This is a genomic window from Emticicia fontis, from assembly GCF_054779675.1.
Map to the genome: position 1 here is coordinate 57,672 of NZ_BAAGXU010000051.1, position 57,671 is coordinate 115,342.

Genomic DNA, 57,671 nt, shown 5'->3' on the forward strand with positions numbered 1-57,671 from the left:
GTACGCACATTTTTCAAAAACTGCGTTGCATCTGTCGCGATGGCAACCTGAATTTCTCCTTGGGTAATGGTAGTATCTGTGCGCCAGTTTACTCCTATCGAAGTTTCAGGCGTTGAGGTCAGATTTAGTATGATGCGGTCGGGAGTAGCTGAGGGTAACAGAACTTTTACGTCCATGTTTAATGATACAGCGAGTTCATGCGGATGTGTATGAGATTGAGAAAAAGCTGTGTGGAAACTACTACTACAAATAAAAAAACAAAAAATCTTATATATCTCTTTTCTGATAAAATTCATATTTCAGAGGTTTATGTCTCTTAATAAAATCAGAGACGGCCACAATGAGCCGCCCCTGATGTTTTTTCTACTTCAAAAACAATCTACTTTTACCAAGGTTTTCCTGTACCTTGAATTAACCAAGGTTTAGACCACGCACTATTTTTTGCATCAGCCTGAGAGAAATTAGTTACTTCCAATTTATCTAAAGCTGCATTTGCATTAGTCTTATTAATGTTCAATTCGTCTTGCATATAATAGAATCTTACTGGTAATGCCTGACGTTTCGCAGCAGGGCCGGCTTTTAAAGCAGGTAAACCTGTTCTTCTGAAATCAAACCATGCTTCTGTGGCAGCTGTCCAGCTGGCAATCCATTTTTGCTCCATGATTTGTTTCAAAGTACCATCATAAGCTACACCAGCATTCGCCAGGTAAGCATCAGCCTTACCACCTACTGTCCAGGTATTCAAAGAGGCTCTCACACCAGCTTCGTAACGAGATTTTGCATCACCAGTAGCCCATTGTTTCAGAGCAGCTTCCGCCAGAATGAAGTTTACCTCCGCAGCTGAAATCAGACGTGCTTTTAATAATGGACCTGTAGCTGCTTTATAAATATCGTTCAGGAACGAAACGTGCGGGTTGAAGGATGTCTGGCCCGGAGTTGGGTTCAGGTTATACGCGGATGGCAATGCCGAGAAGCTAGTAGGAAGACCTACGTATTCAGGGTCAGTATCAATTAATGTATTACCAACTTTATCAGGAGACAAATATCTTTTACCACCTTCAATTTTATCAGTACCTGCAGGCAACGAAGCATCAACTACTAAAGGAATCTCTACTTTATTAGCCCAGATTGCTAAACGTGGATCTTTTAATCCTTGTAAAACTTCAACTAAAGTACCTCCCATTTTAATACGGCGGTAGTTGCTACCACTTACATCGTATACAGTATTAGCAGGCCAGGCTGTACCATCACTTGTACCAGGGAAACTCATGGTAGCATCATCACTATTCGCTGTAATAATTGGATATTGTGCAGCGTTACCAACGATTTTCTCGATACCTGCTTTAGCTACATCTGGTTTTTTTGCAGAAATACGCATATAATAACGCAATGCTAAAGAGTTAGCCATTTTTCTCCATTTGGTTGGGTCACCAGCATAGATTACGTCAGCGTTATCAATAATACCTGTATACTCAGCTTTTGATTTTGATAAAAGCGTGTTAGCTTTTTCCAGATCAGCCAGAATACCTGTGTAAATTGACTCCTGGCTATCGAAAGCAGGCAGAATATCTTCTGTTTTACCTAACTCACCTTTCAGGGCAGTTGTATAAGGTGCATCACCCCACAAGTCAGTAATTAAACCAAACATGAAAGACTTCATAACCAAGGCTACACCCTGATGGAACTCGTATTTCTCAGCTACTGCTCTGTCATATACCAATTGGTTGTTACGCAATACATTATAGTAATCACTCCAGCTCTGGTTGCCACCCCAATCATAATCATTATGACCCGACGACCACGCATCTTTCTGTGTATGTTGTACTACCCCTGCAATATCCTGATACCCAAGATTCACATATAACTTTGCGCCTTCTGTCAGTACAGTTGGCAATATCAGGTTCGGATTCACTACATCAGGCTGAATCCCGTTCGGGTTAATGTTCACTTCTGTCAGATCCTTACAAGAGAAGAAACCCATGAACAGAAAGGAAAACGCTATGATTTTTTTATAACTCCTTTTCATTAATTTCAGTGTTTAAGATTTTTAGAATGTTAAACCAAGTTTGAAACCTACTGGAATCACCCAAGGAGTAACGTTATATCTTTCGATACCTTGTTTGAATTGAGTACCAGCTTGTGCACCTGATTGTGGCTGGAATGCCATCTCTGGGTCGATACCAATTTTGGCAGCTGTCCAAAGCATGATATTACGGCTATATACCGAGAAGTTAGCACTTTGCAAACCTAATCTCTTCACGAATGAAGAAGGGATGTCGTAACCCAATGAAACCTCTCTCAATTTGATATAAGAAGCATCAAACAAAGCAGCTCTTGTAAAATCCCAAGGATAGTTGTCACCGTAAGGGATGATTTTAGTACCAGGGCCACCTAAGTTTTCAGTATAACCAGTGATCTGACCTGCTTCATTGTATTGAGCAATTACACCTGGGTTAAATACACCATACATATAAGTGTTGCCACCATATTCAAACGGATATCCACCGTATTCAGCAGTAGGACCACCTACGATATTGAATTTGTTACCAGTTACTCTTACTAAATCGTTATCAACCAGATAATTACGAAGTGCATCGCCAGTTAAACCATGTGGGTTGATCAGGTTATCCAAGAAACGTTGAGATTTCAAGTCAGACTCACCATAACGGTATGTTTGAGAAACGAAATCACCACCTTGTCTCCAGTCAAATACCATGTTCAAAGTGAAGTTTTTGTAAGTCAAAGCAGCTTGCAAGCCCATGATGAAATCAGGGTTGAAGTTACCGATTTTGTTACGAGAGTTACTTGCACTTACTGATTGCCAAGAACCGTTTTCATCTAAGATCGGGTAACCATAATATTTAGATGATGGATCTTTAACAGTTACTAATTCTGAGTCATAGATATCACCGATAGTTTCACCTACGTAAGTCCATGCACCACCTTTCGCATCTGTCCATAATGTATAGAAATCAAGACCAGGGCTCAACGATTTGATAACCGTTCTGTTTCTGTAGAAGTTAGCTGTCAAATCAAGTTTCCAACCATTTCTTTCGATTGGAGTACCACCGATTGTGATTTCAGCACCTTTACTCACTAACAAACCAGCGTTGATATTTTTAGAAGTAAACCCTGTCGACGGAGGAAGTTTTGTAGGGATAATCTGGTTTTTGTTTTCTACCATATAATAAGTACCAGATACTCTCAATTTGTTTTTGAACATCGTTAAATCTGCACCAACCTCATAAGAAGTAGAGATTTCAGGTTTCAAATCTGGTAATAAGATAGTACCTGATTTCGACAAACGAGTCAAACCACCCCAAGCCTCATTGTTAGCCAAAGTGTTAATCAAAGCATAAGGGTTTGTATCATTACCTACTTGTGCAACACCTGCTCTTAGTTTCAACATATTAAGGTTAGGCGATGAAGTAGCAAACATTTCATTCACCAATAAGCTCAATGAAGCCGCTGGGTAGAAATACGAACGGTTGGCAGAAGGAAGCGTACTTGACCAGTCATTTCTGGCTGTCAAATCCAGGAAGATCATATCCTTATAGCCTAAGTTAGCCATTCCGTAAGCACTATAAACCACTTTTCTTTGAAGCGTGCTGATATACTCAAGGTTTGCAGGCGCAATATTCTGCAAAGTAAATAAACCAGGAATAATCAGACCAGTACCGCTACGGCTTCTGTTTGTCACATCTCTGTATTCAGAATTACGTGAGTTAGCACCTGCTGACACCGAAAGAGAGAAATCTTTCAGGTTTTTATTATAAGTAGCCAATACATCGGCGTTGCCTTCAAAACGTTTCAGGTTAATCAAACCATACGCACCACGAGGCTCACCTGTATAGCTATTACCGATTTTGGTTTCGCGGTTTTCGCTATAAGTATCTACTGAGTATCTCGCCATTAAGCTTAACTCAGGCGTAATCTGATAATCAGCTTTGATGTTACCAAATGCACGATTTCTTTCGAAAGCATTTTTGATTTCGTGAGCCAAGAACCAAGGGTTGTTGTAGTTACCTTTTGATTGCGTTAATTGTTGTAAGCCTTCTTGTCCTGGTACCCAGTAATTTTTCAACTCATTGATGTCGATGTGAGGAGATACCGCATAAGCCCATTGTAATGGGTTAGAACCTCTTTCACTTGCCGGACGGTTGTTTGAATTGTTGCGGCTGATATCAATATTTGTACTTACTCTTAATTTATTGCTCAATTTTAATGAAGTAGCAATAGCTAACGAGTTTTTGAACAAGTCAGAACCAGGAATGATACCACGGTTAGTCATGTTTGAATATGACACTCTGTAGTTCATGAAATCATTGCTGTTAGCAATTGAGATACCATTTGTAGTAGTGATACCCGTTTGTACGAAATCTCTTACGTTGTTCGGGTGAGAAATCAATTCTGTCGGAATTGGTTTACCACTTGCATCTTTAGGGCTGTTCCATTGAATGGCTTTATAACCTTTATTCAATTCAGGACCTACACCACCAGCAGAACCTTCGTCAATCATCAAAACACCACCCGGATAAGGGTTGTTGTCTGGTGTGAAAGGAAGGATACCAGTTGCAAATTTAGAGTGCATATCAAGGAAACGATACGGATTATCGAAAACAGTGTTAGAAGTTAAACTAACAGTCATTTTCTTTGCTTTTGAACCGTTTTTAGTAGTGATGATTACCACACCATTACCCGCTCTTGAACCATAAAGCGCCGCAGCACTTGGTCCTTTCAGGATAGAGATACTTTCAACGTTTTCAGGGTTTAAGTCAGAAATCGCGTTACCATAGTCAACACGGTTATCGCTACCAATCTGACCAACGTTGTTCAGGGAGTTAATGATAGGTACACCATCGATTACGAATAATGGTTGGTTATCGTTGCTCAATGATTTGGCACCTCTGATAACCATACTTACTGATGAACCAGTTGCACCAGTAGAGTTAATAGCTACCCCGGCAACTTTACCCGACATGGCATTCAAAACGTTCTCGTTAGAGATACGGCTTAAATCTTTGCCATCTACTTTACCTACTGAATAACCTAATGATTTTTCTTCACGTTTGATACCCAAGGCAGTCACAACCACCTCTTTCAAACTTTCAGAACTTAAATCCATTGCAAGGTCTACGGTGCTTCTGTTTCCTACCGGCACTTCAGTGGCTTCGTAACCTACAAATGAAAAAACTAAAACGGCATTGCTACCACTAACCTCGATTGAATAGTTACCGGTTGCGTTAGTGCTTGTTCCTTTTTGAGTGCCTTTTAACAGGATGTTTACACCGGGCATGGCCATACCATCCTCTTTGGATGTTACCTTACCTGTGATAGTCCGGGACTGTGCCCAAACCTTAGGAGCGCAAGCCCCTAACAGGATACCGAAAAAAACCAGCCCCCTTAGCATGCTTCGGAGAGTAAAGTTTAACTTCATAATATGTGTTTTTAAAGTGAAGATAGAATTGTAACTCAAGTTTTTATTTGAATTTAACTGAATTACTGTTTAAGTGATAAAATGTACTACTGGGTTTGGGTAATGATAATATAAATTTTAAACAGGAGAAATTCTTTAGAGCGCCAGACCTAAATCTACACTGCCGCGTAGAAACTGTTTTGCCTTAACCAATTGATTTTTAACGGTATTTTTGGAGATTCGCATCATTTCGGCAATTTCCTGATACGACTTACCGTCTTCCACATTCAGCTTTAAAATCATCTTGCGTTTAGCAGGAAGACTATTCATGGCATTTCGTAACAAAACTATTTTTGCTTCTTCGGCTTCTGAGGTGCTATGATGGTCTTCTTCCATCATTTGCAAGTATTGATGTTGAAGTGTCTGGCTTCTTTCTATTTTTTTCAGATAATCGAAAGCCAGATTGCGCAGGCAGGTGAAGATGTAAGAATTGAAGTTCAGCTCAGGGTTAATCTGTTCTCTGCGATTCCAGATTTTAATGAAAACTTCGTGCAACATATTTTCTGCTTCCTCTTCATCTTTCACGATAGCCATTGAAAATCGGATACCCGGCTCTTTATAATGGTTATATAATTTAGTAAAGGCCGTACTGTCTCCCTCGGCGACTTTCATGATTATGTGATCTAGTGCTTCCATGAGTAAGCTAAATTTAAGGTAGGTGTTAAAAATTATATTGATAAAAAGAGAGTTCAGATTAACACAAATAAATACAAAATATTCTCACAATAATACTAAATCAAATCAGCCATAATTTTATCATTGCATGAGCTGCGATTTTTTTGAAATGCTATAAAACACAATGATTATTTACTAAGAGACCTGTTAAAAACCGGCAGTTGAAACTTCGTGTTTGGCTTTAATAAACTAAGACTGAACAATTATGAAATAAATATACAAGGATTTTCACAGACCTCATTCGCATATTACGTAAAATAATCCTCAAAAAGCGCACACCCCCTAATTATTAACTTTAAGCTAAAATTGGAGGGTATTTTAATAATGAATTGATAAAATTAGGGCTTTCAAAGCCGCAGTTTTTGCAATTTTTTTGCGCTAAAAACATTTCTGCTATCTTTAAAAAAGAATCTGAAAAACTGTATAAAACAACTCTATGAAAAAATCACATTTACTCTTTTTTCTACTATCCACTCTTCCCTATCAGCTATTTGCGCAAAAGCCAAGGGCACGAGATCTGGGCATTCCGTTCGACGGAGCGACAGGAACTAACAACGCCATTACCGATGTGCCCGGTGTTGAGGTAGGCTATAAAACATTAAGCAGTGGCTCAGGTGAATTGAAGGTGGGCAAAGGGCCTGTCAGAACTGGTGTGACTGTTATATTGCCTAAAGGTAAAACCGACGCAAGCTATCCTGCGGCCTGGTTTTCTCTGAACGGCGATGGTGAACTGACTGGTCTGCCTTACTTTGATGATTTCGGCACAGGCTATGGGGCAATAGGCATTACGAATACCAATAGCGTAGGAATTGTAAAAGATGCCATTGGCGAATGGAGTTTCAGGAAATTCTCGAAAGGAGATTTTGTAGATTTTTCTTTCGGCCTCCCAACAGTTGGTGAAACATGGGATGGCGTATTAAACGATATCAATGGTTTCCATGTAAAAAAAGAACACGTATTTGAAGCCCTCAACCAGGCCAAGAGTGGAAAAATAGCAGAAGGCAATGTTGGTGGCGGAACAGGCATGGCGCTTTATAGTTTCAAAGGTGGCAGCGGCACTGCGTCAAGAGTATTTACGATAGATTCTGTACAATATACTTTAGGGGTATTTGTACAAGCCAACTTTGGCAGGCGCGATGAGCTAACAATAGCAGGTGTGCCAGTGGGTAAAGAAATTCAGGATTTACAACCAATCGTTAATCGGGAGAAACGGAAAGATGGGTCTATCATTGCCATTGTAGGAACAGACGCACCACTATTACCCAATCAATTAAAACTCATTGCCAAAAGAGTGACACATGGCATTGCCCGCACGGGTACTTTTTCGCACCATGGTTCTGGTGAAATTTTTCTGGCTTTTTCTACAGCTACGCCTATATATAATAAGGATAATATAAAAGAGACCTGGCAGGTATTACCTAAGTGGCAGTTAGACCCTGCCTTCAAAGCAACAGTAGAAGCCACAGAAGAAGCCATCATCAATGCCCTGATAGCAGCCGAAGACATGGAAGGTATCAATGGCAATAAATATTTCGGTATCCCGCACGATAGATTGAAGATTGTTATGAAAAAATATAATCGATTGGAGGAGAAGAAATAAACGTTGATAGGGTCTTTTGCAGAGACGTACGGTTCGCCGCGCGATTGCGATACGTCTCTACAAAAAAACAGAATTAAATCTATTGCGCCGAATACACCTTCTGCAACCAAACCCCCAATTTCGTATAAATACTAAACAAGCTCTTCCGCATTTCATGCGTTTCACCGGGGTATAATTCCAATTGCGATTGAATGCCCAATAATTGCAATTTCTTATACAACTCCTTCGATTGATTCACATTCACCAATTCATCGCTTTCCCCATGAAAAATAATAGTGGGTACACCTGTTTCCTTTTTCAGATGATAAATCGGGCTAGCCTCAACTGCGATAGCCGCCTGTGGATTAGCATCACCCAAAAACTGATTGATAATAGCACTTGCCGAAGGATTATCTCTGAAAACCTTATCTGTCAAATCAGTTGGCCCAACAATATCTATTACCGTTTTTATCTGCTTCTGCGCATCGTGCTTATAAGTATATAATAAGGATAGATGCGCTCCGGCACTCACCCCCAATAAGGCAAATTCTTTTCCATTATATCCATAAGTATTGGCATTGGCCGTCAGGAAAGCGATGGCATTTTTCAAATCCTCAATTTGTGCAGGAAAACGATTTTTGTCTTCTTTCAGTAAACGATAATTGATAGCTGCCACAGCATACCCTTTTGCAGTAAGTGCATTAACCAATATTTTAGGAAAATCATTTTTACTACCCCATTTCCACGAGCCGCCATGCACATAGATTATCAGTTTTGCCATATGAGTATCAGGCAAATAGAGGTCGAGCATATTAGCATTACCCTCAGCAGGACCATATTTTAAATTCAGATGTTGGGTATAGGTAGTATCCAATCTAAAACTATTTTCAAAATTTTTACTCCACACCTGTGTAGAAGCAAAAAACACAAGAGCAAGACTTAAAAAGGTTGAATGCATACGTTTAATAATCATAGCTTAAGTTTAAATATATTTTATAGAGTTATTACAAGGATTAGACATTACTTCAACTCTATCGTTTAATCACTCATTCACACAATCGCCGCGCGGCGGCCGCTCAATCACTCAATTACCGTAGTAGAAACCGAAAAACCCTGAAAATATTGTTTTTTTTCTTTAATCAATAGTCTTGAATCGCCTTGTTGAAGTAATTAATTTATAATTCACTAACCTAAGCAATCTTGCTTTGTATGAACACCCGTCCTGAAAAATATTCAACCCTAAAAAAAACGTATTCCCTCTGGCTTGCCATCGTTTGTATGATGACTGCTTTAGGCATACAATCTTGCTCGTCCGACTGTAATAAAGAAACCGTAGAGTATGTAGACCCAATGATAGGTACCGATTTTTTCGGACATACCTTTCCAGGAGCGGTGATGCCTTTTGGTATGATACAACTAAGTCCCGACCACGATACGCAAGGCTGGACTTATAGCAGCGGGTATAGCTATGCCGATAGTTCAATCATGGGTTTCAGCCATACGCATTTCAGCGGTGTGGGTATGACCTCGGGAGGTGATATTCTGCTGATGCCTACGGTAAATGATAAAATTCAGACAAGTCCGGGATCGAAAGAAAATCCGGATTCGGGTTATCGTTCGAGATATAATAAGGCTGATGAAAGCGCTTCGCCCGGTTATTATAGCATACTGCTGAAAGACGACCACATCAAAGCTGAATTGACAACAACCAAACGAGTAGGTATGCACCGCTATACTTTTCCGAAAGCAAGACGCTCGAATATTCTGCTGGACTTAGGGCATGAGATTGGGAAAGATGATAAAAGTGGACACTCAGTGTTGAAAATCGTAGGAGACTCAACTATTGAAGGCTATAAGGATGCCAATGGCACCATGATTTATTTCGTAGCTAAATTCAGCAGACCATTTGATTATTATGGCACCTGGGATTCGGATTATAATACACCCGAATCGGCAGAGGGCTTCTGGCCTTATAAAAATGAAGAAAAAGGATTAAATGTCGGTGCATTCGTAAGTTATGCCACCAAAGAAAACGAGCAGATATTAGCCAAAGTCGCCATTTCGTTCGTAAGCCTTGATGGCGCAAGAAAAAACCTGCAAGCTGAACTACCCGGCTGGGATTTTGATAAAGTAAAAGAAAATGCCCGCAAAGCATGGAACGAAGAATTAGAAAGAGTGGCTGTCACAACTGATAACGAATCGCAGAAACAGGTTTTTTATACAGCTGTTTACCGAAGTATTTTAGCTCAATATATCGGGCAAGACGTAGACGGGGAATATATGGGTATGGACAACAAAGTGCATACCGCAAAAGGCTATGACTTTTATCCGAACTTCTCCTGTTGGGATACTTACCGAAGCCAACATCCTTTGCTGACTATCATTGCACCGAATCATGTCAATGATCTTGTAAAATCTATTGCTGCCAAGACCTCAGAGTATGGCTGGTTACCTGCCCAGCATTTCAGAAATGTATTCGGACAAGGCATGGTTGGAGACCACCTCGTGCCTGTAATTGTTGATGCCTATATAAAAGGATATAGAGACTGGGATATTGAGGGCTTATACGCAGCTATGAAACGGAAGGCTTTAGAGTTGCCGCCAGCTCCATTTCCGGCATCAGCAGGTCGCTCGGGTTTGACCGATTACATGAGTTTAGGCTATGCTCCTTGCGATGTAGTTACAGAATCAGTACCAAATACTCTGGAGCTCGCTTATAACGATTGGTGTATAGCCCGATTGGCTGAGGCTTTAGGTAAAAAAGAAGATGCAGCTCTTTTCTATAAGCGTGCACAGAATTATAAAAACGTGTTTGACCCGGCCACACAATTCATGCGTCCACGTTTGAAAAACGGCACATGGCTTCCAGAGAAAGGCAATAATGAACAGGATACCGTTTTTGTTGGTGAACATAGATACTATCAATACTTTGACCCTTTACTGGTAGGTCGTCGCCCGATGCGCCACTATACCGAATCAAATGCCTGGCAATATTTATGGTCGGTTCAGCATGATGCGAAAGGGCTGGTAAATCTTCTGGGTGGAGATGAAGCCTTCAACAAACGTCTGGATACCTTTTTTGAGATGGATGCCTCTATCAGTGAGCCAAAATATGTGGGTGTAGTGGGTACTATCGGGCAATATGTTCAAGGCAATCAACCTTCGCACCATGTGGCTTATCTCTATAATTATGCTTCTGCCCCATGGAAAACCCAGAAGTATACCCGTGAAATCATGCAGAAATTCTATCGTACTGGTACTGGTGGACTTTGTGGCAATGAAGATATGGGTTCATTATCGTCGTGGTTTGTATTAAGCAGCATGGGTATTTATCCGGTTACACCGGGTAGTAGCCAATATGCCATCGGCAGCCCATTATTCGAAGAAGTAAAAATCAAGGTAAGAGACAATAAGACTTTTAGCATTAGGGCTAAAAATAACGGTGCTAAAAATATTTATATCCAGTCGGCTACTTTAAATGGCCAACCATTTAATCGCACTTATATCGACCAATCAGAGATTATGGCTGGTGGCGAATTGGTTTTTGAGATGGGGGCAACACCCAATAAATCGTGGGGAGTTGGTGCGGGAGCACTGCCTTATTCATTTAGTAAGTAATTGAGTGAATGAGCGATTTAGTGATTGAGTGATTTTACTTAATTACAACTCCGTGACACTCAGTGCAGAACCGGGCGACGTTTGCTTAGTGTTACTCCGTGGTTAAATATTTAACTTTTGAATTATCATATGGAAATTTCTCTGAACATAACAAATAAAAAAACTATCCTTTACTTAATTCTAAGTACCGGATTAGCCCTTTTTATGTATGCCTGTAAATCATCAGAGAAACAAAATACTGAAACTACTTATAAAGACGAGCCGTTCTGGCAGGAATATCATGAAGCCTATCCCATAAGCACCAATGCGGAAGAAAATGAAGTAAGAAGTATCACTGTCGACAAAGCACAGAATGTATGGGCAGCAACTGCGTCGGGTGTATTCATGAAAAAGCCTAACGAACTGACCTGGACTGCTATCCAAAACGGAGAAGACAAAGGGCCGGCTTACTCGGTAGAAGTTGGTGAGGATTCTGTTGTATGGATAGGTACCTGGAACGGCATCTATCGATATAAAAGTACACAATTAGAAAAACTGACAGGTGTAGTTGCCCCCATTTCGGCTATCTGCGTTTCCAAAGAAGGTGTTTATGCTTTAGGGCCAAAGGGAATCTGGAGATTTGACGGCAAGCAATTCAACAAACCTCAGTCAAGCAAAGAGGCATTTCAATTACCTCGTTCTATCAGAGATGTTATTTCTGATAATCAGGGAGGGTTATGGATTGCCAGCGATGTAGGCTTATATCATACCTCAGCCAAAGAAACGAGATACTATCGCAATAAAGATAAAGTAATAAGCGGGTATATCAAGGGAGTGGCTCTTGACAGCAATCAGAACCTTTGGGCTGGTGGCCTGGGAGGGGTAAGCATCATTCAAAATGAAACCAAGTTAAGAGAGATTACCACCAGACAAGGTTTGCCAACTGTTTTTGTGACCTGTGTTGACAATGCCCCTGATGGTACCTTATGGGTAGGCACAGAGCAAGGGCTGGTACGCTATAAACCGCATGGTGATACAATAGATAGCACTTATTCAATGCTTTTCAGTCGCCGTTGGTTATTAGACGATCATGTGAATGACATAGCCTTTGATGCCCATGGCAATGCCTGGGTTGCTACGCCTAAAGGCGTTAGTGCCATCAAAAAAAGACAAATGACGCTGGCTCAAAAAAATGATTTCTTTATGGATGTAACCATGAAGCGGCATATCCGTGCGCCATGGATTGCCGGCCAAGCACATTTAAGGATACCGGGAGATACAACTTCCTGGCAACCGGAAGATGATGACAATGATGGTGAATATACCGGCAATTATCTGGCGATGGAATCTTTCAGATATGCGGCTACCAAAAGCCCCGAAGCCAAAGAAAATGCGCGAAAAGCGTTTGGTTTCCTGAAACTCTTACAGGAAATAACTGATACAGAAGGTTTCTTTGCCCGTACTATTGTACCATCCTCATGGGATTTTGTGCATGATGGCAACCGTACTTTTACACCCACACAATTGGCTGATGAATTGGTGAAAGAACCACGCTTTAAACCAGTGGAAGTACGTTGGCGAAAATCAAAAGATGGTAAATGGCTATGGAAAGGCGACACGAGTAGCGATGAAATGTGCGGGCATATGTTTGGTTATTTCTTTTATTACGAATTAGTAGCCGATGAAGCAGAAAAAGCGATTATCAGAAAACACGTATCGCGGATTGTTGATTATCTGATTAAGCATGATTTCAATTTTGTTGACGTGGATGGCCAAGCAACCCGATGGTCGGTCTGGTCGCCAGACCAATTGAATCGTGATCCTGAGTGGGCACCTGATCAGGCACAGAATTCGATGGAAATGCTGGCTTTTCTGAAATTTGCGCATTATATCACCAAAGATGAAAAGTATCAGAAACATTACGTGAGATTAATCAACGAAGAGCATTATCTGGACAATATGGCCGAAGTGCCCAACCAGAACAGAGCCTGGTTTATTTACTTCGATACCATGTTACAGGCCTACCTCTACCCTATTTTGCTGAAATCAGAAACAGATCCTGAAAGATTAGCTTTCTATGAAAAACATATGGATGAATGGTTTGAAAAACGCAAAGCCGACCATAATCCGCTCATAAATTTTATTTATTGTTATTCCCGCAAGAAACAGGCTGAAATTGATAATTCGGTTGACTTTTTGAAAGATACTCCGCTTGATCTGGTAGACTGGCATATAGACCATACCAAACGGGAAGATATTCAGCTGGTGCGCAGCATTGTATTAGATGAAATGCAGGTTTCCAAACTTCCACCTGCCAGTATCAGAAAAACCGTTCGTTGGGATAAAAATCCATGGGATGCCCGTGGTGGAGACCCACAGGTAGAAAGAGAGCCCGTTTTCTGGCTATTGCCTTACTGGATGGGGAAATACTTAAACATGATCCAATAAACCATTTATATTCATGACAAAGCTAAAAACGCATTTATTATTCTGTTTTCTTCTGGTGTCAACAATCTATGCAAATGCCCAAGAAACCTATGCCGAGAAACTAGGCTTCCCGAAAGGCAAAAAAGTAGTGATTTTCCATGTGGATGATTGTGGAATGTCCTATTCGTCCAATCAGGGCGCAATCAAATCGATCGAAAAAGGAGTAGCCACTTCTTGTAGTATTATGATGCCTTGTGGATGGGCGCCGAGTTTCATCAAAAACTATATCCAGAAATCTAATCCTAATCTGGATGCAGGGCTTCACCTGACATTGACGTCGGAATGGAAAGATTATCGCTGGGCTCCGGTAGCAGGATTCCAACATGCCCCTGGTCTGGTTGATGAAGAGGCCTGTATGTGGCATACAGTAGAACAGGTGGTAAAAAACGCTTCGGCTGATGAGGTAGAAAAAGAAATAAGAGCACAGGTAGAAAGAGCCATGAAGATTGGCCTGAAACCTACGCATCTGGATTCTCACATGGGTACGCTCTTTGCCAGTCAGGCTTTTTTGGAACGCTATATTAAGATAGGTATTGAATATGGAATTCCGGTGATGTTTCCGGGCGGTAATAATAAATTGTTGATTGAGTGCCAGAATGCACCGTTAATCAAAAGCCTGAAAGCCAAAGGCCAATGGAAAGACGGTATGGAACTACCCGTGCCAGCCATGCTTAAACAAACTAAACCAGTTGGTGAAATGATATGGAAAGCGGGTCTGCCAGTCTTAGATGACCTCCACACTATCAGCGGCGACTGGAAACCGGAAGGCAATACTACTCCCGAGGAATGGGGTAAATATAAAGCCCAGAAATTTATAGAAACCCTGAAAAGTATGCAGCCCGGCGTAGCCATGATGATTGTACATAGCAGCGATATTACAGATGAGTTTAAACAAATCAGCGCCTCGGGTGGCTCAAGATATGCAGATATGTTATCGATGATGAGCCCTGAATTAAAGAAGTATATCGAATCAGAAGGCATAATTCTGACTACTTTCCGTGAATTGATGGAGAGACGGAAGAAGGTGAAATAAAACACCCCACTCCCAACCTCTCCCCAACAATGGAGAGAGGAGTAATTATTCTCTTCCCCATTGTTGGGTCAGACCGCCGATGCGGAAGGGTTAGGGATGGGTTATATTTTTAATAGGTTTTTCCTAACCACATAAATCATTAATGAAAAGACCGTTTATATACACCCTATTTATATTTCTTTTTGCGCAAATATTATTGGCGCAAAACCCAGCCATCACCAATTCTATGTTGATTTTTCCGACACAGGAAAAACACGTGCATGGCAGTAGTATTGTGAGTTTGCCCAATGGAGATTTTCTGGCAGTCTGGTTTCAGGGCAGTGGTGAGCGAACAGCTGATGATGTACGGATTATGGGCGCAAGACTCAAAAAGGGAGATAAATCCTGGAGTGAGCCTTTCCTGATGGCCGATACACCCAATTTACCTGACTGTAATCCGGTTTTATTTCTCAATCAGGAAAACAAACTCTTTCTGGTATGGATTGCGGTGCAGGCTAATAAGTGGGAACAATCAATCTTAAGATTCAAAACCTCAACCGATTATAACCAAAGCGGTGCGCCTGTCTGGAACTGGCAGGATAATATCTTGCTAAAACCCAATGATGATTTTGCCAAAGAAGTAGCCGCCAGATTGAAAAGCCTACCTGACACGCATCATGGCTGGGCGGGTTATGCCCCTGAATATGATGGAATGATTAGTGAAGCCAGCCAAGATGCCACCAAACGCAGCATCGGCTGGATGACGAGAATCAAACCGCTATTAATGCCTAATGCCCGAATCATTCTCCCTTTATACTCTGATGGTTTTAATATGTCTCTAATGGCTATATCAGATGATAATGGCACTACCTGGCGACCTAGCCTGCCATTGGTAGGTCGTGGGCCAATACAACCGGCTGTGGTTCAAAAGAAAAATGGTAATCTGGTAGCCTATATGCGCGATAGCGGCGATAGTCCGACCCGCGTACATTATAGTGAATCGACCGATAAAGGTGAGAGTTGGTCGGCAACCGTTAAAATGGACATACCTAATACGGCCAGTGTTGAGCTATTGGTATTGAACGATGGCCGATGGGTATTTCTGGGCAATGATATTTATGATGGTCGCTATCGCCTGAGCCTGTTTTTATCAGACGATGAAGGCAAGACCTGGAAATGGAAAATCCGGATGGAAGATCATGAACCCAATAAAGGTGGGTTTTCGTACCCGTCTTTAATTCAGACGAAAGATGGTCTTTTGCACATGACTTATTCTTATCATCTGGAAAAAAATCAGAAATCAATCAAATATGCTGTGGTTGACCCACAGAAAATTAAATAAGAGTCCTGTTAATACACAAGAATTACGCACACATTAATCAATTACCTTACATATTTATGAAGTTATCTTCTTACATTTTCATCGGATTATCGCTGATAGGATTTGCCTCCCACGCACAGCAAATGGCGTCTAGATTACAACCAGTATATCATGATAAACCTTTCTGGCAGGAGTACAGCATCAAGTACTACCTGAAATCTGCTAATACCAAACTGATTGAAGCGGCCAGCGATAGAAACGGCTCTATCAAAATCTTTTCGTCTGAAGGGATTCTACAACCGCATGACGGACAATTCTTATACCCAGGCTCAATCGTTCCTGACAAAACTTACCGCACACTTGGCGATAAAAAAATACAAGGTTTAGGTAGCTACCAGAATCAGTTTGTATTGCTTGATAACAGATCAGTTTTAAGCAATGCCTGGGCAGGGAAACTATTCAGCAAGCATGATTTAAACAAAGCCAATCTTTTTGCAGGTGGTAAAGATTTTGCATTTCTGGTATCAGATGGCAAATCTCTGCAATTAATAAAAGATGCCAATACTCTTTGGAAAGGCTCTTTAGACGGTGATGAAGTAGTAAGCATCCGTTATAACGCCGCTACCGATTCTTTCTGGATTTTAGGTAAAAGATCACTATCCAATTTATCAGGCTCAAAACTGACTAAGGTTTATGAAGGAAGCGGTTTTACTTCTTTTGACACCAACGGTAAAAAAGTTATCATTGGTACTAACGATGGTATTATTACGCTTGATGCAACGAAAAAACAAATGAGTTCTAAAAACCAGAAATTACCAGCTACCGAAATTACAGCCGTTAAAGCGATTGGTGATAAATTCTGGTTTGGTACTACCAGTGGCGCTTTTGCCCTACGCGCCGATGGCAAATTTGATTTTTATAATGGCGAACGCTGGCTTCCGGGCAATGTAGTAACCGATATTGCCGAAGGCCCTGAAAACTCGGTATTGGTATTGACCACTGAAGGATTGGGACAAATCTGTTTCAAGAAAATGACCTTGCATGATAAAGCCATGTTCTACGACAAACAAGTGCGTAGCCGCCATATCCGCAATGGTTTCAATGCGTCTATCAGTCGCATGGAAAAAGGGAATCTATCTACAGGTTATTTGTCTGATTCTGATAATGATGGTTTATGGACATCGATGTATCTGGGTGGTGAGATATTCAGATATGCTGTAACCAAAGACCCTGAAGCACTACAAAACTGTGTTGAGTCATTAGATGCCATGGAGCGTTTATATACAGTCAACGGTATTCCGGGTTTCCCGTCGCGTTCATTCGAGAGAAGAGGTTATATCGAGCAATTATCTGATCCTGAGCGTTGGCAACATTCACCAGAACCTGAGTGGGACTGGAAGTCTACGACAAGTAGCGATGAGGTTATCGGTCATATCTTCGCTTTCGGTGCAATGGCTGAATTGATTCAGGAACCGACTATCAAAAAACGCGCAGTTGTTTTGATAGATACCTTAATGAGCCATATTGTGAAAAATAATATGTATATGATTGATTATAACGGCAAACCAACCCAATGGGGCCGTTGGAACCCAGAATATGTAAACTCTTTCCCTATCAATGTAGGAGATAGAAAACTTAATTCTTCAAATATCGTAGCTATGCTTCAGACAGCCTATCATTTCACCAAAAAGGAGAAATACAAGCAAAAGGCTTTTGAATTGATGAAGAAATATGGCTATTACGAAAACCTGATGCGCCCGATGAATATCATCGGAAGAGCTGCAGACGATGCTGACGCACACGCCAAAAATATGTCAGATGGCTGGAATCACTCGGATGATGAAATGTATTTTGTGGGTTATTGGGGCTTGTACCGCTATGCTTTTAATGATACTTTGAAAGCCGCTTATAAAAGAGCAATCATAGACCACTGGCAAGCAGAACGTCCTGAAAAAGAAGGAGCTTGGAATATTTTCACGGCCATAACAGGCACCAAAGACTTTGATTTAAACGAGGCAGCCTGGTATCTGAGAGAATATCCTTTAGATATGATTGACTGGGTGATTATAAACAGCAATCGTAAGGATATTGAGAAAATTGCCCCTAACTTCCGTAATCAGACCATTAAAGAAGTGTTACCGCCAGATGAAAGCCCGATTCAACGCCATAACGGCAATACCTTTAACCTTGACCGTAAGGGGGGCAATGGTACCTCAGAACACAGTGCCGGAGACATCTGGTTATTGCCTTATTGGCTGGGCCGATATCAGGGTGTGATTAGTGCACCAGAGAAGTAAATCGTATAAAAATACCGATGAAATATCTTTCGGACAGAGAGTATTTCATCGGTACAAAAATCTATTTTTGTGGTATTAACTGTAAAATTACCATATGAAAAGAATTTTATTATTTGTTTTGCTCCTGACTAATTATACTACATTGGCTCAAACAAGCAAATGTCCTAATCCCAATGTTTACATTTCTTCAATAACAAACGATGATGAAGATATAGGTGATGAATACGCAAATGATTTAAGTTTATGTCAAGGGTCAACTATGACTTTAATTGCAAATACGTATAATGAAGGAACGTGGGTAGCAAAAAGCTGGCGTTGGACAGGGCCAAATAATGTCAATAGCAGTAATTCATCTTTAAAATTAAGTAATTTAAGTGCAAAGCACGCAGGCGACTACACCTTATCTATCACTTTTCAGAATGCCCGGGAATACTGTGGCACTACAACAGTTACAGTAAAAAAGAAGGTTGTAGTAAAACTTCCAGCCTTAGATTTATTCGAAAGCAATGTTTGCGTAGGAAACGATGCACAATTAAATTATATAGAACCAAGAGATGATCCTTACGGTGGATTTTCATATAAAAGTAAAATAGCAGTCAGTTGGATTGGGCCAAACAACTTTTCAAGTAATGAAGAAAACCCTGTTATAAAAAATGTTCGAGAATCTGGTGTTTATACAGCTACTATTACTTACTCCAGATTTTGTGTAGGTTCATATAAAGCCACAAAAAAAATAACCGTAAAAAAAGAAGCTCAGGTTACTACAACCTATCCTTACTCTTCCTGTATAGGAGGTGATGCAATTCTCAGAGCGAATCCTTCTATTTCTGGAGTTCAGGCAAAATATGTGTGGAAAGGGCCTAATGGCTTTTCACAGGACGGGCAGCAAATAAAAATACAAAATATCAAAGAAGAAAATACTGGAGTGTACAAAGTTACAGCTTATTTTGAAGGAGGTTGTAGTAATATTGACTCTTCTTTTGCTCTCATCACTACACAACTGATAAATTTTAGTGTCTTGTTTGAAACAATTCCAGATTTCTGTGAAGGTATGAGTGTTGCCTTACCCAAGGTGTCACTTTTTAGTAATGAAAACAGTGATCTGTCGTTTAATTGGACCGGACCTAATAATTTTCATAGTAATGAAAGAACTCCGGTTATCTCTGGTTTTACTAAAGCTCAATCGGGTATTTACCATCTCGAAATATCTCTGACCAATGGGTGTACTGGCAAAATAAACAGAGATTTTTATTTAGCCCCCATAGAAAAACCAGTAGTTACATCAAAAACGAAAATGTACTGCCCCGGAAGTACTATACTAGAATCGTTAATTGTCAATAGCACAATAAATAGCACGCACTCCTATTCATGGAAAGGGCCCAATAATTTCTCAGACACTGGCCCTCGAATATTAATAGAAAATTTCGATAAGTCAAAAGAAGGAACATACACACTTACAGTTAAAGCAGAGGGATGTGCAGAAACAACAACAGCAAAATTAGAACTTAAAGTAGCCACCTCACGTGAGGTAGTATTTGACGTAAAAAATAAATTGTGCAAGGGGTCAACACTCCAATTAAGAGCCAATTCAGTCCCCTCAGGCGCTAATGATTTTTATCAATGGGAAGGGCCAAATGGTTTTAAAGCTAATGGTACAGATGTAATCATTAATAATTTTGAACCAAACCAAGCTGGTAACTATAAAGTAATAGTATCTTCCAATAGTTGTCCTACTGCAACAGGTAGCACCGATATTTCAATCATAAGTGCTCCAGAATTTGTTTTACCTAATTTTCAAACTATTTGTAAAGGTTCTACAGTCTCTTTTTACCCATACGATGAGCCTGATGATTTTAGCCAGGATGCACCGGGAAGTTATCCGGCTAATTCAGAAATTAAATATGAATGGACAGGTCCAAGTAATTTTAAATCAGAGAATAGTAGTATCACCATATACAACTTCGATAAAAGTAAGGTAGGAATATATGAGTTTAAGGTTAGCATCAAAGGATTATGCGCCAGTGAAACTATTAAAAGAATTAAACTCGTAGAAAGCGAACCGACAGTAGATTGGGTAATTGATAAATTATGCAATGGGAAAACCCTCATAGATGCCAATTTTAATAACATTGCAGGAAGAACATGGAAAGAAATAAAGGTTTTCGATAGCAATAAAACCGAGGTGGGTAATATACTAGATGCCCAATCAAAGGGTATTTATACAGCCAAAGCAACTGTAAAAGGTGCCTGCAATTTTGAAGTCGAAAAGCAAATTGATATTAGTCAGGCAAAACCATTTAAACTAACATTACCGGAAACCACTCAAATTTGCCAGAATAATTATAATTATACACCATTGACTCCTAAATTTTCAGATGCCACTTATTCTAATAATCAAGAATTTTACGAGTTCACTTATACACAGTCACGGCTATACTTAAATTGGAAAAAACCTGATAATTCTGAAGAAAACACCACTTATATATATTTCTATAATCCACAAAAAAAAGATGAGGGTATCTATAAAGTAACAGGTACGTTGACAGGAGAATGTACAGGTACATACGAAGCCCAAACTAAATTGATAGTAGAATCTCAAAAACCGCAAGCCAATTTTGATTTAAAGCAAGAGGAGCAGACACTCAATTTTGAAAATAAATCTGAAGGGACTATTTCAAGTTTTTTCTGGTACTTTGATAATTGTGAATATAGTAAAAACAGAAACCCAGAAGCTATTACTTATAATAAAGGAGGTAACTATACGGTTAGCCTAGACGCAACCAATGCGTGCGGAACTAGTTCTTTATCAAAATTAATAACTATTTTAAAAGAAGAAACACTTTTAAGTAACGAAAATCTACCAGAACTCCTCACCTTCAACATCTCTCCCAACCCATCAGCCGGAATGGTTGAAATAAGTAACCCAAACAAGCTGGCTGTGCAATTGATCATTTATACGATGGAGGGAAAAACGATTGATACGCTCGAAATGGATAAAAGCCGGAACAATATTCAATACGATTTCAGCAATTATACATCAGGCGTTTATCTGATTAAATGTATTCAGAAAAACGGACAGACCAGAACCCGAAAGATAGTCATCAGCAAATAAACTATCCCCTATGAAATATTTATTTTTAAGCTTTATTTTTTCATTATCAGCTTGTACAAAATCGGAGTATATGACAGAAAAACAGATTACCAACGACCCGGCTTATCATCATGATTTAGATAATAATGATAATTTCTCGCCTGATAATGCGTGGCTGGTCTATGATACAAGAACAGATGATGGAGGCATTGCGGAGTCTGCCCGCATTGAAAAAGTAAATATTTCAACAGGCGAAAAGAAGATTGTGTACGAAATCCCCGGCAATCAGGTATGGGGACCGGGCGCAGGGGCAGTGAGTTATTCTCCGGTTGAAAATGCCGTAGTTTTTATTCATGGGCTACCAAGTATCACCAAAGAGAATCCGTATCAGCAATGGAGACGTACTGGTGTGATAATAGATGAGAATCTGGCTGGCAAACGTATTTTTATGGATGCCCGCGATATTACAGCACCTTATACCAAAGGCGCTTTACGTGGAGGCACGCACCGCCACGAATGGAGCGGCGACGGGCAATGGATTGGCTATACTTATAACGATGCCGTGATGAAAGCCCTGGAAGATTCAACCCATGAAAAGCATAACCTGCGCACGATTGGCGTATCAAAAAAAATCAATCCGGTAGTTTTAGAAAAAGATGCTCACGGTGATAATATTTCAGGAGAATGGTATAGCGTGCTGGTAGTAAAAGTAACACCTAATCCAACTCCCGGGTCAGATGAAATCAGCCATGCGGCCGGTGATAGCTGGGTTGGTACAAAGGGGTATCAGAAGCCTGACGGTACCAGACAAATGGCAAGGGCTTTTATCGGAACTGTGAAAGATAAAAACGGTAAAAATGTAGATGAGGTTTTTATAGTTGATATTCCAGAGGCAATTGATGTGGCAGGAGAATCCGGGCCACTAGCCGGTACAGCTACTACTATGCCTATGCCTCCTAAAGGCACAGTTCAAAGACGCCTGACACATACGGCTGACACTAGCCAGCCAGGTTGCACAGGGATTGTCCGCAGCTCTCCTGATGGGCAATTATTGGCTTTTCTGGCAAAAGATGATAAAGGAATCCTGCAAATATTTACGATTAATCCTGATGGTAAGAATCTGACGCAGCTTACTGCTCATACCAGCAAAGTAGAAGGATTTTTCCGTTGGCATCCATCGGGTAAAAGCCTTTATTATGTCTGCAATGGAAGTATTGTGAATTGCGAAATAGGCAATGAACCATTCGAGAAACGCTATAAAGTATTAACCGAGTCTACAACGCCCTCACCTACAAATCTGGTGATTTCGCACGATGGCAAGACCATTGCTTTTAACCGTTTGATTGGAACAGCTAAACAGATATTTATCGGAAAGCTCTGAAAGGTAACTTTCGGGCTTTCTTTTTCATCACATATTTGATATTCATCTTGCCATTTTCTTCAACGGCTTTCAGGAAGATATTGGAGCCGATGCTATCGGGGTCATAATCCCTGAACTGATAAGTAGAATCTCTTTTACGCAGATTACTCAAAGGAATCTGGATATTCAAATCGGTTTTATCACCAAGGCTATAAATACCATCCAGAAAGAAAGTCATCACATTGCTTTCGATCTGCATTTTTTTCACCTCTACTTCTTTCCCTTTAATCGTAAATTCATGTACAATTGGCGCAAATAGTACATGTTCCAGAGGACGCTTTCTGAAAATAAGTTTTTTCATTTTCAGAAATGGGTCAAAATCAATAATCTCGGCATCTCGTAAATCTACTTTCAATAGTCCATCAACCGAGTTCTGAACCAGCGATACGTCATTTTTCAACTCGGCACTGAATTTAAAAGTACTGTTAAGCCTCCCCTGAATATTCCTGTCGGTCATCGTATATTGACCAAAATTATTGAAAGACGAGAAAACCGATTTCACATCCGTATTAGTCAGTTTTGCATCTACATTCAATTGAATTGGTCTACCCGTGCGCAATTGATTTACATCACCGGAAATCTGGAAAGTGCCACCAAAAGCATTCATCGAGAAATTATGCAGGTGAACTTTCTGACTGCTTAAGGTCATTCTCCCTCTCAGGTTCTGTGCTGTTAACCTGTTATATTTGAATCGTTTAGCTTCGAGCGTGGCATCCACCTCAATATTATCGATGGCTTTATCTAATAAGGTCGATAAAGCAAATTTTGAATTGCCATTCCGCTTAGGTCTTGAATGGTCAAGATTCAGTAATACTTTCAGCCAGTTCAACTGCCAGTCTGGTATCTTGATATTCACTAAAGCTTTTAACGGACTATTTTCTAAATATAGATAAGGAAAGAATCCGGTGATTCGTCCATTCACATATAAATTATTCTGCCCGTCAAATATCTGAATATTGGGAATATTTACCTCCTCGCCAGTAAAAGCAATATCTCCTCTTATCTGCTCAATCTTTACCTGTTGCGGTAAATAAACAATGGCTAAATCTTTTAAAGATACACTCCCATACAATAGTCCATTAAGTTTTTTTGTCTCCTTATTGAAAAATGATTTGATATTGCCTTTATAAGTGAGCTTCATTTGCGCATTCCCTTTTTTTACCTTGTAGCGCTCGGGATCCAGTAAATCATTCAGCGAAGACGGGTCAGCGTTTAGCGTACACTCAATTTCAGCCAGTGCCTGCTCTAAATCATTGACCATTATTTTCCCATTTATCGGAATCGTCTCAAACAAACCTTTAACATTATTACCAATAATTCTGGTATTCGCATCACCCACAGGTTTCGTACTATCGGCATGATTCGTAAAATTGCCTTGTGTACTTAATTCTTTCAGTAGTCCTACCGGAAGCCGGTATTCAAAATCACGGGCATCGAAGTTAATATCTATCCTCGGGATTCGCTCCCCCATTTTCCCATTGAGCTGTACCTCAGCCGATATTAATGGGTCAATTTTGATACGACCCAATATGTTTGATAAATGCTCAGTCAATAATTTTCTGGCACTGGCTAGTCGAATCTCCTGTGTTTTAAAATTGAGTTTGATATTGCGGTTATCTTCACTAAAATCAAACTCTCCTGAGATTTTGATTTTATCCTTAGTAGCTGACTCAATTTCAGACGGGCCGACAATCAGTTTTTTATCTTTTTCATGAAACTTTGTAGATAAGTTCAGCTTAACTTCCTGATTAGTCAGGAAACCTCCTCTGTCAGGATTGAAGACTAAGCCTTTGAAATATACATCGCCTTTGGTTTCCATCTTCCAGACCCCAGCGTCATAGTCAACCTTGCTCACAAACTGATGAAAATCTGCGTCATAGAATTTCTCTTTCAGTGAGTCAGCATATTGTACCTTAAAATCTTTGAATGTTACTTCCTCCAGATCTTTAAAAGTGCCTGTATCTGTTTTTTTTGTAGCAGTAGAATCTTTTTTGTGTGAAGAAGAAAAAATAGAAAGATTAGAAAAACCGTCTTTGCGTTTAAATACGTTGAGTTTACCATTGGCAAACTTCATGCTGTGTATCAACACTTTTCCTCTGAACAAAGACTGGGTTTCTAATGTAATGTTGATTGAAGCAGCATCAACCAGATAGGTATGATGCTGATCGAAATATTTATCTTTGAGTTTTACATTAATCAGCGAAAACGTAAAGCCTACGCCATTCTGAAAGGGTGTAAATTTGAAATCCTTTACTTCAAGCGTTCCGTCAATCTTCTCGTTTACTATCTCTTTCAGTTTTGTAAATAAGGTCGCCTGATTATAATATATCCAAAACCCCAGCCCACCTAAGAGCAAAATAATGCAACCCGAAATAATTAACGCTACTCTTAGGATTTTAGAAGTCATAATAGGAATTTTTATAGTGTGTGAATGGGGGTCATTCACAGGCAAAGCACGCTTCATATTTCGAATTTACTCAATAAAACCTTTTCTACGCTTCAAATCCTCATTTTTAATTAAAAACTAATATAAGATTAAGCAATTATTTAAACGAATATAATCAATGCTTTTACCTGCCTTTATCTGATGACAGTCTGACGGACAAAAACCCCTATTCATATTAACTAAAAAAATCATGCCAGCGCTTTTAACTCAAAAGCCTCTGCTAATAGTTCAAACGAACGTTTGCGGTTCAACGAATTATTTGCCATCGTTGATACTATGACTTCATCCACACCAAAATCGTTGGTAAGGGCGATTAATTTTTCTTTTACTTCGTCTTTTGTGCCTGATATTACCCTTCCTCTATTGCGATAAATACGCTCTTCTTCGGCCAATGTAAACTGGTATTTCTGAATAAATGCTTCATCACCAAAGTTATCGAACTTACCTTGCTCAAACTGCACCAGCACATAGTCTAGAAATTTGCGCATTTTTTGGGCTTCTTCTTCTGTTTCTCCACACAAAACCGAGATAGACATTAAAGCGTGAGGTTTTGAGAATTGCGAAGAAGGTTCAAAATTCTTGCGATAAGTTTCTACAATATCCGGCTGTGCAAAGCCATTGATGAATCGGGCAATAGCCAGACCCATACCAAATTGCGCGGCAATTTTACTACTGCCCCCACTCGAACTCAATATCCATTGGGTAGGCATGGTTGGTGATTGCGGAACTGCCAGAATTGGTCCGTATTTGGTAGCGGCTGTATCTCTGAAAAAGCGTTGGAGGTATTCCAATTGTTGAAGATAACTTTCTTCATTAAAATCATTAGAGGGATTCAGTAAAGCGGCCGTAATTCTGTCTCCACCAGGAGCTCTGCCCATTCCTAAATCAATCCGACCCGGAAAAAGTGTTTCCAGCATTCTGAAATTCTCGGCTACTTTCAAGGCACTATGGTTAGGCAACATAATCCCACCCGACCCGATGCGGATACGTTTGGTTTCGTCGGCCAGTTTTACCATCAATACCTCTGGCGTTGAGCCTGCAATAAAAGAAGAATTATGGTGCTCAGATACCCAGAAACGGCTGTATCCTAATTTTTCGGCTAATTTTACGGTAGCTATGGTTTCATCTATCGCCTGTACGGCTGTTTTACCTTGTGTTACGATTGATTGGTCTAGTACTCCTAATTTCAGTTTACTCATGTTGTATTCGGTCTTTTGACTACTAACACAAATTAATTCCAATTCGTTACCTAAAGTTACTATACAAAACTATACCAATAAAAAGGGTTAGTCCTGAAAGTTTAATAACCAAATAATCTTTGGAATTGACTGCGCTGTGTTAACCCCACTCTGGCCCTCTCCAACAATGGGGAGGGGACAAAAAAAAGCCCCTCTCCCCATTGTTGGAGAGAGGGGCTTAAGCCTGCCAAATATACTTGAGCTATTATTGGCTTTATACTCTAAGAACAAAACTATTATAAAGAGGAAGGTGATACAAAGTTTAAGAAATCAAGGCCATTGATTGCTGGTATACAGGCTTGATTCCCAGTTCGTCATGTAATTGATCTATCGTTACTAACAATTCATCCATTTTTACTTTCAGGTCGTCTGTTAATGGCTCCACATTTCTACGTGTATATGTTGAAATCGGGAAACCTCTTTTCATCAGACTATACTTGGCAATCGTCGGATAAGCAGAGTGTACTATTTCCATCGAATCATTGAAAAACTGCTGTACTTTTTCTGATTCGGCCGAATTATCGTTAAAATGCTCGCAAATCCAGACAATCAGCTCAGGATAAATATTGCCCTGAATACATGATAGTCCTGATGCTCCTGCCTTTAAAGATGATGTGGCATTTACCATGTAGGCATCATATAAACCGAAATTATATCCTTTTGCAACTGCCAGGCGACGCTCTACTTCTGCGGCATCCAGACAGGTATCTTTGTGATAAATCAAACGTTTAGAAGGCAATAATCTGGCTAATGTATCAGAATTTATCAGGCGTTTATAAGGAACCGGACATTCATAGAAACCTAATGGGATTTCAGGTGTCAGGTGCATGAGTTCTTCCATGCGCTCTACAAATATATCATCTGATTCATCTGCATTGGCAATCTGGCTCGAAATCACAATTACGGCTTGCACGCCTGTATCATAGATTCTTTTTACAAAATCTGCCTGCTCGGCTATGCTACCTCCCAGTGTTCCTGTTGATACTACCGGAATGTGTCCTGCGGCCTGGTCAACCACTTGTCTGGTAATAGCCAGACGCTCTTCATTTGTCAGTTCATACATTTCGCTCGACAGACAGTTAGCAAATAATCCGGCTGAACCTGCTTGCATATAGTAATCTGTCAGAACCGAAAGTCCTGCATGGTCAATTGCTCCTGACTCATCAAATGGTGTGAGCATAACAGGAATAAAGCCTTGTGGTAGTGAATTGGTGGAAGCCATAATCTTATATTTTCAAAAAATTGAGGTAGTTCTTATTTTGTCTTTAGTTTAGTTATCAGTACACCCGTCAGGAAGATAGTCAGGGTACCTATCACCATAATCATATTCTGGTGGAAAGGGCTACGCAAAGCTGCATAGGCATCAGGTATCTGTTTTGAAAAGGTCATCCAACAGATAACTAATACACCAATGATGGTTGCAATGATTGCTTCGGCATTCTTTGCTTTTCTGGCAATCATGCCTAAAAGAAATAAGCCTAACATGCCTCCTGCAAAAATACCTGAGAGCATCCACCAGATGTCTAATACACTCTTCACGCCAATCATGGCTACACCGGTAAGCATACCTAATACGCCAAACATCGTTGTAGCAATGTATAGCAATCTTAATGATTGTTTAGCCGTTAAATCTGGTTTTATGTAACGTTGGTAGATATCTACCGAGAAAACCGTAGCAGAAGCATTCATGCCCGAACTGATGGTACTCATAGCTGCCGACATAATAGCTGCGATGATTAATCCCAGCAAACCAGCAGGAATTTTATTGACCATAAAATGCGGCATTACTTTGTCGCCGATATCGGCGGCACTTAAAGTTGAGGCTAACTGGCTGATAGCATCGCTGCTACCACCAGGTAGGCGTTCGGTAGCTACCTGCATTCTTACCTGATTCAGCAAATCAGGATTGCTCTGGTAATAGGCATATAAGCATGAGCCAATCACGAAAAACATCAACGAAACTGGCAGATACAAATACACACAAAGCCAGATTGAACGGGTGGCTTCTTTGACAGAAGTAGTAGTATGGTACCTCTGCACGTAATTCTGGTCCATACCGAAATTATTAAGGTTCATGAAGAAACCATATAATAATACTACCCAGAATGTGGATTGAGTAAAGTCGGGAATAAGGCTGCCCAGGCTGAATTTATCGTCTGCCTGACCGATTTCAATGATACGACTGACGCCTCCGGGCATCCCTTGGATGACCAGCACCAGTATAATTAATGCGCCAAGGGTTTTCACGACCCCTTGTACTACTTCCGTCCAGATGACGGCCTCCATGCCTCCCATTACGGTATAAATAATAATACATATACCTACTACAATCATAACGCTTTCCATCGAATAGCCTGTAAGAGCCTGTAAGCTCAGGGCGATACCGAAGAAAATTGAACCCATACGGGCCAGCTGCGTGAGCAGAAAACACACTACGGCATAGGTTCTTGCCCAAGGCCCGAAGCGATGCTCCAGATGGGTATAGGCCGAAACCTCACCAGTACTCCGATAGAACGGCACAAAATAACGTGACGCTACCCACGCCGCTACTGGCATTGACAAGCTAAACACAAATGAATTCCAGTTGCTCCCAAAAGCTTTACCTGGCACTCCCAGAAAAGTATTACTGCTCAGAAAAGTGGCATAAATTGATATGCCTATTGCCCAACCGGGAATCTTACCCGAAGCGGTAGTAAACTGGTCGGCGTTTTCAGTCTTTCTTGAGAAATAAACCCCTATTATAATCATTCCGGCCAGATAAGCAAAAATGATGGCAAGGTCAATAACAGGGAGTGTTGTCAGGTTCATGTGTTAGGTGTCAAAAGATTCAATAGGACAAATAAGCTGTTCGGGAGTATTATGATAAAAATATACATCGTTTTTTAGCTCAATGTGTATTTTCTATAATCCGGCGAATATTTTATTTAACTTTACAAAGATAAGGGATAAAAATACAAGCTTTTTATAGACTATTTACCAATCATTGTACGATATTATCATAAATAATTTTCATAGATGAAGCCTCATTTTCATAAAGTACCAAGTAATACCGAGCAGTCGTTTAGCATCAGGCATGATACTAAACCAAATTTTGGTACTATCTGGCATTATCATCCCGAATTGGAATTGCACTATGTGATCAGAGGCGAGGGTGTCAGGTTTATTGGTGATAATGTCAGCAACTTTACTGCTGGCGAGGTGCTGCTTTTAGGTGAGAACTTACCCCATACCTGGCGTTGTAACCACGAATATTTTCAGGGCAATACAGATTTACAAATCGAAGCAATAGTAATGCAATTCAAACCTGATTGCCTGGGCAATGAATTCTTAAATTTAAGTGAAGCCTATGCTATTAAGAAACTCTATGAAAAGGCCAAGAAAGGGTTAATAATCAAAGGAGAGTCAGCCCAGCAACTCAAAGACCTGATGCACTCAGCACTGCTGGCTAGCCCTCTGCAACGCCTGATTATTCTCTTATCTATTCTGGAATTATTGACAGAATCGGATGAAATGGAGATGATTACAGCAGCTAATACCTTCTATCAGTCGAATGAAATGGAAACAGTCAGGCTGAATAATGTTTGTAGTTATACCCTGGCCAATTATGCCAAAGATATAAGACTGGAAGACATCGCAGCCATTGCCAATCTCAGCACCACTTCTTTCTGTCGGTATTTCAAACTGATGACTCACAAGACCTACAACGACTTCCTGACCGAAATCAGAGTAAGCCATGCGTGCAGGGCATTGGTTGAAAATAAGTTAAGTATAGAAATTATCTGTTTTGAGAGTGGGTTTAATAATCTTTCTAATTTTTACAGGCATTTTAAGAATGTGAAAGGGATTACGCCTTTGGAGTATAAGAAGCAGTATCGCCCCTAACTCCTAAAGGGGGACTAAAAAAAGTTTTCATTTAAAAACCTAACATCAAAATTTATTTATTGGATTAGCTATGCCTCACTTCCCATGACAAACAGTAATCCCATTGGCATCATGGTGAGCAAAATTATTAGCAGGTAGATTAACCCCTTTAAAAATAAGCCAGATGGCTAAAATGATATAAGAGCAGGTATAAACCACTTTTGGTTTAAAGTGAATCAGTTTACGAAGATTATTGCCTAAAAAAGCAAAGCCTAGCATCATAGGCAAAGTACCCAAGCCAAATAAGGCCATAAATAAAACACTTTCCCAGGCTTCGCTCATCAGGAAAGCACCGCTTAAGGCTGCATATACCAGCCCGCAGGGTAATAGACCATTGAGTACGCCAAAAACTAATTGAGCAAATAATGTATGCTTTTTGTAGAAAACTGATAGTGTAGATTTAATAAAGTTGCTTAGTCTGCTTACGTAGGGTAATACATCTAAAGATTTTAACCAGCGGGCAGGTAAGATAAAAGCAAGCAGTATCAGACTACCCACAATAATAAACAGGGCTTTTTGAGAAGTGAACAAGGCAATCTGCTCCCCTACTAAGCCTATCAAAAGTCCTAAAATACTATAAGTAAATATCCGACCGAGATTATAAATTAAACGCCCCAGAATGTATCGGCCTCGTTTTGATTTATCGCCGGGTAAAAGCATAGAGATAGGCCCGCACATACCCATGCAGTGCAAACTCCCCGCAAAACCCAATATCAACGCCGAATACAACATGGTTATAACACAATTTTTTGCTCTTTCAAATACGCCTTTCCGGCTTTTTCCCATTCTATTTTCACTACCCAAAGCCCCTTAGCCAGATGATTGACAGGAATTTCCTGCATACCTGTTTCTTTCAAAGCTAAATCAACACTAAAATCCTTTTTAGCATCTGACGGGCGATAGAATTTTACTTTTCCAGTTGCACCTACCTGCTCTTGCGGAAGACTAATAGTCAACTGTTGGGTTTCGCCGGTGTAAGCTATCTGTATCGGGCTTGTCAATTCCTCAGCATTGTGCTGCTTCTCAATTTCAGCCTGATAGTCTATTTCCTGTTTATAGTAATCATTACTCACCAGAGAAATATCTTTCTGTTTTACACAAAGTGCTACCAGTGTAATCATGAAAATTACAAAGAGCATATAAAAAATCCCGATTTTATGTCCGAAGTTCATGCGTATAAATATTTAGTGATTGAGCGAATTAGTGATTGAGTGATTAATCGTTTTGTACAATGATTTAGCTATGAGTCACATGAACTTTTGAATTTGCTGATTATAAAAAATAATCACTCAATCACTCAATCGCTCAATCACTCAATTGTTCCTAGAAATGTCGTTTTAATCGTTTCAAGTTTATCATCTCCCTGCCATACTTCAATGGCCAGATTGGTTTTGATTTTCTTGATGGCAGCCTTATCCATTTCTAAAAAGAATACTACATCTGCCTTACTCTCTTTACCTATTTTTATGGTCTTTTTGCCATCTATCAATCTGATTGTACCCTGATTATCTTCTACTTTCAGCGATACCTCCATCACTTCGTTGCTTTTATTGACAATCTGGGCGTTGTATAGGTTACTTATTTTATTGTTGGGTTGTTCCTGATACATCTGGCCCGGTACCCGCATTATGGTTGTTTCAATGGCTGAGCGGCTCAATAATAAAAATGCTTCAATACCTATCAGCAATAACAGAACTACTGAATACGCATAAGCTCTGAATGATAATTTAAATGGTACTCGCTTCTCAATACTTTCTACCGAACCGAATTTGATTAAGCCCGTAGGTTTATCGATTTTAATCATCACCTCATCACAGGCATCAATACAAGCCGTGCAATTGGTACATTCCAATTGAGCGCCATTCCGAATATCAATACCCATCGGACATACCTGCACGCAGAGTTTACAATCCACGCAATCGCCCTTTGGTGCAGAAGCAGCCACAGGCTCATGCTTATTAATTCTACCTCTCGGTTCGCCACGTACCCAGTCATAAATAATATTGATGGTATTCCTTCCCATCAACACTCCTTGCAAGCGGCCATACGGGCAAATAGAAGTGCAGACCTGCTCGCGAAGCACAGCAAACACATAATAGAAAATTCCGGTAAAAGCCACCAAGCCGATAAATCCTGTCAGGTGTTCAGTTGGCGATTGGGTAATAATCTCTCTGGTTGCCTCTATGCCTATCAGGTAGGCCATTGTAGTATGAGCAATCAGAATAGAGATCAGAAGAAAGACTAGCCTTTTGCCTCCTTTTTTTGCTATTTTTTCGGCAGTCCAGGGGGCTTTGCTGAGTGCAATCTGTTGTTTGCGGTCACCCTCAATCCAGTATTCAATTTTGCGGAAAACCATTTCCATAAATACTGTTTGCGGACAAGCCCAACCACACCAGAAACGCCCATAGACAACCGTAAAAACAATAATAAAAACAAAGAAAGTAAGCAGACCCACACTAAAAATGACCGAATCCTGCGGCAAGAATAATTGTCCGAACAAGACAAACTTGCGCTCGAAGATATTAATCATTAATAAGGCTTGTCCATTGATTTTAATGAATGGCCCCACGAAAAACAAGCTCAAAAAAACGATGGTAGCTATAATACGATAATTATGATAGTGCCCACTTGGTTTTTTCGGATATACCCAAACTCTCTTCCCCTGGCTGTCTACTGTGGCTATGCTGTCACGGTAGGCCTCATCTATAAAATCTAAATTGCTCACTTTGCTGTCATTTTAATTCTTCCTGTCTCTATCTGATATACTCGTGTTAGCAGTCTACGAGATGGTTTTATAACTTTGCTACTGGTTTGGCGCTGGTTGAGTCAGCACTTGCCGTAGCTTTTTCTCCTTGTGGAGCTTTGGCATTGGCAGGGTTTGACCCCTGAATTGACAAGATATAATTACTTACACTCTGTATTTCGTTTGGTTTCAGCGTAGCCTGCCATGAAATCATCCCCTTTTCAGGTACTCCATATTTTACAGTTTTAAATATATCGTTGATACTTCCGCCATGTAACCAATATTCATCAGTCAGGTTAGGGCCTACTCCACCCTCTCCGGCTTGTCCGTGACAAGCCACACATTTGGCTGTAAAAATATCTTTTCCGCTACTGACAGTCTTGGTGTCTGTCACCAATAGTTTTACTGTTTTTTCATCAATGGTATTAGCCATTTTTGATTGATACAGTTCTACTTCTTTTTTAGCCTCATCCATCGATATCTGGTATTCCTCTATCTGTAAAGGTGTGACATTCCATATATGATAAATGCCCAGATAAACAATTGAAAAGACAATAGTTGCATAAAACATCTTCACCCACCAAGGTGGCAAGTGGTTGTCGAGCTCCTGAATGCCGTCATAGTTATGGTGTAACAGGATGGCTTCTTCTTTTTCGAGCGGAATGCTGGTTCCTGACTCCCTCTGCCACCATTTTTTAAAACTGAAGGGTTCAAATGTTTTTCCTTCTTTTTCGGCTATAATCCGGTGAATGACACTGTACATATTCACTACAATAAAGAGCAGTACAATTGCCGTCAGAATCAATATAATTAGTATCAGAAGTTGAATGAGTTCATCGCCTGATTTGATAAATGTTCCCATAAACAGATATTGTTTAAAATTTCTTGAAAGCTTAATTCAGACCTTGCGATTCTGCTCCATCCAATGGCAGATTTTCTATGTGTTGCAATTTCTTTTTATCGAATTTGAATACATACCAACCTAAGCCCAGAAAGAAGAAAAAGAAAACCAGTAGTGAGAAAATCGGGTAGATACTTACCCCGTCTATTTGCTCGAAATAATGTTTAAACATGGTCGTAAATTTTATTTGATTAGGTTTTGAGACCTACTTTGTTGTTTTAATATCAGTACCTAGTCTTTGCAGATAGGCAATCAATGCTATGATTTCCTTATCGCTACTGGTTTTGATTTTCGCATCAGCCAGACTTTTAGCAATTTCATTGGCTTGTTTTTCTGCTTCTGCTACGGCTATATCTTCATAGCCATCTGGGTATGGTACACCCAGGGTACGCATGGCTTTTATCTTGGCAGGCAATAATTCTTTATCATAATTATTCTCCAGAAGCCAAGGGTAAGGTGGCATAATTGAGCCTGGCGACATGGTAGTTGGGTCCATCATGTGGTTATAGTGCCAGCTATCAGGATATTTCTTGCCAACTCTGTGCAAATCTGGCCCGGTGCGTTTTGAACCCCATAAGAACGGATGGTCATACACAAACTCTCCGGCTTTTGAGTATTCGCCATAACGCTCGGTTTCTGACCTGAACGGGCGAACCATCTGCGAGTGGCACCCTACACAACCCTCTTTTATATAAATATCACGTCCGGTAAGTTCAAGAGGGGTGTAAGGTTTTACAGCATCGATTGTCGGTATATTAGAATCAATCAGCGCTGTCGGCACAAACTCTATCACACCACCAATAATTACAGCAATGAGGGCTAAACCAGTAAAGATGACAGGTTTACGTTCCAGAACTGAGTGCCAGTTGCCACCTGTTACTTTTACGTGTTTTTCAAGTGCAGGAGCTTCAGCATATTCAGCAGGCACAAACGTACCTTGACCAGCAGTTTTAAGCAGGTTATATATCATTACCAGTGTTCCTATCAGATACATGGTGCCCCCAACCGCTCTTAGCATGTACAATGGCACAATCTGCGTTACGGTCTCCAGGAAGTTCGGATAGGCCAGGAAACCATCTTGTGTAAACTCTTTCCACATCAGACTTTGAGTAAAACCAGCCCAGTACATTGGCAAAGCATAGAAAATAATCCCTAAAGTACCTAGCCAGAAGTGGGTGTTAGTCAAAGTTTTAGAGTACAATTTTGTCTGATACATACGTGGTATCAGATAATATAAGATACCAAATATCATGAAACCATTCCAACCTAAAGCTCCTACGTGTACGTGGGCGATTGTCCAGTCGGTAAAGTGAGAAATAGCATTTACGTTTTTCAAAGAAAGCATCGGCCCTTCAAAGGTTGCCATACCATAAGCCGTTACGGCTACCACAAAGAATTTAAGAACCGGATCTTCGCGTACTTTATCCCAGGCACCACGCAGGGTTAAAAGACCATTCAACATACCTCCCCAGGATGGAGCAATCAACATAATAGAGAACACCGTTCCTAAGCTTTGTGCCCAGTCTGGCAATGAGGTATATAACAAGTGGTGAGGACCAGCCCAGATATAGATAAATATCAAAGACCAGAAGTGAATGATTGATAACTTATAGGAGTATACGGGGCGATTGGCTGCTTTTGGCAAGAAGTAGTACATCAGACCCAGATAAGGCGTTGTCAGGAAGAAAGCCACTGCATTGTGTCCATACCACCATTGCACCAGGGCATCCTGAACACCTGCATAGAGCGAATAACTTTTTGTCCATGATACTGGTAATTCTAATGAGTTGACAATGTGCAGGAGCGCTACCGTTACTACTGTACCAATGTAAAACCAAACGGCAACATACATATGGCGTTCGCGACGTTTGATGATAGTACCGAACATATTAATTGCAAAAACAACCCATACTAAGGTGATTGCAATATCAATAGGCCATTCCAGTTCGGCATATTCTTTACTGGTGGTCATACCCAAAGGCAGAGTAATGGCCGCTGCCAGAATAATTAACTGCCAACCCCAGAAGTGAACCCACGATAGGGTTTTGTTAAACATCGGAGTTTTGAGCAACCTTGGCAAAGAGTAATAGATACCTGCAAACATGGCATTACCCACGAAAGCGAAAATAATGGCATTGGTGTGTAAAGGTCTTAAACGCCCGAAAGTTACATGAGGGTTCTCAAAATTGGCTCCGGGCCAGAAAAGTTGAACAGCCAGTGTTAAGCCAGCTAACATACCAACTAAACCAAAAATGACTGTTACGACCAGAAAGGCTTTTACGATTTTATTATCATATTCAAATCGTTCTAATGTCCCAACTGGTTCGGGCTGCGTAATAGACTGCATAGAAATTTGAGTTTTAAAAACTTTGATGGCGTAAAATTACTGCTAGCCGTATGCGTAAAACATGACCAGCATTTGATGGAAATATGACATTCGTCATAATTCTGGAGAGGAGTCGATGACACTTTTAGTCAATGCCTATCGTTTCAGAATTGGCAATAAATGCCCTGAACTTAGTCTTTACAGACCGATAATCCTGTTCAAAATAGTCCATTTCTTCTTTTAGGTACTGAAAATCAAGTTTTTGCTCTTTGTCCAGAATATTGTCTTGCAATACTCCCTGCGCCAGTCCGTTCTCAACACTGTTCAGTTCTACTTTTATCTGTTTGATTAATCGCTGAAAATGATGAAACTGATTGATAAACCAGCCCTGTTCAGTTTCTCTGGCTTTGTTTTCAAGCGTAGGTATTTCTTCCACAATGGTCAGGAAGAAATCGGTTTCCTGCTGCATTAATGCTAGCTCATTCCGCCATAATCTGTATTGAAAATGCGTATGGCTTAGTTGTGAATACTTATCCATTTCTTATAGTTTTAGAGTAATAAAAGGTCAATTAAAAAGTAACCAATTCATGTTCAGGCACTTCCGCATGGGCATCATCATAAATGCTCAATAATGGAATTGCAGGATTGAAAGCAAATTTGCGGGTCACAGAACGATTAAAGATCACATCAAAAAATGAATGATGACGAGTAAGCATCACCAGCATATCTGCCTCATGATTGCTCAGGTATTCAATAATACCTTCTTCGGCATTATCGGCACGCAATTGATAGTCTATTATGCCTACCCCTTTGAAATAATCATGGTATTCATATTTCAGCAGGCCATCCAGTTCAGTAGGAAATTGACTGTCTTTCAGCACTGTCAGTAAAGTGAGTGTTGCTGTTTGTTGAAGTAATAATTCTTTTAGCCCATCTAATTCACTGAATGAATGAATAGGTTTATAATCCACAGCCAGAACTATATTTCTGATGGGTTCAAATGTTGCTTTAACAGGAACAACGATGGTATTGGCAGCTACGTTTCTGATTACATCGGTAGCGGTACTTCCGAAAAGGATATCGTTGCCTTTGCCCGTGGCTCCTACAACTACAAAATCATACTCGTGGCTTTGCTGGAGAATCTGAATGGCGCTTGCCGGAGAACCAGAAACTAATTCTGCCTTGAATGTATGTATTCTCTCGATATCTAATTGTTTGGCAGCTTCAATATATTCTGCGATTTCTTTTTTTGCCTTATTATACATCTCATCAATCATCACATAGGCAAGTTCAGGTGCGCCTCCTCCCGGAAAAGTATCATAGGCATGCATCAAAGTAAATTCGCAAGGTGTATGATTAAACAGATTGAAAGCATAGGCAATGGCTTTGTCTGAAGCTTCAGAGAAATCGGTTGGAAGAAGTATCTTTTTCATGTTGTAGTGTCGTTTAATTTGATACTACAAAACTAAAACAGCCATCACCCGCATTTTATGAGCATATATACTTCATAATATGATATATATCAGAAAAAAGGACAGGCAATGCCTATCCTTTTTCTTCATACGAATCTAAATATTTCTACCATGAGTAGATACTAGTTCTTTAGTATATGTTGCTCTGTAAAGAGCGGGTTAGTCTCCTCACAGGCTTTATTTTTCAGTCTGTTGGCAAAGCAGGGTACAAGCAGGTTTTCTACTTCATCCATCCTGAATCGTATAGCTACCCCTTTCATATTATTTAAAATATCGTTATTCAGGTACACAACCAGATTATTGTTGTCTAAACCCATCTGACGTGTATAGACTTTCCAGTCTTTTACCAGTGTTAGCTTGAGTTTATTTACTTTCTTTTCGATAGCTGCAAAAAAAGCTGCCTGTGCCTTTTCGTCCTGACGGAGAATATCGCCCTCCTGCAAAAATTGTTTTCTTCTGAGGTCATATATTTCCCAGTCCTGATTTTCAAGGCAATAAGATTTTTCGTCTTTGCAATTACCCTCTTGCAGATAAAACCCCAATAGATCGTTCTGTAAGTGAGTTACTCTGGTTACTTTATAATAAAAATGATACGACTGAAAATCATAACATTCTTTGTCGCCCTCACAATTACCAAAGTAAGTCATACCCGACAGCCAGTCGTTCAGAAAATCCTGTGTTTGGGTATCTAACATACCTCCAAGCTGTGCGTGCGAAGTTTTCCAGGTACAGTCTAATTCCTCATCACGTTGTACCAGCAATACATTCTTTACGGCAATTGCTGCCCGGTTATTGCTAAATTTTTCGTTGGCAGGTATTTTCGAAAAATCAATTTGTGCATGGCAATTTCTGGCAAGCAAGAAAAGTATGACTAATACTGCTATACCAACAAATGCACTTGATTCAAGCACAAAAGTGATAGATTTCCGGATGTAAGAATAGATATTCCTATGCGGCTTTGGCTCCATAAAATTTGATTGATTAGATGCACAAAACTAAGGTGTATCATTTATCCAAAATCTATTCTAACTCATGATTCCTTATGACTTTCAGCAGGTTTTTCATCATCAAACAGAATCCTGACCGCCGGAGTATAAGTATCATCAAACTGACCGTCGTTGGTAGCCCAGAAGAAAGATGCCAGGAAGCCCCCTGCTACTACCAGTGCTGCAATTACTAAAAATATAATGACTGCCATAAAATGAATCTGTTTAAATCAATTTTTTAAGTCTGGCAAAAAGATAGGTCATGCCGACCGCAAATAATACGACCGATAGAGAACTTAAAGGCATAAAAATAGCTGCCATCACAGGTGATAATTTGCCGGATACAGCCCAGCCAATGCCAATAAAATTATATACTAGAGATAAAACGAAACTTGCTTTTACAATTCTGAGTGCTGTTTTACTAAAACCCAGAAAATCAGTCAATCGGTTGAATTTTGAGGCATCCAGAATTGCGTCACAAGCGGGAGAGAATGCCTGTACGTCTTCGCTCAAGGCTATACCCACATTACTCTGGCGTAACGCTCCGGCATCATTCAGGCCATCGCCTATCATCAATACATGATTTCCGGCCTGCTGTTCTGCTTTAATGAAATCGAGTTTATCTTGTGGTTTCTGATTAAACAACAATCTTGTTTGATCGAAATATGGGTTTAGATTTGCCTGCTCTTCATCATTATCACCAGATATTAAAGCCATTTTGAAATGAGATTTCAGTTGTTTCAAAACCTCTTTCCAGTTTTTCCGATAGTCTGATTTTATCGTAAAATACCCCCTGTATTCCTGATTGATTTCTACATATACCTGACTTGCCTGCGCATTGTTGGTTCTTATTCCTACAAATTCAGCGTTACCTAATCTGATGAAATTTTCATCGATTACCCCTTCAATCCCCATCCCTTTTATTTCATTGAAATAGCTGATATTTCCTTTACCCACACCTAAATATTTGTAAATCATTTTGCTTAAAGGGTGTACTGATTGTGCGGCTAATTGCCCGATCCAGCTTTTTTCTTGCTTGTTTAAAGTACCGTCTTCAAAATGCAGCTGCCCGTTTTTATTTTCGGTAAGTGTTCCGGTTTTGTCAAATACCACCTCATTTATTTCAGTCAATAGCTGAATCACCATCTGGTTTTTGACAAAAAACTTATTTCTCCCAAAAATACCCATGGTGGTATTCATCGTAAAAGGCATTGAAAGCGTAAGCGCACAAGGGCAAGCCACCATCAATACGGCAGTCACACTTTTCCAGACTAAATCCGGCTCATTAAAATACCAGTATGTGCCCGTAATCAATGCAATGACAAGCGCAGTATAGGTAAAATACTTACTAAAGGCATTGGCCAGATCTATGGTAGCCGTTTTCTTTTCTTTTTTAAAAGCATCGTTATTCCACAATTCAGTCAGGTAGCTTTGAGACACCTGTTTTTGTACGGTCAGATTCACTTTTTCACCAATCAGTCTCCCTCCGGCATAAATCAGATCTCCTTTTTCTTTCTTGATGGGTTCAGACTCTCCGGTTACGAAACTATAATCAATATAGGCCCTATCCGACAATAAAAGCGAATCAGCCGGAATCAATTCCTGATGATGGATGGCGATGATATCGCCTTTTTGTAGTTCTGATACATTTTTATAGCCACTTTTTACCTTTACAGCCAATGGGAAATAGGATTTATAATTACGCTCAAATGATAAATAATTATATGTGACCTGTTGCACCCACTTGCCAGTCAACAAGAAGAAAACCAATCCGGCTAGACTATCCCAATACCCCGCAGAATGATTCACAAAGGTTTCAAAACTACTTCTGACAAACAGTGCAGTAATACCCAAAGCAATCGGAATATCTACACTTAATACATTGGTTTTGCCTTTAAAGTTTTCTTTGATAGAAATAAGGGCCCCTTTCAGGTAATCAGAGGCCCCGAAAAAGAAGACAGGCAGCGATAGCAAAAAATTGAGATATAAGAAAAACCGCTGGTAAGTCGCATCTACCAGATTGTTGAGGTCTAGTTTGAAGTATTCAGGAAAACTCAACAGCATCACATTCCCCATACAAAAACCTACTACTCCAATCTGTAATATGAGTCGTCTTTGTACCTTGTTCTGTTTAGGGTGGTGCTCGGCGCTTTGCAGATTTATCAAAGGTTCATAGCCCAAAGTAGCCAATAATTCTACAATGGTTTGCAGGTTGACTTTCGTAGGGTCATAACTGAGTGATAATTCCTTTCTCAGAAAATTGAGCCTGGCCGTAAATATTCCGGTCTGAATTTTATTGAAGTTTTCAAGCAACCACACGCAAGAACTACAATGGATAGCCGGAATGAATAAAGTAACTTTATTGATACTTTCACTCTTAAAATCGAGCAATTGGGTTTGTATCTTCTCGTCGGCCAGATAATCAAATCTGCCGTTAAAATTGGCTGATTTCAGACTTATACCCGCGTGCTGATTCAGGTCATAATACGAGCATAAGTTGTTATCTTGCAGAATCTCATAAACAGTCTTACAGCCATGACAGCAAAAATGTTTGTCTTCCAGCACAATCGGGCTGTCTGCGCATTCGTCACCGCAATGGTAACAGGCTATTTTGGTTTCATTGAGTGTCATAGCTGTACTGTTTAAGCGCTTACATATAGTTCAAATCGTTATTCAATTTCAGCTTAATTACATGTAATTTATTAAGCAATAAAATAATTGGGTACGTAGGGTCAAACTCGTGCCATTTGATGCCGAAATTTGCCCTACCGCCCAATTTATGGTGGTTGTTGTGATAAGATTCTCCCATCATCAGAAAATCAAATGGAAGCAGGTTTTTGGCAGTATCGTTCACTTCAAAGTTCCGGTAGCCATATTTATGAGCAAACCAGTTGATAATAACCCCATGCACCGGGCCCATCAGGTAATGAATCGGTAACAGAAGATATTCCCAGGCGTTGGTAGCAAAATACATATAAAATAAAGTATACAATACCCCCCAGGCAATCCGCACTGTCCATTTATCACCTAGCCGCTCCATAAACATCCAGTTTGGTACACCTTTCTTAAATTTCGGTTCTATATTCGCTCTATCGTTTAATATATCGTTATAATAATCCTTGGTTTTCCACATCATATGAAACAGATTGTCAGAATAACTCGGCGAATGCGGGTCTTTCTCAGTATCGGCATAAGCATGATGCAAGCGGTGCATAATGCCATACGCCTTAGGGCTTAGAAAAGAAGAACCTTGTGTGATGAAGGTTATTACATAAAAAAACTTCTCCCAACCTTTCGACATCGTAAACATCTGGTGGGCTGCATAGCGATGCAGAAAGAAGGTTTGTGAGAATAAGGATAAATACCAGTGAGCCAGAAAAAAGATTAAAATTGCCATTAAAAATGTGGGTTATTTGAAAGTCCAAAATTACGTTTCAATCAACGTCGCGATTATGATTAAACACCACCAGGAAAACTGATATTTATCATATTTTGGAATAAGTGCATATAGTCGTAGGCAAAAGCATGATTTTAGGATAGAAAATGACTAGTCAGGCAAAAGTTTTCAGCAGAAGAAGCTATTTCTTTGGATTATGGCTAATAATAAAGTAAAAATATAGCATGAGTTAATCAAAAATACTCATGCTATTTCTCCAAAGATATTTCTGCCCATACGGTTCTGGCGTTCTAGTGTCCAGTTGTTAGTAAAAGACGTGTGTATCCACGAGTTACCTACTTTTCTGAAAACAGCTACCTGCAAACCTAATTCTTCCCAGAAAAAGGTTTCAATCTGCTCAATTGTCATACTCGGCGAAATGATAAATACCGAAGGATTCTTCATACTCGAAATTTCTTCCAGCGTATGAAAGCAATCTGTGCTCACCTCATTGCCCATGTGGTAAATCTCAATTCTCAGAAAAGGATATACCTCATTGAACGCCCTTGCAAATTGATGGACGGTCATTTCCTTATCAACAACAATTTTCATCATATTCAGTCCTGTTTTAAATTTATTTTATAGCCAACACGGGCACATCTGTATCAAATACTAATCTACGGGTATTGCCTTGCAGAAAAACTTTTTCAAAAAAAGTATGGTGTTTAGGAAAAGTAAACAGCAATTGTGCCTTTCTTTTCTTCACAAACTTGTTAATTCCATCAACCTGCTTGCCCTCAACTATAGTCTCAAACGTATGCGGAACATTCTTTAATAAGTCCCTAACTCTGACACTCGCCTCTTTCACTTCTTCACTATTGGCTTCTTCAGCAGTTTTAGCTACGTATACCACATCTACCGCTGCATCTAAATCTCTTAGCAGATAAATCCCCTTACTTAAAGCATTGGCATCGAGAGGCTTTTTCAAATCGATAGCCATTACTGCATTTTCAATCGCACTTTTTCTATACTTAGGAGGTAATACCAACATGGGTACTTGTAGCTTATCCAGCATTTCGGTGGCAATACTACCAAAATAACCCGCGCCAAGGGGCGCATCACCTACACTACTCATTACTATTAAATCAACTCCAAACTCTTCTATGGCCTCTTTTACCGTATCCATCACGAACCCATGTTTATTACACGTGATAATCTTAAGCGGTTGTTCAAGTCTGGCCTGGATCCTTTTCTTTAAATCACCCAGTTTTTTTGAAGTAATTCTTTTTACCTCTTCAATCGGATACCCATAGTTATCATCATAGGTATTCATAAACCTATATGAATGATACAATACCAATCGGGCGTCCTGTCTGATTGCAATTTGCGTGGCAATGTGGCTTGCTTTATTGGCTGCTTTTGAAAAGTCGGTGGCTAGTAAAATGGTTTTCATATATATAGTTTTTCAATGCAACAAAATTCAGTATTTTGTCAATCAATGAATATGATGGTTATCATAATAGAATATGATAAATTGTTTAATTTTGTCGGCGGTATTTTAGAAACCTGATTTTTGTCATATTTTTAAGTGCTAAAACTTATCTCCTTTGCTGATGAAAAAGAATACTGACATTCTGTCGAAAGTAGCGGAAATGGATATTTTACACCAATCGGAGGCGATTTTCCTTTTTGCAACAGAAGGAATTTTAATAGCTGATAAACAAGGAAAAATCGTTCGGGTGAACCCCAGTGGGGCAGCAATGTTTGGTTATGAACCGGAAGAACTGACTGATCTGATGATAGAAGACCTCATCCCTAATCGTTTCAGACCGGTACATACAGCCCACCGAATGAACTTTAACGAGCACCCTCATGCCCGATCAATGGGAAGTGGGATGGATTTATATGCCAAGCGAAAAGATGGCTCTGAGTTTCCTGTTGAAATCAGTCTGAGCCCTTATCAGAATAGTAAAGGAGCCTATGTAATTGCCTTTGTGATTGATATTTCTATCCGCAAAATTGCTGAAAACAAGCTTGTGAGTTATAAAAACGAACTGGAGATTGAGGTAGAAGAACGCACGCTGGTATTAAAAGAGGCCATTCAGAAACTGGAAAAAACCAAAGACGAGCTAGACAGAGCGCTGAAAAGAGAGCAAGAACTGAACCTGATGAAATCCAGGTTTATTACCATTGCCTCACATGAATTCCGCACACCATTGGCTACTGTACTTTCGTCGCTTTCATTGGTTGAAAAGTATGGAGATATGGATGAAAACGAAAAGCGTGACAAACATATCCATCGGATCAAATCATCGGTAAGAAACCTCACAGATATATTAAATGATTTCCTATCGCTTAACAAACTGGAAGAAGGAAAGGTAATAGTAGCTCCAGAAACTTTTGTGATAAATGAGTTGCTGGAAGAAATATGTCAGCAGATGCAGGGCATTAGTAAAAAAGGACAAAGAATTGTTTGTATTTACGAAACTACTGAAACTTCCTATGATGTGCGTCTCGATACAAAGCTTATCAAAAATATTGTTATCAACCTGATTTCTAATGCTATCAAATTTTCGCCTGAAAATTCTACTATTCAGGTAACAGGCAAGATATTGGGCAAGCAGGTTATTATCAGTATTAAAGACGAAGGTATAGGTATACCAGAGGCTGAAAAAAAACACGTCTTTGAAAGGTTTTACCGCATGAGTAATGCCGAAGCGATACAAGGCACAGGTTTAGGCTTAAGTATCGTAAATCAATATGTAATATTACTGAAAGGTAAAATTGAGTTCATAAGCGAGATAAACAAGGGCACTGAATTTATCATTACGCTGCCCCGATATTTATAAGTAAAGCACAACACAGATTATGAAAAAAATCCTCTTGATAGAAGACAACATTGAAATCAGAGAAAATACCTCTGAAATACTAGAATTAGATGGGTACGAAGTTCTGACCGCAGAAAATGGCAAAGTAGGTGTAGATGTGGCGATAAGAGAACTGCCTGACCTGATTATCTGTGATATTATGATGCCTGTTCTGGATGGCTATGGTGTACTGCACCTACTCTCTAAACAGGAAAAAACAGCATCTATTCCATTTATATTTTTAACGGCTAAAGCCGAACGCACTGATTTCAGAAAAGGCATGGATATGGGTGCTGACGATTATATTACAAAGCCCTTTGACGACGTAGAGCTGCTAAGTGCCATTGAAAGCCGACTGCGCAAAAGAGAAGTATCAAAAAAACAATATTCGCAGGATATAGTAGGGCTCGACCAGCTCATTGTCGATGCGAGTGGCGAACAGGAATTAAAGAAGTTGACAGAAAACCGGGAGATCAGGTATTTCAAGAAAAAAACGGAAATCTATCGTGAAGGAGATTTTCCGCTATATCTTTATTATGTAATAAAAGGTAAATTAAAAGCTTTTAAGACAAATGATGATGGCAAGGAGTTTATTGTGAATCTGTATAATACAGGAGATTTTATCGGATACGTAGATCTGATACAGGAAACTAACTTTACTGATACCGCAGAGACATTAGAAGACGCCGAAATCTGTCTGATTCCGAAAAAAGATTTTAATAATCTGCTACACCAGAATCCACAGGTGGCGCAGAAATTTATTCAGCTCTTATCTAAGAATATCAAGGATAATGAAGAAAATCTATTAAAGCTGGCTTATAATTCTGTCAGAAAAAGAGTTTCAGAAGCCCTGATACGCTTCTACCAGAAGAATCAGACTGCTATGAAAATCAGTCGGGAAGATCTGGCCAGTGCAGCGGGTACCTCACTCGAAACGGCCATCCGTACTTTATCTGATTTCAGAGATGAAAAACTGGTAGATATTGAGTCGGGAAGAATCACTATTTTGGACATGGAAAAACTAAAAAGGCTAAGAAATTAGCAAATATGATTTTGCTCATATTTCTTTTTTTATCTCAATACTACATTTGAATAAAAAAAGAGGAGAATGACGTCATCAGCATTGATTGAGAAGTACAATACTTCCGCACCAAGATACACAAGTTACCCGACTGTCCCTTACTGGGATAATACCAGTTTTACAGAAGCTCAATGGAAAGAGAGCTTTATTCGCACGTATAAAAATCAGAAAAAACTTAGTCTTTATATCCATCTCCCATTCTGTGAGAGTATGTGCACTTTTTGTGCCTGCCACAAACGCATTACACTCAATCACCAGTTTGAAGTACCTTATATTGAAGCTGTATTAAGAGAGTGGAATTTGTATCGCAGTTTATTAAGAGAAGCCCCGGTAATCGAGGAAATTCATTTAGGCGGTGGTACACCTAGTTTTTTCTCTCCCGAAAACCTGAAAGATTTAATCGAAGGTATTCTATCTGGTTCAAAAGTAAGCCCTACCCACGAGTTTAGTTTTGAAGGACATCCTAATAACACTTCCGAAGCCCATCTGAGAACCTTATATAATTTAGGTTTTCGTCGGGTAAGTTTTGGTGTACAGGATTATGACCATGCCGTGCAGGTAGCTATTAATCGCTTGCAGCCGTTCGAGAATGTAAAGAAAGTAACCGAATTAGCCCGTCAGATTGGCTACACTTCTATCAGTCATGATCTGGTTTATGGCCTCCCTTTCCAGAACATCGAGCAGTTTGAGAAAACCATCAGAAAAACCATAGAACTTTCACCGGATAGATTGTCACTTTATTCGTATGCGCATGTGCCATGGCTAAAAGGAAACGGACAAAGGGGTTTTGATGAAAACAACCTGCCAAGTGCAGCCGTCAAGAGACAATTGTATGAATTAGGCCGGATGATTTTTGAGGAGAACGGCTATACTGAAATCGGTATGGATCATTTTGCCCGCCCAACTGATTCACTTTTTAAGGCAAGCCAGAATGGTTCGCTCAACCGTAATTTTATGGGCTATACTACTTCGCAATCTAAATGTATGCTGGGGTTGGGGGTATCAGCTATTAGTGATTCATGGACGGCTTTATCGCAGAATACCAAGAGTTTAGACGAGTACATAGATTTGACAAAAAACCATATCTTCCCGTTATTACGCGGGCATATCCAGTCAGAAACTGATATGATCTGGAGAAATTATATCCAGAATCTGATGTGTAGATTCGAGACTGAATTTTCATTGAATGATTTGAATCAGGAACAGATTCAGCAACTACTGACATTACAGGAAGATGGAATTATCATATTGGAAGACGACAAGGTAAGAGTTACAGAAGAGGGACGTGCGTTTATCAGAAATGTGTGTACAGTTTTCGACAAGTATATTCGCCCGACAGGCAGTGTGATACATAATACTTTTTCAAAGGCGATTTGATAAGTATTTAATTTTAGCAAAAGTTGTGAAAATAAAAGAAGCGTCTCTTTGAGGCGCTTCTTTATTTATGCACTAGTCAAAATACTTTCACAGAGAACTACGACTATTAATTGCCTGTTACTTTCAGCTAAATTGCTGCATAAGATTTTAATTCTGGCAAGCATTGAGAAAAATAAAAGAAGCGTCCCTTTGAGACGCTTCTTTATTTATATACTCATTGTTTCAATTATTGCTTGTAAACTCTTTTCGAGATTTGTTTTGAACCAGTACTGATATTGATGATATAAGTACCTTCTGAGAAATTGCTTAGATCAAAACGATATTCTTTCTGATTAGAATCTAATTTCGCTTTTACTACTTCTCTGTTCATTCTGTCAACAATAGTTACTACACCAACCTGATTCTGCATGCTTTCAGGCAATGTTACTTGCACCGAGTTAGTAGTTGGGTTTGGAAATACCTGCCATGTTTCGTTGGTAGAAGAACCACCTACCAAAGCACTTGTAGCCGAAGGAGTTGTTACTTCAACCACGTTTGTATAATCAGAAGATCCTTTAGGATTGGTAGCTCTTACACGGTACCAGTATTTAGTATTGGCAGCTACTGTACCATCAACATAAGAAGTTGCATTAGCGGCAGTAGTAGTTACTTTACCGAAGTTTGTACCATCAGTTGAGCGCTCTACTTCAAACCCTTCTTCTTTGTTTGAATCATCACCCCATTTCAAAGTTACTGATTTGGCTGCTGCTGTGGCTTTCAAACCATAAGGTTTGTTCGGGATAGCCGTATAGAACGATGTAACGCTTGTCCACTCTGTATAGGCAGAAGAACCATAGTAGTTTACTGATCTGATACGGAAGAAGTAAGTCATACCTTCATCAAACGGAATACTTGTAGCTTGTGTATAGTTTCTAAAAAGATTAGCAGTCAATACATTCTGAGTAAAGTTCACATCAGTTGCTCTGTCTAATACAAAGTAATCTTCATCGTTAGAGGTATCAGTCCATTTTGCAACCAGAATATCATTACCCAAGCTATCTTTTGTTGCTATAACCTGTAAGCCTTCCGGCATAGTCGGCGCGCCACGAGTAATATCATTCGCTACATTCGAAAAGTTTTCACCGTATTGATTAGCCGATCCAACTTTATACCAGTAGCGGGTTTTTGGTTTGCCTGTAGTATCGCTAAACATAAATTGATCCGGTGTAACTTCACCTATTTTAAAGAATCCGTCCGTAGCACTTGTTGATGAACGATAGATATTTGTAGCCACTGGTACATTATATGGTCCAGGAAGCGGGTTCGACCACATCAAGTTAATTGTAGAAGTCGAGCTATCTGCAGTTTTCGCCACCAAATCATAAAGAGCAAATGGCGCTGTATGTCTCTGAGTAGTAGCCATAACTACATTTGAAGGACCACTACGGCCACCTTTGTTTACTACCAGGATTCTATAATAGAATGTTTGACCTTCTCCCAATCCTGCATCTTCATACCAACCAATAAATGGAAAATAGCTATCATTCAAATCATAGAAATTATAACCATCAGATGAACGTTGGATAATAGTAGACGTTTGGTTGGTTGAGTTAAACGTCCATTCTAAACGAATCGTATTCAGATTTGTCCAAGGAGAAATCAATATTGATGGCGCCTGAGGAGCATATGGCAATGTTTCAATTTGTTTCATGTTAGACTCAACTGAGTAGTCTGTTACATTATGTGAAACTACTACGAATTGATAAATTGTTGCCGATTGCAAACCTGTCACTAAATATTCTTTTCTAGTACCAGTTCCCGGAGAAGCTGGCAGAGTAGCTACATCAACGTACGCACCACCAACTGTTCTTCTTTTAATAAGAAAATCCGTTTCATTGTTTGAATCATCTGTGAAAGATATTTTAGCGGTAGTTTGCGTAATATCAGAATCCAGAATCTGAACATTGATAGGAGGTCTTGGAACGGTTGGGTTAGTAGACACAGTGATAATATCACTCCAGCAGGAATACTGGTCAGCTACGTTATCTGATACGCCAGGGATACTTACTGTACAACCAGAGAACACGGTTGGACCTGAACCAGTTTTTACGGCTCTTACTGCAATCTTATATGTTGTACCTGGAGTTAAGCCAGGAAGTGTTCCTGTACCAAATGAACCTATAGACGGGCCTGCCGAATTCACACTATAACTTGTACCACCATTACTTGAAACGGCAATCTGGAAACCTGTTTCTCCGGTTGCATTATCACGCCATACTAGGTTAATCTGAGTTCCGACACCTGTTACAGATGTTCCAGAAAGCTCGGTTGGTTTCGGTAACGTCGGAGCCATTGCAATGGAAGTAGGCGCGGATTCTTTTGAGATTTCTCTCTCTTTAGCCTCAACTTTCCAAAAAGCGCTCATCAACAATAATAGAGATAGAAAATAATTTTTTCTCATAGCTAAACTATTTTAGTTTTAGTTACAAATGGGAGGAATTTCTTTTTCCGTAAATATATAAGATTTTCTTTATTAAAGATACATTCTTAACAATGAAAATTATTTTACGGTAAGGATTTATTTTATCTGGCAGAATAATCTAATTTGCAAACACTTGATAATCAAGTTTAAGCATTTCATATTAAAAAATCCGGCTCAAGATTAAAATTTAATTAACGGCGATTACCGAAATTTCAACGTTTACATCTTTTGGTAATCGGGCTACCTGCACTGTTTCTCTGGCGGGAGGATTCGATGGAAAATAGCTGCCATAGACCTCATTTACCAAAGCAAAATCATCCATACTTTTCAGAAAAATGCTTGATTTTACGATATTTGTATAGTCCATTCCTGCCTCAGCTAGTATATGCCCTATGTTCTCCATCACTTTGTTTGCTTCTGCTTTTATATCGCCCGAAGTCGCCAAATCCAAGGCTATTTGCCCGGATACATACAGGGTATTTCCTGCCAATACGGCCTGGCTATAAGGGCCAATCGCAGCAGGTGCTTTTTCAGTAAAAATTATTTGCTTCATATTTGTTGTTTTTATTGTCAGACTAAATAAATGCCATCGTCTTCTATCCTGATCAAACGCTGTTTATACAAGCCCCCAATGGCCTTTTTAAAGGTTTTTTTGCTCATTTCCAGCTGATACATGATATAATTGGCATCACTCTTATCGGTTACGTCCAGAAAGCCCTCATTGGCTTTCAGCTTTTCTAATATCTTTTCTGCACTCGGCTCTACGTTGGCATATCCTTGCTTTTGCAGGCTTATATCAATGCGGTTATCTTCTCTGATTTGTTTGACATAACCCTTCAACCGGCTGCCCAATTTAACACGTTGAAAAATCTCATTTTCATAAATCAGCCCTTTGTATTTGCTGTTGATAACCACATTCAAGCCCAGAGCTGTTTCTTCAAAAACAAATAAATCTACCTCTTCTCCCTCGGTTAAACCAGCCGCCTCTTTCTCCAGAAATTTATTAATCTTGCAAGAACCTACAAGCCTGTCCGTGTCTTCGTCAAGATACATATACACTGCGCACCAGTCGTCTACCGCTAGTTTTTTGTTCTGTTCTTTAAATGGTACCAACAGGTCTTTTTCAAGCCCCCAGTCCAGAAAAGCACCAATGGCCGTAACAGCCATTACCTGCAAGTAGGCAAACTGATTGAGTTGAACTTTTGGTTCGAGCGTAGTAGCAATAATGCGGTCTTCGGAATCTTTGTAGATAAATACCTCTATATCATCGCCCACTATCAAATCATCAGGAATATACTTTTTGGGCAGCAAGACATCATTGCCTTCCTCATCGCCCAAGTACATACCTACACTGGTACCCCGAAGCACTCTTAATGTATTTTTAACGCCTAGATTCATAGATGTTTATTGAGTGATTGAGTGAATTAGTAATTGAGTGATTATCTTCACTACTCAATCATCTAAACCCTCAATTATTTACTTATTTTAAATTATTATCAGCTAATTTGCGATTCACTATTTTCATACATAATTACTCATTCACTCAATCGCTAAATCACTCAATAAAATAATATGGATTTCCAATTTCATCATATACCAGATTATTGAGAATGCCCAGGTTCAATGTGCCATCTGTGAAAGTCAAACCCGTAAAAATCTCAGCAACTTCTTCGGCGCATACTTTTCTGTAAATGGGTTTCATGGTTCCACCAAATTCCCCGGCATTCACAGTCGGATTCCATTGAAATCTCGATTTTACCAGTGTCCCTCTGGGTGCCATCATGGGTGGTGGCAGTTCTCTGTCTCGTAAATCAACGTCTGTGGGGTGGTCGAGCCCTAACGAATGACCAAATTCATGTGCAGCAGTGGTGGATTCTCCTAAATTATCACTTATCAGCCAATGTCCGATATTTCCTCCCAGTTCATTGCCCATAAACGAGCGTTTGAGGAAATTATCCTGTTCGATACGAATATAGTTGTTGCGGTAATCAGTATTGCTTTGCACCAGCTCAAAAACGGCATCGACCGATACAATGGCTGAATCTATTTCAAATCTGATAAGATAAGTGGCTATGCTTCCGTCAGCTTCTCTTACTTGTAATCTACCTTTTGCATCATTGTACTGGCTGTTTATTTCAGCCACAATCCGGCTCACCAATTCGGTTGTAGCAAAATTGCCATAAAACCAGAGTTTTGCCGAAACAACAATCTCTTTTGCTTCAGATCTGATATGAGCAACGGCAGACATACCTTTTAGTGAAATGCACGCTCTAATATGAGTTCTTTTACTTTACGCGCATCACTTTTAGTAAAATTCTCAATCAAAATTTCGTGTTCTCTGGCTCTTGCCTTGATACGGATTGTTGAGAAAAACATACCTGAATCTATTTCTACCCCTGCTATATCGTTATAAAAAACAAATTGTTCAGAACTACTAAAAACTTTTCTCGCCTTGAAAGTAACGCCTTTTTCGTTGAAGATCACTTCATCAGGCATTAAAGGGTTTTTAATGGCACTTGCCGAAAATCGTTCGTTCATTGTATGTAGGATTAATTATGGGTTATTAAAATTATGTGTATCAGAATGGTACATATACCACTTTTTTGGTTTCAAAAAACTCCTCTTCATAATAATCTGACAAGTTATACAACTTGTATTTTTTGCCAAATTCCTGCAATTCTTCTTCCAGATCGCCTCCTTTCAGATAGAGAATACCATTTTTCAGGTCGTTAAACTGATTACGGGTGACTTTATCTTTTATCCATTCATAAAAAGGTTTCAACCTTGTTACGGCCCTACTCACAATAAAATCATAATCACCTGCCACATTTTCGGCTCTTTCGTGTTGGGCAGTCAGGTTTTTTAAGCCTACTGCCTGAGCTACCTCAGTTACTACTTTGATTTTCTTCCCGATTGAATCTACCAGATGGAAATGACATTCGGGAAATAAAATAGCCAGAGGAATACCCGGAAAACCACCACCTGTGCCTACATCTAAAATTTCTGTGCCATGCTTGAAGTTCAGCACCTTGGCTATCCCCAGTGAGTGCAATACGTGTTTCTCGTACAGATTTTCAATATCCTGTCTTGAAACTACATTAATCTGGCTATTCCAAAAACTATATAGTTCCTGCAATTGTTCAAATTGCTCACGTTGTTTGTCGGTGAGTTTCGGAAAATATTTGGTCAGTATATCTATATTAGCGGGCATATGCAATGCACAAAAAGTAAATTTTATCTTAGAGCCTGTTTAAATATTATAATTCGACCTTCAAAGGCAGCTTTTTCATTTATACTGCGTTGTATTTTTTCGTCGTAGCTGCCTGCTACGCCTGCAAAATACGCCCGCGCGGCGTCCGCTTGTCTAACTGAAAAATCTGCCGCGGCGGCGGACCGTTCTTTTCGGTCAGAAAAACAATATTTAAACAGGCTCTTATCTCCACTTAATCTTTTTAGGGTTTGAGAAAACGGTAATCAAACCGAAAACTAAATAATAACAAGCGTACAGAAAATCGTAATAAGGTATTTTGAATGATTGAATCGTGCCACTCAATTTCTTATTGGCTTTCGATAATACGATCCATCTGATAAATAACCAGAAGAAAAATACGCCGGTAATTAATCGCATCCAATCATTATATAAATAGAAATCCTGTAAATTATTATCGTCCAGCCACTGGGTTGGTATTCTAGACCACTCCGGTGCTTCAAACCAGTCAGGCTTAATAAAGAAAGTCGGCAATAATATAAACCAACAAACTAACTGACTGGCAGCCAGGCTTCCCAGTAAAAACTTATCTCTGAATTTATAACGTTTCCCAACCGATAAGTGTCTGCGCTTCTGTGTTACCCAAGAGCCCCAGGTTTTCTTCGGTTCTGATACCATGTGCGCTTCTTCATCTATGCAAATGGCTACATTGTTTTTGTTTGATACTTCGTTCACAAACAAATCATCGTCTCCGCCTAACAAACCATGATGGCTTGAAAAACCATTACTTACCCAGAATAAATCGCGTCGATACATCAGATTCCGGCCAACACCCATATAAGGCATACCTGCTTCGGCAAAAGACATATATTGCAGGGCCGTCTGGAATGTTTCATAACGAATCAGCGAGTTCAATCGTGAGTTTTCGAAACTATAAGGTGAAAAGCCCAGTACGATGTCTTTGCCTTTTTCCATCTGCGCTACCATCGTGTCAATCCATAATTCGCTGGTTGGTCTGCAATCGGCATCAGTTAACAAAATAATTTCTTTCGTAGCTTTTTTGATTCCCATCGTTACAGCAAATTTTTTGGCTGTAAAATGGGCAGGTAATGACTCAATTCTGACAAAATTAACTTTAGAATAGCCTCCCTCGTTAAACAAGAGATAATCATAAGTGCCGTCGTGCGAGCGGTCGTCTGCCACAACTATTTCAAAGTCGGGGTAATCCTGCGATTCTAATATCGGCAGCAATTCTTTCAGGTTTTCCAACTCGTTCCAGGCTGCAATAACTACTGAAACCCCTGGTTTCTGGCTCGAAACTGTATCACGTCCGGCATCCTGATGCGACAATAGCCCCGGAAAAATACCCAAAATAAAAATGAGTTGAACAAAGACAGCAGTGAAAAATAGAACCGGTAGTAAATAGTGCCAAAACACCATGTATCAAGAGTTTAGGTTTATAAGAATGCAAAGATACAAATTCTTTAATTGAACAATTTCTTTCAACATAAATAATTAAATAGGAGAAATTGCGTTTAGGGGCATTTTATGTAATTTTTAATAAAAAATTTATTATTAGTAATGAATTTAAGGTAATGAACTTGTTTAATATTATTCCAAAATACAGTGAATAAACTCTTGCTGTGCAGTTAAACAGCGATACTAACCGAGTGATTGTTGCTTCCAGTATTGAAGTGAATAATAGAGTATGCCTTATATTATTTTATTTTCATAGTCCTTGGTGTTACTTTTTTTAGCTGAAAAAAAGTAACCCTAGCCGGGCGCCCAAAAAGCAGCCATCATTTAAACTCGTACAATTAAAAACCTGTAATATCGCTTCTTATAACATAAATTTTCTCTCGGTTTTTAATCGTACTCAGACAGGAAATGATGATTTAAGGTTACAATTTTCAGTTTTTATTTTTAAATATGTTTTAACACTTTCTACTATTGATAATTTAAATTCTTGTCAAATGAGTTCTGGCAAGGGGAACTCCTACCCCAACAGTATGATTTTATCAAAAATCTTCTAAATACTTTGAAAGTATAATCGAAAGCCGGAAATTTAGGAAAGTGCAGTCCGAGATAACAATCCACGACCAACCGTCCATAGAACAACCATTATGATGAAGGAAGAAGAGAATACAAAAGCAAGAAACTTAACTGACTACATATCAGGCACTAAAGAAGCCTCAGAAAAGGTAGACGCTACGGTGAATACCTTTTTGAAATGGGCAGCACCGCAGTGATGGTTTTCGGAAAATAAGAGTAACTATAAGTAGCTAAGCCTGAACACTAATTTTAATCAAATAGCGGCCAGTTTGCCCCGATGAAGAAGGTACGGCGTAAGCCCGGATATACAGAACTTACAAAATAACCATTGGCTGGGAAGCCCTGATTGACATGGGCAAATTTGAGGAACACCCTTACGCGGCTTACTTTCAGGTTAGCAAAAAGGTCGACCACCGGATAACCCCATGCCTTTTTATCATTCTGGATATAGAACTGGCGGTTGAGTGGCATATAGTTATCGGCATAATAGGCCGAGCGATAATAGATTTCTGCTCCGGCATTGATATGCAGCCTTTTGGCATAGATAAACTCATAGCCAACCGTAGTATTATTGGTGATGGTTGGCATGCGGATAATATCCTGACGGGAAGTTCCGGCAAGATAGGTCTGGTTTCTTAATAAGAATTTTTTCCAGTTATATTCAATCTCAAGACCTGCTCTGAAAACGCTGATTGATTTAAAAAGAGCCGAAAGTGCTGGAGTTTGCTGGATATGGGCATTTTCGTCGTAATAAATATAACTACTGAGCAATGAATAATAACCGCTTGGCGTAACCTTGAATCTTTGCAACCTGATAGAAGTTGCCGCATAGAGATTGGTAGAGAATTGATTAGCCAGATTCCGGTTATTGAGCATCGACCAATTGAATGCACTATTGTTCCCCAGACGTTCATCTAACAAGGTAGCAGGCGTAGAAGCCTGATAAAATCCTGCGGTTAGCTTAGGGCCAATGTATTCTACTTTCAGGCGATAATTCAGATTTGTGCCTAATTCAAATTCGGCGTAGGCTCGTTTCAGGCTGTCGGGGAAGAAATAATTGGCCCAGGCACTTGCCAGTACTTCATGTCTGAATCCGGTTTTTCGTTGAGAAGGTTCATCTACATTGAAGTCAGAATTGAGATTATACAAGCGATAACGGAGGTTAAGTCTATAAGCAAAACCTTTGAAAATCCCTTTGATACCAAACTTATTTTCAATTAAACGATACCTCAATGCCAGTGAAAGTGTGTCAGGTAATTTATTCAACAAGGCCGTATCCTTAGGAATTTGCATACCATAATAATTAATTCCGCCGGCAGTGGTATCTGATTTGAAATTATTATCATGATAATAATCAATGCGTCTCTGATAGTCTAATATATGATAGACCTGAAAGCCATTCGATAACTGGTATTGCTGATAGATATGGAATTCGTTCCGCCAATCTCTTGAAGAAGCGTTTGTAATTCTCGACAGGAAGTTTTTATAATTACTTAAATCGCTTGATTCAACAAATTTAAGGCTATCAACCAATGGTTTTATGCCGCCCTGATCAATTGGTGCGTGGTTAAAATGATTATAAGTTCCTAAAATGGTATACTTTCCATCTTTTGACTCGTAATTGGACGAAGTAGTCAATGCCCAGCTATCCACCAGTCGTTCTTCACGGGTTTGTGGAGCACCGTATTGTTTGGCAGCCGTTAGGCGACGCACATCAAAAGTAACATTCCAGCGGGGTTTGATATTCTGTGAGTGTGTAAAATCGAGATACAACATTCCCCCACCCGACTGGCTATAATACATATTGGTGTATGGCGATTTTGTATTATAGTATTTGGTCTTGGTAGCATCAAAAGCATAGAAACCGTAGGTAGAAAAACCCAGTTGTTTGCTTACCTCTTCGTTCGGCTGAAAAAACAAGGGTTTTACTGCTGTGCCTATCAGTCCTAAATCCTGATATAGCCAGCCACTTTTGAGGTTTCTGTCGAACAGATGAAATCCATCTAAAGTAGAATCGGGATTGTAGTAGGTTTTACGATTATTAAGAATATCGTATTCAAGAATATACCGGGTAGTCTTGAGTCCGTAAACTTGCTTGGTAGAATCGTCAAGGATTTGGGCGTGGCATAAGCCGTAAAAACAGGTCAGTAAAAGTGTAAAGAATATTTTTTTGATGCTCATGTTCCGCCAATTACTATAAAAAACGATGCAATTTACGGCAAATCTTCGGATTTCAGACAAGCCAACTCTTAATAGTTCTT

At 39.7% G+C, this 57,671-nt stretch carries 44 protein-coding genes (1 of these 44 only partly in view); 13 read left to right on the plus strand and 31 right to left on the minus strand.

Going from position 1 to position 57,671, the window contains the following annotated elements; translation table 11 throughout:
- The 4 genes from ACYVFA_RS21275 to ACYVFA_RS21290 all read right to left on the minus strand — a co-directional run.
- Positions 1-296, minus strand: the beginning of a protein-coding gene (locus ACYVFA_RS21275; protein WP_460473881.1) for a purple acid phosphatase family protein. The gene continues 1,057 nt to the left of window position 1, outside the view; 296 of the gene's 1,353 nt are visible here — the first part of the coding sequence; the start codon lies at positions 294-296; its stop codon lies off the left edge, out of view.
- 89 nt (positions 297-385) lie between these two features.
- Positions 386-2,026 carry a SusD/RagB family nutrient-binding outer membrane lipoprotein gene (locus ACYVFA_RS21280; protein WP_460473882.1) on the minus strand — a complete coding sequence of 547 codons (1,641 nt, stop codon included), beginning with the start codon at positions 2,024-2,026 and terminating at the stop codon, positions 386-388.
- A gap of 21 nt (positions 2,027-2,047) precedes the next feature.
- Entirely contained in the window at positions 2,048-5,437 is a 3,390-nt protein-coding gene (locus ACYVFA_RS21285; RefSeq protein WP_460473883.1) for a SusC/RagA family TonB-linked outer membrane protein, read from the minus strand.
- 135 nt (positions 5,438-5,572) lie between these two features.
- On the minus strand, positions 5,573-6,112 hold the full coding sequence (locus tag ACYVFA_RS21290; RefSeq protein WP_460473884.1) for an RNA polymerase sigma factor: 540 nt from the start codon (positions 6,110-6,112) through the stop codon (positions 5,573-5,575).
- A gap of 475 nt (positions 6,113-6,587) precedes the next feature.
- Between ACYVFA_RS21290 and ACYVFA_RS21295 the strand changes: the two genes are divergently transcribed.
- Positions 6,588-7,751 carry a DmpA family aminopeptidase gene (locus ACYVFA_RS21295; protein ID WP_460473885.1) on the plus strand — a complete coding sequence of 388 codons (1,164 nt, stop codon included), beginning with the start codon at positions 6,588-6,590 and terminating at the stop codon, positions 7,749-7,751.
- A 79-nt stretch (positions 7,752-7,830) separates the two neighbouring features.
- Here the strand turns inward: ACYVFA_RS21295 and ACYVFA_RS21300 are convergent, their stop codons facing one another.
- Positions 7,831-8,688, minus strand: a complete 858-nt coding sequence (locus ACYVFA_RS21300) for an alpha/beta hydrolase fold domain-containing protein (RefSeq protein WP_460473886.1) — start codon at positions 8,686-8,688, stop codon at positions 7,831-7,833.
- A gap of 251 nt (positions 8,689-8,939) precedes the next feature.
- On the opposite strand from ACYVFA_RS21300, the gene ACYVFA_RS21305 reads away from it, so the two are divergent.
- The 7 genes from ACYVFA_RS21305 to ACYVFA_RS21335 all read left to right on the plus strand — a co-directional run bounded on the left by ACYVFA_RS21305 (position 8,940) and on the right by ACYVFA_RS21335 (position 22,916).
- On the plus strand, positions 8,940-11,348 hold the full coding sequence (locus tag ACYVFA_RS21305; RefSeq protein WP_460473887.1) for a GH92 family glycosyl hydrolase: 2,409 nt from the start codon (positions 8,940-8,942) through the stop codon (positions 11,346-11,348).
- 129 nt (positions 11,349-11,477) lie between these two features.
- The gene (locus ACYVFA_RS21310; RefSeq protein WP_460473888.1) at positions 11,478-13,775 is read left to right on the plus strand and encodes a ligand-binding sensor domain-containing protein; all 2,298 of its coding nucleotides are present in this window, start codon (positions 11,478-11,480) and stop codon (positions 13,773-13,775) included.
- A gap of 13 nt (positions 13,776-13,788) precedes the next feature.
- Positions 13,789-14,847, plus strand: a complete 1,059-nt coding sequence (locus ACYVFA_RS21315; RefSeq protein WP_460473889.1) for a polysaccharide deacetylase family protein — start codon at positions 13,789-13,791, stop codon at positions 14,845-14,847.
- 142 nt (positions 14,848-14,989) lie between these two features.
- Positions 14,990-16,168, plus strand: a complete 1,179-nt coding sequence (locus tag ACYVFA_RS21320; RefSeq protein ID WP_460473890.1) for a sialidase family protein — start codon at positions 14,990-14,992, stop codon at positions 16,166-16,168.
- Positions 16,169-16,224: 56 nt separating this feature from the next.
- A complete protein-coding gene (locus tag ACYVFA_RS21325; protein ID WP_460473891.1) occupies positions 16,225-18,444 on the plus strand; it encodes a hypothetical protein in 2,220 nt (739 codons plus the stop codon).
- Positions 18,445-18,538: 94 nt separating this feature from the next.
- Positions 18,539-21,556 carry a T9SS type A sorting domain-containing protein gene (locus ACYVFA_RS21330; RefSeq protein WP_460473892.1) on the plus strand — a complete coding sequence of 1,006 codons (3,018 nt, stop codon included), beginning with the start codon at positions 18,539-18,541 and terminating at the stop codon, positions 21,554-21,556.
- A 10-nt stretch (positions 21,557-21,566) separates the two neighbouring features.
- Complete coding sequence (locus tag ACYVFA_RS21335) at positions 21,567-22,916, plus strand: DUF3748 domain-containing protein (RefSeq protein ID WP_460473893.1); 1,350 nt, start codon at positions 21,567-21,569, stop codon at positions 22,914-22,916.
- Here the strand turns inward: ACYVFA_RS21335 and ACYVFA_RS21340 are convergent.
- The 4 genes from ACYVFA_RS21340 to ACYVFA_RS21355 all read right to left on the minus strand — a co-directional run bounded on the left by ACYVFA_RS21340 (position 22,900) and on the right by ACYVFA_RS21355 (position 29,441).
- Positions 22,900-25,362 carry an AsmA-like C-terminal region-containing protein gene (locus tag ACYVFA_RS21340; protein ID WP_460473894.1) on the minus strand — a complete coding sequence of 821 codons (2,463 nt, stop codon included), beginning with the start codon at positions 25,360-25,362 and terminating at the stop codon, positions 22,900-22,902. The two genes, ACYVFA_RS21335 and ACYVFA_RS21340, sit on opposite strands and share 17 nt — an antisense overlap.
- 227 nt (positions 25,363-25,589) lie before the next feature.
- Positions 25,590-26,600: an LLM class flavin-dependent oxidoreductase gene (locus ACYVFA_RS21345; protein ID WP_460473895.1), complete on the minus strand. Its 1,011-nt coding sequence runs from the start codon at positions 26,598-26,600 to the stop codon at positions 25,590-25,592.
- Between the two features lie 301 nt (positions 26,601-26,901).
- A complete protein-coding gene (locus ACYVFA_RS21350; RefSeq protein WP_460473896.1) occupies positions 26,902-27,861 on the minus strand; it encodes a dihydrodipicolinate synthase family protein in 960 nt (319 codons plus the stop codon).
- 32 nt (positions 27,862-27,893) lie between these two features.
- Positions 27,894-29,441: a sodium:solute symporter family protein gene (locus ACYVFA_RS21355; protein WP_460474065.1), complete on the minus strand. Its 1,548-nt coding sequence runs from the start codon at positions 29,439-29,441 to the stop codon at positions 27,894-27,896.
- Positions 29,442-29,654: 213 nt separating this feature from the next.
- Here ACYVFA_RS21355 and ACYVFA_RS21360 point away from each other — a divergent pair, with 213 nt between their 5' ends.
- Positions 29,655-30,521 (plus strand): AraC family transcriptional regulator, encoded by an 867-nt coding sequence (locus ACYVFA_RS21360; protein ID WP_460473897.1) that lies wholly within the window; start codon positions 29,655-29,657, stop codon positions 30,519-30,521.
- A 75-nt stretch (positions 30,522-30,596) separates the two neighbouring features.
- Here ACYVFA_RS21360 and ACYVFA_RS21365 read toward each other — a convergent pair whose 3' ends face one another.
- The 14 genes from ACYVFA_RS21365 to ACYVFA_RS21430 all read right to left on the minus strand — a co-directional run bounded on the left by ACYVFA_RS21365 (position 30,597) and on the right by ACYVFA_RS21430 (position 43,817).
- Positions 30,597-31,346 (minus strand): sulfite exporter TauE/SafE family protein, encoded by a 750-nt coding sequence (locus ACYVFA_RS21365; protein WP_460473898.1) that lies wholly within the window; start codon positions 31,344-31,346, stop codon positions 30,597-30,599.
- Positions 31,295-31,732: a FixH family protein gene (locus tag ACYVFA_RS21370; RefSeq protein WP_460473899.1), complete on the minus strand. Its 438-nt coding sequence runs from the start codon at positions 31,730-31,732 to the stop codon at positions 31,295-31,297. Before ACYVFA_RS21370 ends, ACYVFA_RS21365 begins: the two co-directional genes overlap by 52 nt.
- Positions 31,733-31,869: 137 nt before the next feature.
- A complete protein-coding gene (gene ccoG, locus ACYVFA_RS21375) occupies positions 31,870-33,285 on the minus strand; it encodes a CcoG/RdxA/FixG family protein (RefSeq protein WP_460473900.1) in 1,416 nt (471 codons plus the stop codon).
- 67 nt (positions 33,286-33,352) lie between these two features.
- A complete protein-coding gene (locus ACYVFA_RS21380) occupies positions 33,353-34,165 on the minus strand; it encodes a cytochrome c family protein (RefSeq protein WP_460473901.1) in 813 nt (270 codons plus the stop codon).
- A gap of 31 nt (positions 34,166-34,196) precedes the next feature.
- Complete coding sequence (locus ACYVFA_RS21385) at positions 34,197-34,376, minus strand: CcoQ/FixQ family Cbb3-type cytochrome c oxidase assembly chaperone (RefSeq protein WP_460473902.1); 180 nt, start codon at positions 34,374-34,376, stop codon at positions 34,197-34,199.
- Positions 34,377-34,409: 33 nt separating this feature from the next.
- Complete coding sequence (ccoN, locus tag ACYVFA_RS21390) at positions 34,410-36,551, minus strand: bifunctional cbb3-type cytochrome c oxidase subunit I/II (protein ID WP_460473903.1); 2,142 nt, start codon at positions 36,549-36,551, stop codon at positions 34,410-34,412.
- A gap of 124 nt (positions 36,552-36,675) precedes the next feature.
- Positions 36,676-37,068 (minus strand): hypothetical protein, encoded by a 393-nt coding sequence (locus ACYVFA_RS21395; RefSeq protein ID WP_460473904.1) that lies wholly within the window; start codon positions 37,066-37,068, stop codon positions 36,676-36,678.
- A gap of 31 nt (positions 37,069-37,099) precedes the next feature.
- Positions 37,100-37,963 (minus strand): universal stress protein, encoded by an 864-nt coding sequence (locus ACYVFA_RS21400; protein WP_460473905.1) that lies wholly within the window; start codon positions 37,961-37,963, stop codon positions 37,100-37,102.
- Between the two features lie 161 nt (positions 37,964-38,124).
- Entirely contained in the window at positions 38,125-38,970 is an 846-nt protein-coding gene (locus ACYVFA_RS21405; protein WP_460473906.1) for a hypothetical protein, read from the minus strand.
- 62 nt (positions 38,971-39,032) lie between these two features.
- Positions 39,033-39,200: a cbb3-type cytochrome oxidase assembly protein gene (gene ccoS, locus ACYVFA_RS21410; protein ID WP_460473907.1), complete on the minus strand. Its 168-nt coding sequence runs from the start codon at positions 39,198-39,200 to the stop codon at positions 39,033-39,035.
- Positions 39,201-39,213: 13 nt separating this feature from the next.
- Positions 39,214-41,619 (minus strand): heavy metal translocating P-type ATPase, encoded by a 2,406-nt coding sequence (locus ACYVFA_RS21415; protein WP_460473908.1) that lies wholly within the window; start codon positions 41,617-41,619, stop codon positions 39,214-39,216.
- A 19-nt stretch (positions 41,620-41,638) separates the two neighbouring features.
- A complete protein-coding gene (locus tag ACYVFA_RS21420) occupies positions 41,639-42,385 on the minus strand; it encodes an acyl-CoA desaturase (protein WP_460473909.1) in 747 nt (248 codons plus the stop codon).
- Positions 42,386-42,628: 243 nt separating this feature from the next.
- The gene (locus ACYVFA_RS21425) at positions 42,629-42,979 is read right to left on the minus strand and encodes a hypothetical protein (RefSeq protein ID WP_460473910.1); all 351 of its coding nucleotides are present in this window, start codon (positions 42,977-42,979) and stop codon (positions 42,629-42,631) included.
- Positions 42,980-42,998: 19 nt separating this feature from the next.
- Positions 42,999-43,817: a universal stress protein gene (locus ACYVFA_RS21430; protein WP_460473911.1), complete on the minus strand. Its 819-nt coding sequence runs from the start codon at positions 43,815-43,817 to the stop codon at positions 42,999-43,001.
- A 160-nt stretch (positions 43,818-43,977) separates the two neighbouring features.
- Here ACYVFA_RS21430 and ACYVFA_RS21435 point away from each other — a divergent pair, with 160 nt between their 5' ends.
- The 3 genes from ACYVFA_RS21435 to hemN all read left to right on the plus strand — a co-directional run bounded on the left by ACYVFA_RS21435 (position 43,978) and on the right by hemN (position 47,689).
- Positions 43,978-45,213, plus strand: a complete 1,236-nt coding sequence (locus ACYVFA_RS21435; RefSeq protein WP_460473912.1) for a PAS domain-containing sensor histidine kinase — start codon at positions 43,978-43,980, stop codon at positions 45,211-45,213.
- Between the two features lie 19 nt (positions 45,214-45,232).
- Positions 45,233-46,273: a response regulator gene (locus ACYVFA_RS21440; RefSeq protein WP_460473913.1), complete on the plus strand. Its 1,041-nt coding sequence runs from the start codon at positions 45,233-45,235 to the stop codon at positions 46,271-46,273.
- A 66-nt stretch (positions 46,274-46,339) separates the two neighbouring features.
- Positions 46,340-47,689, plus strand: a complete 1,350-nt coding sequence (gene hemN / locus ACYVFA_RS21445; RefSeq protein WP_460473914.1) for a coproporphyrinogen-III oxidase family protein — start codon at positions 46,340-46,342, stop codon at positions 47,687-47,689.
- A 226-nt stretch (positions 47,690-47,915) separates the two neighbouring features.
- On the opposite strand, the gene ACYVFA_RS21450 is transcribed toward hemN, so the two are convergent.
- The 7 genes from ACYVFA_RS21450 to ACYVFA_RS21480 form a co-directional block, all read right to left on the minus strand.
- Positions 47,916-50,129, minus strand: coding sequence for a T9SS type A sorting domain-containing protein (locus ACYVFA_RS21450; protein WP_460473915.1), 2,214 nt, complete (start codon positions 50,127-50,129; stop codon positions 47,916-47,918).
- Between the two features lie 208 nt (positions 50,130-50,337).
- Positions 50,338-50,703, minus strand: coding sequence for a RidA family protein (locus tag ACYVFA_RS21455; RefSeq protein ID WP_460473916.1), 366 nt, complete (start codon positions 50,701-50,703; stop codon positions 50,338-50,340).
- A 17-nt stretch (positions 50,704-50,720) separates the two neighbouring features.
- Complete coding sequence (locus ACYVFA_RS21460) at positions 50,721-51,548, minus strand: CvfB family protein (protein ID WP_460473917.1); 828 nt, start codon at positions 51,546-51,548, stop codon at positions 50,721-50,723.
- Between the two features lie 157 nt (positions 51,549-51,705).
- Positions 51,706-52,398: a M10 family metallopeptidase domain-containing protein gene (locus tag ACYVFA_RS21465; protein ID WP_460473918.1), complete on the minus strand. Its 693-nt coding sequence runs from the start codon at positions 52,396-52,398 to the stop codon at positions 51,706-51,708.
- 5 nt (positions 52,399-52,403) lie between these two features.
- A complete protein-coding gene (locus ACYVFA_RS21470; RefSeq protein ID WP_460473919.1) occupies positions 52,404-52,688 on the minus strand; it encodes a hypothetical protein in 285 nt (94 codons plus the stop codon).
- A gap of 40 nt (positions 52,689-52,728) precedes the next feature.
- Positions 52,729-53,361 (minus strand): 16S rRNA (guanine(527)-N(7))-methyltransferase RsmG, encoded by a 633-nt coding sequence (gene rsmG, locus ACYVFA_RS21475; RefSeq protein ID WP_460473920.1) that lies wholly within the window; start codon positions 53,359-53,361, stop codon positions 52,729-52,731.
- A 222-nt stretch (positions 53,362-53,583) separates the two neighbouring features.
- The gene (locus ACYVFA_RS21480; protein WP_460473921.1) at positions 53,584-54,798 is read right to left on the minus strand and encodes a glycosyltransferase; all 1,215 of its coding nucleotides are present in this window, start codon (positions 54,796-54,798) and stop codon (positions 53,584-53,586) included.
- A gap of 683 nt (positions 54,799-55,481) precedes the next feature.
- On the opposite strand from ACYVFA_RS21480, the gene ACYVFA_RS21485 reads away from it, so the two are divergent.
- On the plus strand, positions 55,482-55,607 hold the full coding sequence (locus ACYVFA_RS21485; protein WP_460473922.1) for a hypothetical protein: 126 nt from the start codon (positions 55,482-55,484) through the stop codon (positions 55,605-55,607).
- 52 nt (positions 55,608-55,659) lie between these two features.
- Here ACYVFA_RS21485 and ACYVFA_RS21490 read toward each other — a convergent pair whose 3' ends face one another.
- A complete protein-coding gene (locus ACYVFA_RS21490; protein ID WP_460473923.1) occupies positions 55,660-57,591 on the minus strand; it encodes a putative porin in 1,932 nt (643 codons plus the stop codon).
- Between the last annotated feature and the right edge of the window lie 80 nt (positions 57,592-57,671).

Coding starts and splice junctions, on each gene's coding strand:
- ACYVFA_RS21280 (WP_460473882.1), bottom strand. CDS start 2,026: ATGAAAAGGAGTTATAAAAAAATCATAGCGTTTTCCTTTCTGTTCATG.
- ACYVFA_RS21285 (WP_460473883.1), bottom strand. CDS start 5,437: ATGAAGTTAAACTTTACTCTCCGAAGCATGCTAAGGGGGCTGGTTTTT.
- ACYVFA_RS21290 (WP_460473884.1), bottom strand. CDS start 6,112: ATGGAAGCACTAGATCACATAATCATGAAAGTCGCCGAGGGAGACAGT.
- ACYVFA_RS21295 (WP_460473885.1), top strand. CDS start 6,588: ATGAAAAAATCACATTTACTCTTTTTTCTACTATCCACTCTTCCCTAT.
- ACYVFA_RS21300 (WP_460473886.1), bottom strand. CDS start 8,688: ATGCATTCAACCTTTTTAAGTCTTGCTCTTGTGTTTTTTGCTTCTACA.
- ACYVFA_RS21305 (WP_460473887.1), top strand. CDS start 8,940: ATGAACACCCGTCCTGAAAAATATTCAACCCTAAAAAAAACGTATTCC.
- ACYVFA_RS21310 (WP_460473888.1), top strand. CDS start 11,478: ATGGAAATTTCTCTGAACATAACAAATAAAAAAACTATCCTTTACTTA.
- ACYVFA_RS21315 (WP_460473889.1), top strand. CDS start 13,789: ATGACAAAGCTAAAAACGCATTTATTATTCTGTTTTCTTCTGGTGTCA.
- ACYVFA_RS21320 (WP_460473890.1), top strand. CDS start 14,990: ATGAAAAGACCGTTTATATACACCCTATTTATATTTCTTTTTGCGCAA.
- ACYVFA_RS21325 (WP_460473891.1), top strand. CDS start 16,225: ATGAAGTTATCTTCTTACATTTTCATCGGATTATCGCTGATAGGATTT.
- ACYVFA_RS21330 (WP_460473892.1), top strand. CDS start 18,539: ATGAAAAGAATTTTATTATTTGTTTTGCTCCTGACTAATTATACTACA.
- ACYVFA_RS21335 (WP_460473893.1), top strand. CDS start 21,567: ATGAAATATTTATTTTTAAGCTTTATTTTTTCATTATCAGCTTGTACA.
- ACYVFA_RS21340 (WP_460473894.1), bottom strand. CDS start 25,362: ATGACTTCTAAAATCCTAAGAGTAGCGTTAATTATTTCGGGTTGCATT.
- ACYVFA_RS21345 (WP_460473895.1), bottom strand. CDS start 26,600: ATGAGTAAACTGAAATTAGGAGTACTAGACCAATCAATCGTAACACAA.
- ACYVFA_RS21350 (WP_460473896.1), bottom strand. CDS start 27,861: ATGGCTTCCACCAATTCACTACCACAAGGCTTTATTCCTGTTATGCTC.
- ACYVFA_RS21360 (WP_460473897.1), top strand. CDS start 29,655: ATGAAGCCTCATTTTCATAAAGTACCAAGTAATACCGAGCAGTCGTTT.
- ACYVFA_RS21365 (WP_460473898.1), bottom strand. CDS start 31,346: ATGGGAAAAAGCCGGAAAGGCGTATTTGAAAGAGCAAAAAATTGTGTT.
- ACYVFA_RS21370 (WP_460473899.1), bottom strand. CDS start 31,732: ATGAACTTCGGACATAAAATCGGGATTTTTTATATGCTCTTTGTAATT.
- ACYVFA_RS21380 (WP_460473901.1), bottom strand. CDS start 34,165: ATGGGAACATTTATCAAATCAGGCGATGAACTCATTCAACTTCTGATA.
- ACYVFA_RS21385 (WP_460473902.1), bottom strand. CDS start 34,376: ATGTTTAAACATTATTTCGAGCAAATAGACGGGGTAAGTATCTACCCG.
- ccoN (WP_460473903.1), bottom strand. CDS start 36,551: ATGCAGTCTATTACGCAGCCCGAACCAGTTGGGACATTAGAACGATTT.
- ACYVFA_RS21395 (WP_460473904.1), bottom strand. CDS start 37,068: ATGGATAAGTATTCACAACTAAGCCATACGCATTTTCAATACAGATTA.
- ACYVFA_RS21400 (WP_460473905.1), bottom strand. CDS start 37,963: ATGAAAAAGATACTTCTTCCAACCGATTTCTCTGAAGCTTCAGACAAA.
- ACYVFA_RS21405 (WP_460473906.1), bottom strand. CDS start 38,970: ATGGAGCCAAAGCCGCATAGGAATATCTATTCTTACATCCGGAAATCT.
- ccoS (WP_460473907.1), bottom strand. CDS start 39,200: ATGGCAGTCATTATATTTTTAGTAATTGCAGCACTGGTAGTAGCAGGG.
- ACYVFA_RS21415 (WP_460473908.1), bottom strand. CDS start 41,619: ATGACACTCAATGAAACCAAAATAGCCTGTTACCATTGCGGTGACGAA.
- ACYVFA_RS21420 (WP_460473909.1), bottom strand. CDS start 42,385: ATGGCAATTTTAATCTTTTTTCTGGCTCACTGGTATTTATCCTTATTC.
- ACYVFA_RS21425 (WP_460473910.1), bottom strand. CDS start 42,979: ATGATGAAAATTGTTGTTGATAAGGAAATGACCGTCCATCAATTTGCA.
- ACYVFA_RS21430 (WP_460473911.1), bottom strand. CDS start 43,817: ATGAAAACCATTTTACTAGCCACCGACTTTTCAAAAGCAGCCAATAAA.
- ACYVFA_RS21435 (WP_460473912.1), top strand. CDS start 43,978: ATGAAAAAGAATACTGACATTCTGTCGAAAGTAGCGGAAATGGATATT.
- ACYVFA_RS21440 (WP_460473913.1), top strand. CDS start 45,233: ATGAAAAAAATCCTCTTGATAGAAGACAACATTGAAATCAGAGAAAAT.
- hemN (WP_460473914.1), top strand. CDS start 46,340: ATGACGTCATCAGCATTGATTGAGAAGTACAATACTTCCGCACCAAGA.
- ACYVFA_RS21450 (WP_460473915.1), bottom strand. CDS start 50,129: ATGAGAAAAAATTATTTTCTATCTCTATTATTGTTGATGAGCGCTTTT.
- ACYVFA_RS21455 (WP_460473916.1), bottom strand. CDS start 50,703: ATGAAGCAAATAATTTTTACTGAAAAAGCACCTGCTGCGATTGGCCCT.
- ACYVFA_RS21460 (WP_460473917.1), bottom strand. CDS start 51,548: ATGAATCTAGGCGTTAAAAATACATTAAGAGTGCTTCGGGGTACCAGT.
- ACYVFA_RS21465 (WP_460473918.1), bottom strand. CDS start 52,398: ATGTCTGCCGTTGCTCATATCAGATCTGAAGCAAAAGAGATTGTTGTT.
- ACYVFA_RS21470 (WP_460473919.1), bottom strand. CDS start 52,688: ATGAACGAACGATTTTCGGCAAGTGCCATTAAAAACCCTTTAATGCCT.
- rsmG (WP_460473920.1), bottom strand. CDS start 53,361: ATGCCCGCTAATATAGATATACTGACCAAATATTTTCCGAAACTCACC.
- ACYVFA_RS21480 (WP_460473921.1), bottom strand. CDS start 54,798: ATGGTGTTTTGGCACTATTTACTACCGGTTCTATTTTTCACTGCTGTC.
- ACYVFA_RS21485 (WP_460473922.1), top strand. CDS start 55,482: ATGATGAAGGAAGAAGAGAATACAAAAGCAAGAAACTTAACTGACTAC.
- ACYVFA_RS21490 (WP_460473923.1), bottom strand. CDS start 57,591: ATGAGCATCAAAAAAATATTCTTTACACTTTTACTGACCTGTTTTTAC.